Origin of the sequence: Providencia sp. PROV061, assembly GCF_011045655.1 — a bacterium.
Taxonomy (GTDB): Bacteria; Pseudomonadota; Gammaproteobacteria; order Enterobacterales; family Enterobacteriaceae; genus Providencia; species Providencia hangzhouensis.
Map to the genome: position 1 here is coordinate 4152348 of NZ_CP042861.1, position 57671 is coordinate 4210018.

Consider the following 57671-nt stretch of genomic DNA (forward strand, 5'->3'; position numbering starts at 1 on the left):
ACCAACGAGGATGGCTTACATCTGGATTCACATTGGCAAAAAAGCCATATTCGCTCGGCGCTGATAGGTTCCATGTCGTGTCAGGCATTTGCTCAGTAAGGCGAATTTTGACGATAGATTTAATCCCTTTAAAGCCATATTTCCATGGTACGACCAACCGGATCGGTGCTCCGTTTTGGTTGGGTAATGTTTTTCCATAAACGCCGGTCGCCAGCAAAGTCAGTGGATTCATAGCTTCGTCTAAGCGTAGCCCTTCAACATAGGGGTACGATAAACCACCACCAATATAACGACTTTTTTGTCCTGGCATTTGTTCTGGTGCGTAGCGTGTTTCAAAAGCCACATATTTAGCTTTGCTAGTGGGTTCGACTAAAGCCAATAATTTCGCTAAAGGAAAGCCAACCCATGGAATGACCATCGACCAAGCCTCAACACAGCGCATGCGATAGATGCGCTCCTCTAAGGGAAACTTAGTGTTTATGTCATCTAAATTAAGCGTCAGGGGACGATTCACTTCGCCATCTATTGTCACCGTCCACTCATCCGTGACTAAAGTATGGGCATTCTCGGCAGGATCGGATTTACCGAGCCCAAATTCATAAAAATTATTATAACCAATCACTTTATCTTCAGGGGTGAGGGTTAAAGATGGCTGAAACTCTTCAGGTTGAATAAATGTCAGAGGTTTTCTTGGCGTCATCGGAGGTGTTGGCGTATCGTCATTGAACCAAGAAAACAGCCCTGCATTAGCCGTCGTCGCAACGGTTAAACCTGCAGCTCCAATGCCTAAAGCCTTAAGTAGCTGACGGCGTTTCATAAAAAAGAGGGTTTCATCCGTGATTTGAGATGCGGGAATTTTAGGTAACTTTTTCATCATGCGCTCCATAGCAAAAAGGATATGAAATTAGTTATACCGAAAGTACGACAAAAGTGGCTGACAGTAAGATGACAAATTTGTCATCTTACTTAATTGTAGGAAATTTCAGGGTAATGGTACTGGTTCCTGCATGGTGTTCAAAACTCGCTGATCCGCCATGTAATCCGACTATCGCTTTCACAATCGCTAACCCGAGTCCTGTTCCCTCTGTCGTTCGAGCATTATCCCCGCGCCAAAAACGGGTGAAAATTTCATCACTATTTTGTAGAGGTTCACCTTGGTTAGTAATTTTAATTTCTCGCTGTTGCGGCAGCGCAATAATTTGGGTAACGACGCGAGTGCCTGAGTGAGAATATTTAATCGCGTTGGAGACAATATTCACTAAAACTCGGCTGAGTAATACTGGGTCAGCATCCAGAGTCAGGGATGAGGGCTCACAATACAGCTCAATCTGTTTTTCTTCTGCATAGGCAGAAAAGAGTTCGTAAACATCGTTAACTAACGTATATAAAGAAAGTTTATCTCGATTTAAGGTAATATTTTTATTTTCCGCACGGGCAATAAACAAAGTACTTTGGATCATTTGTGACAGTTTATCGAGCTCTTCAATATTACTGACTATCATCCCTTCATATTCGCTAACACTGCGCGAGCGCTGAAGTGTAATTTCATTTTGTACCCGAATCGCATTAATTGGGGTTCTCAACTCATGCGCCAAGTCATCAGCAAATTGAGTAAGTTTGACAAAATCATGCTTTAACCGCTGGCGCATCGTATTCATTGATTCGCCCAGCTCTTTTAGCTCTTGTGGTAGCTGATCAATATCGATTGGATCATTTAATGCATGAACGTCTGTTTTGACCGTTATCTGGCTCAATGCTTGAATGTCGGATAACCCTTTTTTCAACAGCCATAAGCTAAGTAGCCCCATCAGCAAAATTGAGAGGACAGAAATCACCACGCTTTGGGTGAGATATTGAGCCAACACGCCACTACGGTCGACAGAAACTTTACCAAGTACCACATGGAGCGGCCCTATTGGAGAATTCATCGAAAAATAGACCGCAGAAATAGGGATGCCTTGAGCAGTTTGCCAATGGTTAATGGCATTGATATTTAGCTGCTCAAGATTGACTAACTGAAGAGGTTGGGAGCCCAATAACTCGCGATTGGTTGTGACCAATATTTGCCCTGCTGCATCAGAGATTTGGATCAAGTCTTGGCGCATGTCCATCATGCTTTGGAAATACATGGGAAGTGTTTTGATATCAATGCCACCAGCGATGAGTTTGGCAAGCTGCTCCGCACGGTTAACCAGTAAATTATTATCTTGTTGAGATAGTTCATTTTTGAGTGAATGATACAAAATCCATGTCACCACTCCAGCATTAGTAACCATAAGAATGATAAACAGAGAAATAAGTTTGAATCGAAGTGATTTCTTTTTCATTCTATTGGCCTATTTAAACGGTATCCCATCCCTCGAATGGTTTCGATGAGTTTAACGTCAAATTCATCATCGATTTTTTTTCTCAATCGACGGATAGCCACATCAATAATATTCGTGTCACTTTCAAAATCGATGCCCCAAACTTCGCTAGCAATTAAGGTTCTAGGTAAAATTTCATCGCAATGTAGAACGAAGAACAGCAATAAGGAAAACTCTTGCCGAGTTAAGGTGATTTTCTTTCCAGCCCGCTCAACATCGTGGCGAGTTAAGTCGATTTTTAAATCCGCAATAGTTATGGTGGTTGAGGCTGGCTGGTTAATTTTTAATTGGTTTTTAACCCTAGCTAATAATTCAGAAAACGAAAACGGCTTCACGAGATAGTCATTGGCACCAAGCTCTAAACCTTTAATTCTGTCATCAACGGCATCCCGCGCAGTGAGGCAAATCACCGGTATGTTTTTAGCTGTGCGTAAGATTTTTAAAATTTCCCAGCCATTCATACCAGGCAGCATGATATCGAGGATCACCAATTGATAACTGTTTTCTAAGGCAAAATAGAGACCATCGCGACCATCATTAGTCACATCAACGAGAAAACCCGCTTCTTCTAACCCATTTTTGACCCACACTTGGGTTTTTAGGTGATCTTCAATTAATAGTATTCTCATGGGAACCTAATAGTGACTTTATTTGACTTAACTCCATTTCATCTTAAAGAAATTTTCCCTTTAAAGAAACGGGTAGGAATTTAACCATAAAATACTCGGAGAAAGACAGCGGGAAAAAACAACATGGGGCCATTAAAAGCAACTCGTAGAATGGTGAGTGGGCCGACACGAAAAATGGAAATTAGCTGCTTTCATCGACGAGTAAGTATTGTTTCGTAGGCAAATAATCCCTTTTCCCTCGCATTTATAACACAGAATAAAAATTGATTAACCAAATATAAAACTTTAGTTAATTAGTCTTCAATTACCGACTTGGCGGATAATAAATAATTTTTTATTTCACTCATAGAATAAAGGCATTATATTTATCTAAAAAAATTAATGTGTTAGGTCGATTAATTTAGATATGATTGACCTTTTTTGACTAAATAGGGAAACGTTCATGTCCACTCGTAAGTATTTAACTCAACAGGAAATATCTCGACTTTTAGCTGCTTGTCATTTGTCGCGACATCCCGAACGTAATTCTTGCTTAATTTATATGTGCTTTATACATGGTCTAAGGGCAAGCGAAGCCCTATCGCTAAAATTATCTGATCTTAACTTAGAAAGTAATGAACTTTATGTACACCGTTTAAAGAATGGTTTTTCAGTTAATCACCCACTGATTGATGAAGAGATCCCACTCATTAAAGCTTGGCTAAAAATTAGAAATACATGGAAAGGGAAAGAAAGCCAGTGGTTATTCTTATCTGAAAGAGGGACTGCCATGACTCGCCAGCGCTTTTATCAACTTTTTTCACGACTTGGCGAGCTAGCTGAGCTGACCCTAGGTATTCATCCCCACATGTTACGACATGCATGTGGTTATGCATTAGCGGATAGAGGTGCCGATACGCGTTTAATTCAGGATTATTTGGGGCATACGAATATACAACATACCGTACGATACACAGCAAGTAACCCTGCAAGATTTCGGGGAGTGTGGTAAGAAAGGTGCTATATGGTGGGATAAAGGCGCTAAAAGAGTTGTCAAAATGCACCAAATTGACAAACGTAATGAATTAGGTGCATCTTAAGTTAAATGAAAATACACGTCAAATACGTAGCGTGTAAATAACGCTATGTATACATTACTAAAAATAAGTACATTCCATTATTAAAAGATCATTGAATTTATTAATTTTTTCACACATTCAAACTCTCCATGCCACTTCAAACTTACACATTGTAATATTCTGAAATGCTTTATTTGGAATAATTAACTAATAATTTTAAAAATAAAATACAAAATTAAAATTATTCATTCATTAATGAAATATTTAACTAACAATATACAACTATTGTCAATTTGGTGCATTTTGACAACAGTTAAATTAGTAAATCATTCAGTTTCGTGAGGAAGATTTTATGCAATCTAACTTATCTCCTAAAGAAATTGTCGGGGGTAATATATATAAAGCCCGCCGAGCAAAAGGATTAAGTGGCTCTGAGTTAGCTGATTTACTTTTATGCTCTCAGCAACATGTTTCACGTATTGAGCGCGGAGTTATTCGACTACACCTAGAGCAGATTAAGCAAATTGCGAACTCGCTTGATATTGATATTAATTGTTTATTAGATGGTGTTGGATTTCAAAATAACTCAGTAAATTATATCCATAATATGGAATGTTATTTTAAAGCTGAAGGATGGTTTTCTGGATCTAGTCAATTTATGAAATAGGTTTAACCTTATGTCAGAAAATATAATAAAACCAACATTTAATATTATTGTAGGAAAAAAAATAAAAAAACACAGAAAAGAAATGAAATTAACTGCTGAGGAACTAGGGAGATATATTGGCGTAAGCCAACAGCAAATTTCCCGTTATGAATCAGGAGTTAACCATATTAACATTGATTTTTTATCTCAATTATCTGAGTTATTTAAAGTACCAATTCAAGTTTTTTTAATAGAAGACTAAATATATTTTTTAATTATTAACAATTCAATTTCATTTTTAGTATTTGATTTTTAAATCAAATACTAGTGCTTTGCTTTTTTCCAGTTCATTGCAAATAGAGTGTCTGCAATGAGCAATGAAAACTGACACTCATTCTTTACTTAACAATAAACATAGGACTTTATATTCATGAAAATGAAATCTATTGCAATGGCAACTTTTATGGCTCTGGGATTAGCTTCTGCAGCAAACGCAGCAGATCAAGGCCACGGTAAAGTAACGTTCAAAGGCGCTATTATCGATGCTCCATGCTCAATCTCTCCTAGCTCAATCGACCAAACAGTTGAATTAGGTCAAATTTCTAACATGGCATTAGTTGATGGCGGTAAATCAACTCCACGTCCATTCGAAATCACTTTAGAGAACTGTGATATCACTAAACTGACTAAAGGTGTTCAATTAACCTTCAGTGGTGCTGCTGCATCTTTCGACAATACCAATAAAACACTGGGTATTGTTGGTACTGGCGCAGGCGCTGGTGTTCAGATCACTAATGGTAGCGGCAATGTGGTGACTTTAGGAACAGCAGCACCATTCCAACAAATTCAAAATGGTAACAACACACTGAATTTCGCTGCTTACTTAAAAGGTAATGGTGGCGATATCGACACTATCACTGCCGGTGACTTTAGCTCAGTAGCGGATTTCACTCTGTCTTACGAGTAATTCATCTTGAGCCAACAAATTAATTTGTTGGCTCATTCCGACTGAATTGGGTGTAAGAGAGGGAGCAATGAATAATTCGATAACCAGTGGAGTGTTTTCATTGATCTTAAGTATAGGCACGTTGACTGCGGTATCAACTGCATATGCTCAAGGCTCAGTGAGTATGAATGGAAGCATTATTGAAACAGCATGTGCAATTGATGTCGGCAGCCGTGATCAAACTATTGATATGGGAAGTATTGCGCTGACTCAAATTCGCCGTGATGGGCAAGGACCTGCTCGCCCTTTTGTTATCCGATTAGTGAATTGTGTTCTTGAACGCCAAAATCCCGACAAACCGAATTGGCAATACTTTCGCGTAACATTCGATGGCTCCCATGACAGGGGGTTATTTGGTGTGAACGGACAAGCTCAAGGTGTTGGATTACAAATTCAACGTGAGGGAGATGGTGAAATTGCCATACCTGGCCAAGGAATGTCAGTGAGCTCCCTAACAGCAGGAACAAAAGATCTCACCTATCGGCTACGGTTGGTGGCGAATAACCGCCCATTGGCATCAGGCCAATACTACAGTCAATTACGTTTCAAACTGGATTATGAATAGTCGGTTCCTCTTATAAATGAAACTCCCCTTTGTAGGATGAGCTTCGTGAGCGAAATGACATTACGGATAAAAGAACGCAAAAGAAGGTCGAGATGATGACCCTGAATTTCATTCACACGCCTGTGTTACAGATAACTCGGCCTTGCAGATTAGGGCTTTTAGTCGCGTTGGCTATTAGCTTTGGTGGTCACGCATCCGATATTAAATTTAATATGGATATGCTAGACGTCAATGATCGTAACAACATTGATCTAAGCCAATTTGCGCGTCCAGGCTATCTCATGCCTGGTGAATACAGTTTTACGGTTTTCTTAAACAAGCAAAGCATGCCGGAAGAAACTGTCTTTTACTATGCACCTGAAGGTGAGTCGAATGAAAGCCTCCCTTGCCTGAGCCCTGCTTTAGTTGAAAAATTCGGTATCAAACCTGAATTGATGTCGACGTTAAAGTGGTGGCACGAAGGACAATGTTTATCGCTTGAAAGTTTACCCGGAACTGAAGTTAAAGCCGACCTTGCAACTTCGGCTATGTATATTAGTTTGCCGCAAGCCTACCTCGAATATACCGCTGAGAATTGGGATCCTCCTGCACGCTGGGAAGAAGGGTTACCCGGCGCATTGTTTGATTACAACTTAAATGCACAAGTGGGCCAACAAACCCGCTCAGGACAACAAACCAACTACAGTACCAGCGGTAATGGGGTTGCTGGCGTTAACTTGGGTGCTTGGCGTGTTCGTGCTGACTGGCAAATGCGTATTGATAAGCAGCAAGGGCAAAGCACGACCACATCACTAGATTGGACTCGTTATTATGTCTACCGAGCAATCAAATCCTTAGGCGCAAAACTCACCTTAGGTGAAGATTATTTAACCTCTGATATTTTTGATAGTTTCAGATTTACAGGGCTTAGCCTGATTACCGATACCAATATGCTACCACCTAATCTACGTGGATACGCACCAGAAATTACTGGGGTAGCAAAAAGTAATGCAACCGTCATCGTGAGCCAACAAGGACGCATTATCTATCAAACTCAAGTCGCTGCGGGCCCATTCCGTATCCAAGACCTAAATGATGCATTAGCTGGGCAAATCGATGTTGAAGTTAAAGAACAAGACGGCTCAACACAGACTTTCACTGTAAATACTGCAAGTGTTCCATATTTAACACGCCCGGGGCAACTGCGTTACAAATTAGCCGCAGGGCGCCCAACAAATTGGCGCCATCATGTTAGTGGCGATACCTTTGCAAGTGGCGAATTCTCTTGGGGGGTTAACAACGGCTGGTCACTATATGGTGGTGGAATTGGTGCAGAAAACTATGCATCCGCGGCTATAGGGATTGGTCGTGACTTAATGGTATTCGGCGCATTGTCATTCGATATTACTCATGCTCGGGCGCATTTAACCAACTTAGGTGATATTGGCAATAAAACGTATCGCGGAAGCTCGTATCGTTTAAGTTACTCTAAACGTTTTGATACCTATAACAGCCAAGTGACATTTGCAGGATATCGATTCTCTGAGCAAGGTTTTATGAGTATGTCTGAGTATTTGGATGCGCAGGAAACGGGTGCACGCCAATACAACAGCAAAGAAATGTATACCATCTCTTATAACCAACAATTTTCAGAGTTAGGGCTAAGTGCATTCATCAATTATTACCATCAAACCTATTGGGATCAACCGGATAACGACCGCTATAGTATTTCGTTAGCTCGCTATTTTGATATTGGGAAATGGAAGAATCTTAGCCTCAACTTGACGGCATATCGAAATCGTTATCGTGAAAACAATGATGATGGCGTATACGCGTCACTCACAGTGCCTTGGGGTGAAAAAAGTTCCATTAGTTATAACAGTAGCTGGGATAAAAATGATAACTCACAGCGCGTGAGTTACTACAGCACCATCGATGAAAGAAATAACTATCAGTTAAGTACCGGATGGGCACGTTCAGGTGCACTTGTGAGCGGCTATTACACTCATCAGGGAGACTTAGCACAGCTCAACGCGAACGCAACGTACCAACAAGACCGTTATCGATCTGCGGGGTTCTCTTTACAAGGTGGTTTCACCGCAACGGAGAAAGGTGCCGTACTGCATCGTGGTAGCCAAATTGGTGGTACTCGCATATTTGTTGATACCGATGGAGTACCTAATATCCCATTACGTGGTTACGGCTCGATTGTGCGCACTAACCGCTTTGGACAAGCCGTTATTAGTGACGTGAATAGCTATTACCGTAACCAAATTAGCGTTGATTTGAATGCATTACCAGATGAAGCGCAAGTGTCTCAATCTATAAAGCAAGGCACTTTAACGGAAGGGGCAATTGGCTACCGTCAATTTGATGTTGTCGCAGGAAACAGTGCGATGGCGTTGTTAAGGCTGTCGGACAATAGCACACCACCTTTCGGGGCAATTGTCTTAAATGGTCGTGGTCAGCAAGTTGGTATGGTGGGTGATGATGGAAATACCTATCTCACTGGTTTAAACGCAAAAGATACCTTGCAAGTTCGTTGGGATGACCAAGTGCAGTGTGAAATCACACTCCCTGATACCTTGCCAGAAGATGAATACTTACAGGCAAGCTGGTTATTACCGTGCCACAAACCGGGAGCAAAAGCCACATCGCCAGCGACCATAAAGACACAATCAGCGAGTCGTGCATTAGAAGCAATGCCGAGAGCATCAGAACTCGTTGTGCCTGTTGTTGAAAGAACAGCGCCAAAGGAGTCAAGCCGCTGGTTACAAAAATAATAAAAATGAGTGGTACGCAAAGAGCGATGAGTGCTCCTTAACCATAGAAGATAACAATATGATGAATAACATGATGAAAAACAAATTGATGAACAAAAAAAACGCCCATAAAGCAGTATTCGCATTGGCTGGTGTTGTGTTGATTTCAACAACGCTATCTTCTGCTCAAGCGGCAGTTGCCTTAGACAGAACTCGAGCGATTATTACGGGAGACGAAAAATCGATCAGTTTAAACATCAGCAACGAAAACAAACAATTACCTTATCTCGCTCAAGGTTGGGTGGAAAATGAGAAAGGTGAAAAAATAAGCGACCCATTTACGGTATTGCCACCGGTACAGCGTGTTGAGCCGGGGGCAAAAAGCCAAATCAAAATCCAAGCTCTGCCAAGTGCCGCTTCTCTGCCGCAAGACAGAGAATCCGTGTATTACTTTAATTTGCGTGAGATTCCACCGAAAAGTGATAAACCCAATACGCTGCAACTGGCATTACAGACACGTATTAAATTGTTTTATCGACCAAAATCAATCATTCCAACACGTGAACAAATGGATAACCCATGGCAGGAAAAAGTGACTCTTACGCGTCAGGGTAACCAGTATACGATTAATAACCCAACTGCCTATTACGTTTCTTTTGTCGATGCAGTCCCCAACAAAAATGGACAGACAGTCGCAGGGTTTGAGCCCGTAATGGTTGCCCCCAAAAGCAGCAAAGCACTGAACGTCAGTGCAGACGCATTAGGTAATAAACCTGTGCTGACCTATATCAATGATTATGGTGGTCGCCCAACACTGTCGTTTACATGTCAGGGAAATAGCTGCCATGTGGTACCTGAAAAAAAATAGACTGATCTGAAATGCGCGATGAGATAGCAGGAGAATATCATGGCAAACACAAGCAGGATGCTCCGTTATGTGGGCTTAGGAAGTTTAGCGCTGAATTTATTCAGTAGCATGGCGATGGGAACAGCCCTAAATAAAGTTGATAGCTGGGATGTAGATGGTTCACATGGCACGCTATATGTCCATGGAGCTTTGACGGAAAGTGCTTGTCGTTTAGCAATGTCATCAGCATATCAAACTATTAATTTAGGTACTGTGGGTACAGGACAGCTTCAGCATGTTGGGCAAACTGGTAACCCTGTTGCGATTGAACTGCGTTTAGAAGATTGTCTAAGTGGTGAAAGTCGCAGCCGCACTGCACAGGGGAATCTTTTGTGGAGCCAACAAATGCCGTCAATGAAGATCCGCTTTTTGGCTCCTATAGATACCCAAGACCCGCGCTTGGCAGCTGTTATCGGTGTTCAGGGGATTGGCCTGCAATTAAGTGATGCAGCGCGTTCACCAATTAACTTAGGTGAGTACAGTACACCACAATTGGTTTCACCTGGGCAAAACCAATTAACTTACTATGTAACGCCAGTACGTACCTCTGCTCAACTAAATGCTGGAGCTTATCAGGCGTTAATTAGATTCCAGGTAAGTTATGAATAGGGGCATGGAGATGAGAGGAGCTTATTTTCTTACGATATGCTTTAAAGCACTTGTCCTAGTTGGGGTAATTCTCTTTGGTGCTCTGATTTCACTCAGCTTTTCTTACAAAGCTATCGCTGCAAATCTCAGCACTAATATCCAAATTCGTGTGACGGTATACGGTGAGCCGGAATGTACCCTTGGCGGTGCAACAACGACTTCTGTAGATTTTGGCGATATACATCAGGCAAAGATTGACGGTGCTTATGGGCGCTCACCTATCAATTACAACTTGATATGTAATGGCTTATATAAGAATACATTAAAGATGACGCTGAGATGGACTGATAGGCAAATTAATGGTGAGTCATCCGTGACGACCAATCTCCCGAATTTAGGTATTGCCATTTACCGTGATGGAACCCGACTCAGCAATGGCGCGACACTCAATTTTAATTATGGGAATTCGCCTGCTTTGTATGCCGTCCCCGTTAAACCTACAGGGGTAAACTTAACATCAGGTGGGGATTTTACGGGCAATCTCACGATGGTATTGGATTACCAATAGGATGATATCAATGAAATTATTCCGTTATCTTCTCTCGGTCTGCATGATGCTTAGCCTGTTTAGCCAAAGCCAAGCATCAACACTTGGTATCCAGCTAAAAGGTCGATTATTGGTGACACCGCCCGAGTGTATTTTGAATAATAACCAACAAGAAACTATACATTTTGGCGATATATTGCTTCCACGCATTGATGGAGTTCAATACAAGCGTACTGTACCGATGAGACTCAGCTGCACAAATCTAGCGAAAAACGCTATAAAGCTCACGCTTGTCGGCGATGGAACATCATTTAATAGCAATGGCGCATTGAAAACGAGTAACCCAAAACTCGGTCTTTCCTTTTATGTGAACAATGCTAAGCAAGTTATTAACCAGCCTTTCAATGTGTTATATACAGCGCTGCCAACCTTAGAGGTTGCCCCAGTAAAAAACAGTAATGCCAATTTTACGAATACCGATGGCGGATTTTTTACAGCACTGGCAACACTGAAAATTGAGTATCAGTGAGAATGATTATGTGGAATAACAATCAAATTAAGCATTGGATGGCAGGATTTATAATGGTGATGTCCATATCTTCAGCGCAAGCAAATTGGGCATTTGATGGCACGCTAATTATTCCTCCTGTTTGCCAATTAAGCCATGACGACCCAATAAAAGTTTCATTCGGTAAAGTGGGTGTACGAAAAATCAACGGTACCGCCTTCAAGCAATCTATTCCTTTTCAATTAAATTGTGTTGGCGATATGACACAACCGTGGGATATCAGCTTGATATTCGGAGGAACACCTGCAGGAAGTGGATTTGATAATGCGACATTAAGAACAGTGACACCGTTGAATAATGGCAAATTAGGAATTCAAATTCAAAAAAATGGCCAACCTCAACCATTGAATGAAGCCTTTTTGATTAATGCGGCTTCATTACCATCCCTTTCAGCCGTTCCTGTCATGCGTTCAGGAAGCGAACTTGTAGGGGATAATTTTACTGCATCAGGCACGTTAACCATTATTTTTGAATAGGAGGCGGCAGTCATAACTATGAATATTAAACGTAATATGAGCTTTGCCTTTAGCTTATGGTTTTTGGGTGCCACTGCGGCTTTTTCTGCAGATGTGGAGTTTGATGGCACGCTAATTGAAGATGCTTGTGACGTTTATCCGGGCGACGAATCGATTGAATTAGATTTCGGTACGATAGTGGATAAATACCTGTATCTAAATACTCAAACAAATAGCCAACCTTTTACCATTCGCTTAATCAATTGCGATTTAGCATTAGGCCATGAAGTGAAAGTCACATTTATTGGCGCAGAAAGTTCAGCTTTACCTGGTTTATTGGCATTAGATGCAGGAAGCCAAGCAACTGGCGTGGCTGTTGGTATTGAAAGTATTTCCGGTGCGGCAATCAAAATTAATAGTGGCAGTTATACCCAAGGGTTATATACCGGAAATAATAATGACCTAAGATTTCAAGCGTATGTGAGAGCTGAGCCAGTTGCATTGCAAAATAAATCAATTGTGCTCGGTTCATGGGCTGCGAGTGCCACGTTCAAATTAGATTATGAGTAAATCATTATGTATGCGAAAAAAGCAAAAATATACGGAATGTTAAATACAAGCCGTTTGAGTATTTTATTATTAATCATCGCATTAGCGTCTCTATTTCCTTCTCGCCCAGCCAATGCGATTGCGTATGTAATGCCTGTGAGTATGACCTCTGGAGCCTGGCCTCGTGTTGAGATGGACATTCTTTCTTGGAGTGAAGCAAGTGGTGTCACTAACCCTTGTTATGGGTCAACAGAATGCTGGGTAGGCCCTGATGTTCTGTATGCATCTGGTGCGCCGTCGTTGAGTGGCTCTTGCTTAGATTATGGTAACTGCATTCGAATTAACCAGTATCGAACAGCGGAAGAAGTCGCAGCGGCTTTTCGTAGTGCAAAAGGAATTCCTTATCGTGCATCGTTTGTCATTGATAGCCCAAATGCAACTTGTATTGGGTTATTTTATGTCAACCATAAACCAACCCCGGGAGTTAGGAATGCAATCCAATGGCCAGGTAGCGTTTGTGGTAAAATTCCACCTACAAATCAAACATGTAGTATTTCTTTGCCTTCTTTTGTTAATCACGGGGCGCTCAGTAACACGAGTTTAAATGGTAAAACAAACTCAGTTTCTGGCAATATCACTTGTACACAGGCGACAAATATCAACTTATTTGCTCGCTCAACCACGGGTGAGCGTTATGTATATTTAAATTCGACTTCTAACTTTTATTCAAATCCATTAATTAATAATCAAAATGGCTGGAATGGCGCGAACATGAATATTTCTGGAAACAATGCGGCGAATTCATTTACATTCACTTCTGAATTGCATGCATCAGGAACGGTAACGCCTGGATATTACACAGGAAATGCAGTCGTCATTATTGCATTTAATTAGTTAATCAAAGCCTTCGAACCCAATTCACTAACTTGGTAGTTTAGCAGCGTATTTTTAAATAGAATACGCTGCTTTTATGAATATTAATAAGCTGTAACCTTTTCATTTCAATAATATTTCTAACCCGATAGAAAACTTGAAACCCACTAGCACCGCAAAGTAAATAACCAGTGCATTGCTGGTACTCGATGTGGCACTCTCACTTCACCAAAGGTATATCTGCAAGCTAAACTATTTGGCAAATTTAGCGAAAAAACCAGCAACCACATGATATAATTTGAGTTTAGAATTAAAAGTCCTAACGATATAAACTCGCCTGAACCGGACGGTACCCCTAATGTAATAAAAAGCCAATCATAGCTATGTATTACCGATTCAAATGTGACAATACATAGCTACCAATGCTAAATTATAAAAAGAACATGCAATCGAAAAATCTTATATTAAGTCAAATGTAAAAATTGAGTTTCTGCTGACACTCCGATTAATTCAATACTCTGAATAGGGGTAAGTGTGTGAAAAGCTCCTTTTTCATGATAAACTTATATTGAAAATATAAAGAGTTAGGTTGATTCAGACTTAGTATACAAATAAGCTCAATACTGGATTTTAGTCATGAAAGAAATCAAAAAAATGTCAGATAAAGACTTTGTTGATACACTAATACAAGAGTGGCTGGAAACCGTCCCTACATTAGACTTGAGTGGTTTACCTATTATCGCCCGCATAGTACGCATGAGCCATTATATTTCTCAATTTATTGATGCCAATCTCGCTCGTTATAATCTAAATGTGGGTGAGTTTGAGGTACTAGCAGCACTTGCTAGGAATCCTGATCGTCAGCTTTCACCAAAAGAACTTCAAAAAAAAATCCTTATTTCCTCCGGTGGGTTATCTAACCGAATTAATCGATTAGAAGAAAAGAAATTTATTGTTAGAATTCCAGATCCTGCGGATAGACGTGGTGTGATTGTAAAAATAACACCAGAGGGACGAAAGCTAACCCTTGAAGCTGTGGAAACTCACGTCGCGATTGAAAAATCATTAGTTCAAGGATTAGATGACGAAAATAAAGATCAACTCGCAATGCTACTGAAAAAACTTATTCAATCACAAAAATCTGAGCTCAACGAAAAAAATGGGGCTTAATAAAAAACCCCAAAGTTGGAATAAACCTCAGGGTGCAGCTCACATTGAGCTGTCTTCATTTTGCCTTAATCACTTTAGTTAGGTTTTTTACTGACCCGTCCCTCAGACTTTAAAACTAACCATAACCCAGCCAAAATCAAACATAGCCCTACTATAGCAAACATATTAACATTTTCATGGGCAACAACGATCGCCAGGAAAAATGCCACAATTGGTTCAATTAAACCCAATGCCACTCCTGTTGGAGCACTAATATGTTTCAAAGCTTGAGTATATAAAAGATAAGCCACTCCAGTTGTTAATAATCCAAGATAAAATATGACTGCAATGCTCACCCAACTGACAGTTGGCGTTCCCGCTAGTATCCAAGCAATTGGAACCGCGATAAATATAGCAATACTGAATGTATGCTTAGTAATGGTTAATGGAGAATCAATGCTAACCAATTTCTTACTCATCAACGTATAAAGTGCATAGCAAAAGCCAGCACTTAAACAAATAAGTAAGCCCCCCATATTGATTTGCCAACTGCTACTTTGAGAAAGAACCATCCATGTCCCTCCAGCCGTCGCACAAAAAGTTCCAAGCCACCAAAGTAAAGATGGGGATTTCTTGAGAAGAATCGCCTGCATTAAGCCAGCCCAAATAGGTGCGCTACCAATAGTTGTTGCTGTACCAATGGCAATCCCTGTCGCCTTTATACCTGCAAAAAACGTTAAGTTATATAACCCCATACAAATACCTGCGATAGTAATATATCGCCAATATCTCCTTGACCTATTCGAAGAATTTTCGCTTTGCTGTCGCTCATTTATTTTTAGTGATTGGCGGCTTGCACCACGATAAAAAAACAACAGATGGAAGAAAAAACACGCAACAAGCAATCTAAATGCACCAATCCAGTAAGGTGCTGTTGCACCCTGTACAAAGCTTTGAGCCGTCCCCGCAGTACCCCATAAAAAAGCGGCACTTAGCGCTAGTGTGATACCCACTAAAGATACTTTTCTCATCGTCATTGAACTTTTACCACCATTTCAATAAAAATATATCTTCACATTAAGATACTTCATAAGAAGATACAAGTTGGATTAGATTCAAGGTGAAAGAAAAGTAATTGTTCATGATAAAAATCAATTATAGTACGTTTTTTGATTGATATTAAAAAGCGAATTACTAATATTGATATATCTTCTTATGAAGATACTTCCAATAAAGAAATAATAATGAGAGGCAGCTATGACTGTTATATTTATCAGTGTAATAGTGTTGATACTGGCGGGTTATGCAATTGCGAAGAACTACGAAGCAAAGATTGTATTGTTCACTGCTGGTATTGCGCTGATGCTCAGCGCAGCAATGTTAGGGATGCCCATTTTAGATATAAAACAAAGTACAGGGAATATTTGGCTTGATCCACTAAAACAAATACAGCTAGGGTTTATAAAACAGTTTGGTGGCGCAGGGATCATAATCATGGTCCTATTTGGTTTTTCTTCTTATATGTCACGCATTGGTGCAAACGATGCAGCCGTTCATTTAGTCGCAAAACCTATTTCAAAAATTCGTTCTCCTTATATCCTAGTCCCAATCGTTTTTTGGTTAGGAAACTTACTATCATTAGTGATCCCCAGCGCAGCTTCATTAGCCGTTATTTTAATGGCGACCTTATATCCAATATTGAGAGCTGCCAAAATGTCATCAATGACAGCGGCAGGTATTATTGCAACTACGGCGACAATTATGCCAACACCACTAGGGGGTGATAATGTTGTTGCGGCTCGATTACTGGGTTTTGAACATGTTGTCGACTACGTCACGTTACACCATGCTGTTGTCTCACTTCCTGTTTTATTATTAATGGGATTTGCACACTATTTTTGGCAAAAGTATATGGATAAGCGCCAAGGTGCATCCGCATTTACTGAAGTTGATGAAAGTAAACTCGAAGGTAATAAAGAACTACCCCCTGCTTACTACGCCTTATTTCCGCTCGTTCCACTTATTCTAATTATCGTTTTAGGACTCTGTTTTCGAGAAATCAAAGTGGGGCTTGTTGAAATCACACTCTTCTCTTTTATTCTTGCATTTGCCACTGAACTTATCCGTAAAGGCAATCCAAAAGAACAAATGGTTCAAGCTGGGCTTTTTTTTAAAGGCATGGGTGAAGGCTTTTCTCAAGTTGTTGTTCTGATTGTTGCCGCAGGTACGCTTGTTGCTGGCCTTAATGCTATTGGCATCATCGATATGATTTCGGGCGTGGTCAAAAACGTGAATAATGCAGGCGTTGGATTAATGTTTATTTTCTCCGGCTTAACAGCATTAATCACCTTTATTAGCGGTAGTGGTAACGCGGTATTTTATTCTTTCATTGAATTAATTCCATCTATAGCGAATCAAGCCCATGTTGATCCAATTATGGTTGCTCTTCCAATGCAATTTACGTCTAACTTAGTTCGAGCAATCTCTCCAGTCTCAGCTGTCGTCATTATTGTCGCATCGGTTATCAAAGTGAGTCCTGTTGAAGTAGTGAAAAGAACCTCTGTACCTTTAGCGGTAGGCACGATAGCAACGTTAATTTATGCATATTTTCTGTATGCGTAGAATGGGTTATTAAAAGGAAAATAAAAATGACTACAATAGATAATGCCTCATTAGTTACGTGGCGACGTCAATTCCACCGTTACCCAGAAACGGGTTGGGGGGAGTTTTATACCACGGCGACCTTAATTAAAATACTTGAAGAAATGGGGCACCACGTATTAACAGGGGAGCAGATCATCAACCCTGATTTTATTCGTGGGCGCAATCCATCCATTGTTGAAAAAGCCAAGCACGCAGCCAAAGAACGTGGAGTCGATGATGCGCTACTCGAAAGGATCGGCGACTACACAGGATGTGCAGCAATCTTTGATACCGGACGGCCGGGGCCCACTATCGCATTTCGTTTTGATATTGATTGTGTCAATGTACAAGAAACCGATACGGCAGAGCACATTCCAAATCAAGAAGGATTTAACTCTACTAATCAAGGCTATATGCATGCTTGTGGCCATGATGGGCACATGGCTATCGGCCTCGGTGTCGCAAAATGGTTGATGGAAAATAAAAATAGTTCACTAAAAGGTGTTATTAAACTCATTTTCCAGCCAGCTGAAGAAGGTGTACGCGGAGCAAAACCTATCGCCGAAAGTGGCATTCTAGATGATGTTGATTACTTTGCTTGCGGGCATCTTGGCTGTGATATCCCAAGTGGAGTGATTGTAGCCGCACCGGAACGTTACCTTTCGACATTAAAAATGGATCTACGTTTTAAAGGTAAAGCCGCGCACGCAGGTATGGAGCCACATGCCGGAAAAAATGCATTACTCGCCGCTTGTAACGCGACTATCCAGATTTTAAGCCTACCTACCCATGGTGAAGGAATGACCCGCGCTAATGTCGGGGTATTAAATGCAGGAGAAGGCCGTAATGTGATCCCTTCATACGCACAAATGCAAATTGAAGTACGTGGCGAAAATGAAAAAATTAACAATTACATGACCGAAGAAGCCTTAAGGCGTGCACGTGGTGTAGCACTCAGCTTTGATGTTGAACTCGAAACTGAGGTCATGGGGGAAGCCGTTGATTTCATTCCTGACGATGAAATGACTGACTATATCACCGAAGTAGCCCAAACTATTCCAGCCGTAAAAAAAGTACAGCGCACCATGAATTTTAATGGCAGTGATGATGCCACACTGTTGATTAAACGCGTACAAGCTCATGGCGGAAAGGCCGCTTATTTTGTGATTGGATCTGATATCAAAGCTGGCCACCATCAAGCCAAATTTGATATCGATGAAGAACAGCTATTCACTGGTTTTTCAATCTTTACAGGGTTACTACAACGTTTATCCGTATAAAAACAGCAAATCAATATAAGCCAATTATGAAACCTTATAGCTGATGATGTTATAAGGTTTTTTTAAGGAAATATGATGAAAAAGACATTATTAAATACACTACTTTCTAGCCTGATCTTATATACCTCTGTTTCACTCGCAGCTGATGCCATTAAACCCAACGTAACTATTTTAGCCACTGGGGGGACCATCGCAGGAAGCTCCAAATCCAACCTTGATACCACCGACTATAAAGCGGGCTCACTGGGTATTAATGTGTTAATCAATGCCGTGCCAGAAATCAACGATGTTGCTATCGTCAAAGGAGAACAGATTTCTAACACCATCAGCGGCAATATTAGCAGCGAGATCCTATTAAATCTCAGTAAACGTGTTAATCATTTACTGAATGAAGGAAAACAACAAGGCGTCGTTATCACCCATGGGACGGATACAATTGAAGAAACAGCGTTCTTCTTAGAGTTAACCACCCAAAATAAACAGCCTATCGTTATTGTCGGAGCCATGAGACCAGCAACCGCTATCAGTGCAGATGGCCCAATGAATCTGCTTGAAAGCGTCGTACTTGCTGCGGATAAGAAAGCTGAAAATCGCGGAGTCATGGTAGTTTTAAACGACCGCATTGGTTCTGCTTTTTATACCACCAAAGCAAACTCAACCACTCCTGATGCATTTAAATCTTATGAACCTGGCTATCTTGGAGTCTTTGTCAGTGGAAAACCCAAATTCTACTATACCCCTGCACAGCCTGTTGACCGTACTTTTTTCGATGTTAGTAAGGTAGATAAACTCCCTAATGTCGAAATTATTTATGCCTACCAAGACCAGACCCCAGTTATGCTTCATGCCGCTATCAATAACGGAGCCAAAGGGATTATTGTTGCGGGCAGTGGTAATGGAAATGTCTCAAGTAACATGGAGGAGGCAATTAAGCAGCTCAGTGACAAAGGTATTCCTGTTGTGATGGCAACCCGAACAGGCTCTGGCTATGTGAGTAGTAAATCATTTGCTATCGGGTCTGGCTTTTTAAACCCACAAAAGTCTCGCATTCTCTTACAACTCGCCCTTGCAACTGGTGCCAATCTTAAACAAATATCGAATTACTTTGATAGCCAACGTTAATTAAATATCTTCATTATTAAAGGCGTCTAGAATATAGACGCCTTTTTAGCATTCATCATACTTATTTCTAGGATAATAAATAAATTATAAAAATAAGTTTATTATATAGATAATAAATATTCAGATAGCGTTAGTGCCCCACTTAGTTAAATGGTTAATATTTGAATAATTAAAATTTGGCTTTATTTTATTACTATTTTTAAATATTGGCTTTCTTTGCTAGTAGATAATAAATAATTGCTGTAATCGGAAATGCAATAAAGAATGCAAAATTATAACCTATCATACCTGATACCAACCCAATCACTAGCGCAGTAATACCCGGTTTTCGCCAGTTAGGAATATCATCGCTGTACAGGTTTTCTAAATTAAGATGACATTTACGAATAAGGTAATAATGTACTAGCATAATCGCCAATATGGGAGCGAGTATTGCAGAGAAAATCATTTGCACATAATCAAGGTAGCTTAATAATAACCATGGCATCATTAAAATACTAATCAACCCAACTAGCCATGTCGCTTTTGCAAAAGTTAATTTAGGGAAGAAATTAAGCATAATTAATGTTGCGGGAAAAATATTCGCACAGGTATTGACGGTCCATTGTGCAAATACAATGATAATACAGCTAATAATTAATATGGTTGCGTTATCAGCAAAAGCAATTTGTAGCATCCCAATAGGGTTATCGCTTTTCGTCAGATAAGCACTAATCAACCCTGCAAGAGTGAGCAATAAGCCTGTACCAACAAACCCAAGCCCAAAACAAAAGATAGTGCGTTTATTACGAGCAAAGAAGCTACTTGATGCACTGTTTTCAGGTAATTTTAGCTTTCTGGTTAAGTCACTGCCATTTAGAGCTTCAGATAACCATCCTCCACTAAAGATAGCAATAACAGTAATAAAGCTGAACCCGGTTCCTTCTAATGGAGAAGCCGTCACAATATCGGGTAAAGAAATTTGGTGTTCTTGTAATAACCAAGCAACCAATGACACCAATCCGCATGCCAAAATGGGGACTGCCAATGTGCCAAACTTACTCATACTGTCTACGTTACGGCTTGCATTGAATAGCTGTAAGGATGCATAAGTGATGAATATCACCCAAAACATGGAAACCCCAGTGACAATTTCGATAATCGCATTAATCGCCTGTGTCCCTAAAAATAAAATCACACCGCACCATGTTAAACAGACGATGGCTCGACATATCGCACCAATTTTCGCCCCTTGTTTTCCTAAGCAGTCGCGAATAAAAATGGTGAAAGGAACACCGTAACGTGTACCGATATCACCAGTTAACGTAATTAACACGGTGACTAATAAAAAACCGAAAAAACAAGCAATTAACACTTCAATAGGGGAATATCCTCCTCTTAAAAGTACTTGAGCGGGGATCACCAACCCCACAACGTTGATCACCATCGATGAACAAAGCACCAGCAAGTCGCGCGTCTTTAACGTTCTGTCTTTTTCCTGTGTAGGTAGCAATTCCTGATTGGCTTTAGCAAGCAATTCCTGTGAAATATTTTGTCCATTATTCATGAGTCTAGCCTCATATTTATTGTCGTTTTAGTTTAATTTCAAAGTACGTTTAATAAATTTCCCTTGGCCTTTACTTCCCATAAAGGTGTTGTTATCCATAATGATTTCGCCACGTAAAAGGGTTGTTTTAACTTTTCCTTTCGCTTTATATCCTTCATGTAGGCTATAGCCAGCACCACTGTGTAAGTTATTGGCTGAAATAACCCATTCCTCATTCGGATCAAAAATGACAATGTCAGCATCAGCTCCAGGTAATAGCGTCCCTTTTTGTGGATAACATCCCATGGTTTTCGCAATGTTAGTGCTACATAGTGCAACCGCTTGGTTCATAGTGATTTTTCCGCTCTCTACACCTTCGGTTACCATCAAATTAAAACGGATTTCGAGGCCAGATAACCCATTCACCACCTTAGTAAAATCGGGGATAATTTTGCCATTGGCATCGCGCTGTAAAGCCTTTTCCTTTTCCTCACGAGTGAAAGTGCAATCATCGGAACCAATCAAGGTGATCGTACCGTTCTTAATGCCATCCCAAAGTTCATCCCGCTCTTTACGAGTGCGCAGTGGAGGCGAACAAATGGCCAGATGCCCATTTTCAATATCATCATAGAGTTCATCGAACAGCGTTAAATAGTGAGGGCCCGTTTCGATATACAGTTTTTGGCCTCGCTCTTGTGCTTGTTGTGCAATGTTTAGACAAGGACCATTTGTGGTATGAACAATCAGAAGAGGAACACCAACTGATTCAGCGAGTTTAGCCACGCGGCCAAAAGCTTCTGTTTCACAAATAACGGGCTTACTATTGGCAAAGTCACGCCAAGTTAGGGTGTTATTTTTGATGCACTCATCCACCGCGGTTTCTGCTATCGCATTACTTTCCGCATGGATCAATGGCATACAGTTATTTTCTTTTGCACGTTTAAAGACCTGCATCAGAGTCATATCATCTGCCATCACACCTTCTTTACGGTAAGTCATAAATAATTTAAATGTTGGGCACCCTTTTGCCGCAAGAAGTGGAATTTCATCTAATAACTGCTCGTTAGCTTCAACAAATTTGCCATGTACACTAAAATCAATCGCAGACTCAGTCATTTCCTCAATACGGTCATCTAGCGCCTGAAGAACACTTGAGCCTTTCCAAGTATTGGTAAAATCCATATAGGTTGTGACACCCGCAAATGCGGCGCAAATACTTTGCTGATAAAAGGTAAGTTGCGGGGAAATCCCTTGAAATGGAGCCTGTGTGTGCATATGCGCATCAATTAAACCCGGTAGAACTAATCGGCCTTGCGCATCAATTTCTTTTTGGCATTCAGCGGGCTCATCAGGGCCAAGTAAAGCAGCAATTTTGCCTTTTTTAATTGCCAAATCGGCGCGAACCGTACCCTCTTCAAGAACTAAATGCCCATTTCTAATAATTGTGTCAAACATAACTATCTCCAACGATTTTTATGTCACAACACAGCGAAAAAGAGACTGTGTTGCAGCTATTATTGATTGATCAACTCAGCGTTCCTTTCCGTAAAACTTGTCCACTGCAGGCATAACTTTCAATGTGATTAAACAGCGCAATTCGACCATTAACCATCACAAGCTCAATACCTTCAGGGTATTGATTTGGTTCAACAAAAGTACCTTTGTCTGTAATGGTATGTGGGTCTAACATTACGATATCGGCTTGGTAACCCTCTTTAAGTAATCCCCTATTGGTTAATCCCAAAACCTCTGCTGGTTTGCCGGTCATTTTGCGAATCGCTGCTTCCCAAGTTAAACAAGCTTCTTCGCGTACATACTTCCCAAGTACTCGAGGAAATGCTCCAAAAACACGGGGATGAGGCTTACCTGCCCCCATTAAGCCATCCGTACAAACATTCTGCTCTGGGCGGCACAAAAATTTAATCACGTGCTCTTCTGTCCCATAAAAATCCACCATTCCAACAGCGTTATCTTCCTCATATAACAGGTCAAAAGTGGCGTTATAAGAGTCTTTACCACGTAACTCTCCAAGTTGAACTAAGTTTAAACCTACTGCATCTTGGTTTTTCTGTTGCTTCACACTGGTAATGAAGATTTGATCTAACCCAGCGAAATCAATGAAGTTATCCCATCCAGGGATCCCTTTTTCGATATCGTCAATCATACGTTGGCGTAATTCAGAAGATTTCAGGCGTTCGAGTAGCTTTTCCGTACCACCTGCATGCACCCACGGCGGTAAAATCACCCCTAACATGGTGCTACCAGCAACATAAGGATATTGGTCGAAAGAGATGCGTATTCCTTCTTGCTGTGCTTGTTCAAGCATCGATAGCATTTCATCGATCAGTGACCAGTTTTTCTTACCACAGACCTTCATATGAGAAATATGTAGCCAAACTCCGGATGCATGAGCAATATCAATAAGTTCTTGAGTCGACTGAATGATGTCATCCGCTTCACTGCGCTGATGAACCACAAAAATCCCATTATATTTGGCTGTCACTTTGCAAAGTTCGGTGATCTCAGCGGTATCGCCAAAAGCACAAGGCATATAGATAAGGCCTGTAGATAGCCCATAGGCCCCTGCTTGTAACTCTCGCTCAAGAATCTGGCACATTTTGGCGACATCTTCCTGCGTCGATGCCTTACCATCTAATCCCATGGCTTCCATACGGATATTACCGTGGGGAACAAGATAAGCGAGGTTCGTAGCGCTTCCTCGCGCCTCTAACATGTTGAGATATCCCGCTGTATTTTTGAAGTGCCAGTCAATCTCATCAGAGTCACCATCGAGGCCAGCAATATTTTTACGCCACGCGGAAATATATTGTTCAGGCAAAGGTGCCAATGCAACGCCGTCTTGCCCCAACAACTCAGTCGTGATCCCTTGGCGAATTTTTGCGGAAACTACGGGGTTTAATAACACCGATAAATCAGAGTGAGTGTGCGTATCAATAAAACCGGGACAAATGATTTTACCGGTTGCATCAATAACCTGGTCCTGAGTGTTGGCGCTAATATCGCCGATTTGAATAATTTTACCTTCATTAACAAGTAAGTCGCTGTGATACTGACTTTCTCCTGTACCGTCAATGATGGTGGCATTTTTAAATAGTGTTTTCATTGTTCTCTTCCTTTATCAATGCCTTAGTAGTCACTAAGGCATCAAAAGATAACTATTTGTTATTATTGTAAATACTAGAAATTATGCTGTAGTAGCCTTTGACTGAGCCTGTTAATTGTCCAATTTCGATATATTCATCAATGGTGTGAGCCAGATTTTCTCTGGAAGGCCCAAAGCCAATCGTAGGAATATTGGCTTCCCCCGCATAGTGGCTACCGTTGGTACAAAATGAATATTGGGTAATGGTTGGGTTAATACCGACTTTTTTGAGTCCCGATAAAACACACTGCACAAATTCATCCGATTCATCTAACACCCAACCGGGAAAGAAACGCTCTCCTTCAATGGTACTACCGGTATAGCAAGATTCCGTACCATAGGCATAAGACACCCGCGCTTTAAATTCGGGGTCCAACTGAATCATTTCTTTCAACACTTTTTGGATAGGTTCAATTACGCTATCTTTGCTTTCACCAACCAATAACCTACGGTCATAAGTCGCGCGGCAATATTCAGGGACAACCGATGCGCCGGGATATGGTGAAGATTTAATATCCGTTAATTCAAGGATCCCTAAACCAAGAACGGGGTGAACAGGCGGAGTTAATGTTCTAATTTTTTCAACCAATGCCGCCATTTTATAAACCGCGTTAATACCCGCTTGCGGGTTTGCGGAGTGGGCTGGCTTACCAAATGTTTCTACCACCACCTCTGCGCGACCACGTTGGCCAATTTTCAGGTTAAGCTCAGAAGCCTCGCCGATAACCACATAATCAGGATGATAATTTTCAGTGACTAGGCGTGCCGCTACACCTTCAAAACATTCCTCATGTACGATGCAGGAAACATAAATTTTCCCAGCAAACTCACGCAGATAGTCTTGGCCGAAAAAACCAATGGCTGAAATCATGGCAGCAACTGCACCTTTCATATCGGTCGTACCACGACCATAAATTTTGCCGTCATTAATTTCTCCGCCAAATGGGTCTTGCGTCCATTGGCTTTCATCGACTGGAACCGTATCGATGTGTCCATCAAAAACCAGCGTTTTTCCAGGGTATTTCCCTACAATTCCACCAATGATATTGCCGTATCTATCAACATGAATATCATCAAATTCATAATCTTCCATCATGGATTTAATAACACGGACAACATTGCCCTCTTCACCGGAGTAACTTTTTTCACGAACTAAAGCCTGACAATTCTTGATGACTTCGTTAAGACGATTTTCTGAAAACATATTTTTCACCCCGATTAAAATTGGCCAAAGCTTGGGAACTCACCATCCCAAACAATATCCCGATAACGTTGAATATCCGTGTCGCCCTCAGTACTGATAAGCAAAATGCGTGAATTTTCATTCAGTTCTAGCCTGTTGCGCACATCAGCATAATTTTGGGACTGCATTAAAATAGAAAGTAACCCTGTAGTGACAGCACCAGATTCACCCGAAACAATCGGAGGGTCAGTCGGTAATGGGTTACCTAATATCCGCATCCCTCGCGTTGCGACAAAATCAGGGCAAGAAAAGAAAGCATCGGCGTAGTCTCGTAATAATTGCCAACCTGCAATATTGGCTTCACCACATGCCAGCCCAGCCATAACTGTTTGTAGATCGCCTCCAACAGAGATCGCTTCTTCATTTTCAGCAACCGCTGAACGGTAAAGGCAATCCGCAATTTGAGCTTCAGCAATAATCACTTTCGGTCTATCCTCTCCATAAAGCGCCGTTAACATCCCCTGCACCATGCCAGCAAATGAGCCAACACCAGCTTGAACAAAAACGTGAGTCGGTTTCACTTCATGTAACTGTGACAAAGCTTCAAACATTAACGTGCTGTAACCTTGCATAATCCACTGCGGGATCTTTTCATAGCCAGCCCAAGCGGTATCTTGCACCACCACCCAGCCATATTTTCTTGCCATTTCGGCTGTCATACGTACCGCATCGTCATAATTCATATCTACAATTTCTGCGGTCGCACCTTCATTCAAGATGGCATCTAAGCGTTCATGGGAAGAACCTTTAGGCATATAAACTACTGATTTTTGTTTAAGTTGACGTGCCATCCACGCCACGCCTCGCCCATGATTACCATCCGTCGTGGTGGCAAAAGTAATGCCATTTAATTGTTCTCTAACCTCATTGCTGACCATAACGTTATAAGGAAGCTCAGAGATATCTCTCCCCAACTCTTCGGCGATATGGCAGGCCATTGCATAGGCGCCACCTAATGCCTTAAATGCCTTGAGGCCAAAGCGTTGAGACTCATCTTTTAAGTAAATCTGTCCGACATTTAATGACTTGGCGAGTGCAGGTAAATGATAGAGCGGTGTTGGTGCATACTCAGGAATTGAGCGGTGAAATTGCCACGCTTTATGTAATTCAGCTTGCGAAAAAGAGGCAAGGTTCGCCGTAGGTTTCTGCTTAAAACGGCTGTGATTAATGTAGTACTTTAATTGCTCCTGCATGGAAAACCTCATGAACTTATTATTAATAAACAAGACAATTAAGTCTTAATAAAAAATAGGTTTACAGCTTAGGTAGCAATACACATGCCAAGATCGGCATTTACGTATGATTATAATGAGAAAATAATGTAGTCAGTTGATATAAAACAAAATTTAAAATAAACCATATAGAATTGCTTTTACTAAATTCGATATCATTGATTTACCTCATTGATAAATTATCAAATATGATAAATAGTGTGATGGCGATATATAAATAATTTAATATATTGATTTAAAAATAAAATTATAATTATCATCTCAATTAAATTTATTAATATTTATCAATTTTGATAACAAGGGAAAAAATGACATCCATTCTGAGTACTATCCAAAATGAAATTTGCCATTACGCAGAAGCTATTTCTGGCGTGACCGGAACAGATGTCGAAATTATTGATGAATATCTGATCCGTATTGCAGGAACGGGTTATTACAAACACATGCTTAATCAAAACGTTTCACGTAACGGCTATATTTATCGTCATGTTTTACGAGTACAAGAAACCGTATTAATTAAAGATCCTGGGGAAAATAACCTCTGCCATCTATGTGAAAATAGAGAAACCTGTACGGAAGAATTAGACCTTAACGCACCGATTTTTTTAAATGGTAAAGTCATTGGTGTCATTGGCATTATTTGCTCGACCAAACAACAGCGAGCCGTATTACTTCAGCAACTCAATAAATTCATCACATTCATCGAACAAATAGCCGAAATGATATCGAGTAAGGTATTTGAGTGTCTTGAACGCTTGAGAGCCCAAGAATCTTTACATGCATTTCGACGATTAATTGATGCTATGGATAGAGGCGTAATAGCCATTGATAGCCAACAAAAAATTTGGCATACCAACCGCTCTGCATCCCGCTTTTTTAATAAAGATATTATAGGCCTATCACTGTCCTTTGAACTTACAGGGGATATTTTATATGGCGATGAAGAAGCATGGTTAGAATTAGAAGGCCAGCGCTATCATGTACTCTGCCGTAATGTTACTTTTACTTCACTGGAAAATGATACGTTAACCATGATCATTTTTCAGGACGCCCGTGATTATATTACTCATGTCAATCAATCATCCGTTGAAATCAGCGAAGCCCCTTCACAGTTAATCGGTAATTCATTGACTATGATGAACCTCAAACAAACCATCAAGAAGGTCGCTGTCAGTCATGCAAATGTACTGATCACGGGGGAAAGTGGCTCAGGAAAAGAGGTCGTCGCTTATGCTCTACATACACAAAGTGCTCGACATGCTCAGCCCTTTGTCACCATAAACTGTGCGGCAATACCAGAGCAACTCCTTGAAAGCGAGCTCTTTGGCTATATCAGAGGCGCATTCACCGGAGCAGATCCTAAAGGGCGTATAGGTAAGTTTGAATTAGCCCATGGAGGTAGCCTATTTCTCGATGAAATTGGTGATATGCCTTTGTTATTACAGGCTAAGCTACTGCGTGTTTTACAAGATAAAACCATCACCCGAGTTGGTTCAAATAACCAAATACCTACCGATGTCCGCATTATTGCAGCCACAAACAAAAATTTATTAGAGATGGTCGAACACAAAACGTTTCGAGAAGACCTATATTACCGATTAAATGTTGTGCCGATCCCTGTTCCTGCATTACGGGAGCATCGTGAGGATATTGCTGATTTAGCGAAATATTTTTCTGACCAATTTTCAATGCAATATGATAGAGAAAAGCAAAAGATCCCTGATACAGTAATGAATTATTTATATGGCTATCATTGGCCGGGTAACATACGTGAACTGCGTAATGTCATCGAGTATATTTATGTAATGCAAGGCGATCTGCCTGAAATGAACCATAGCCATTTACCTGAGTATATTACAGAAACAAATTCATCAACAGAATCAATACATTCCATTACAAAAATCGCTGCGCTGCCTGTACACCATTATGAGAAAGAAACCATACAACACGTACTTGAAAAAACGGGTTACTCCATGGGAGGAAAGAAAGAAGCGGCACAAATATTAGGTTTAAGTATTGCGACACTGTATCGCCGATTAAAAAAATACGATATTTCCAGCTGACCTTCATATCTAGGCACTAATATTTCTCTCAGTGCCTGACTTATCGTACTTATTACTAATAATCCAACCAACTGTTACTGCTATACAAATAGTCACAAAGCGAATGGTCATTTTGTGATGGCTATCTTACTTTTGTTTTTACGCCCTTCTCAAAATATCTCATCTTTTAATGGCAAGTAAGATAAATTAACACCTTATGATCGCCAATAAAAACCTCGCCAACGCGAGGTTTTTATCTCTTCAGAAGAACACAAAACGAATTATACATTTTTCCTTTCGATGGTTTCTTCCCCCCAATATAGCCTATCCGCGGTGGTCTTCGAGAAGGCCAGAGGTAAAACTTCATCAGAACCTTCTTCCCAAATTTGTTCCGCTAATACTTCATCATTATTCGCTAATTCAAAAATAGCTTGAGCAATTTCAATTGAGGTTTCTCTAACTTTAGCCCATTCGGCTATTTGGTGAGGGTCTTTCATTATTCGCTCCTGATTAAATGGTTCTGGTAAAAACACTGAGAGATTTCAAGTCTGTGAATAAGATCACTACGACTTTAAATATATTGCCATTTTTCCTTTTTAGTGACGCTCTATTAAACGCGCTCACTATTCACTATCTCTAGTATATGACTATAAGTTAAGTAATAGAGATTAAAAAGTCATGAATATTCGCCATGTTGTTGCTATTGATTTAGGCGCATCTAGCGGTCGTGTCATGTTGGCTTGCTATGATGTGCATAATAAAAAATTATCATTAGATGAAATTCATCGTTTTACAAACCATTTGATCACTGAAGGTGATCATTGTTATTGGGATCTGGATGATCTTGAGACTCAAATACGGATTGGCTTACACCATGTAGAGCAATCTGGCATCCATATTGACAGCATTGGCATCGACACTTGGGGCGTTGATTATGTTCTACTTGACCGTGATGGTGCCACCGTCGGTCGCAATTTCTCTTACCGTGATAACCGCACCCAAGGTGTCATGGAGCAAGTCCAAACCGACCTTGGTGTTCAAAATATCTACCAAAAAACAGGGATCCAATTTCTCCCTTTCAATACCTTATATCAATTGAAGTCCTTGCAACAATCACACCCTCAATGGCTGGAACAAGCACACCATTTATTATTGATCCCTGATTATTTCGCATACCGTTTGACTGGGCAAATCAACCATGAATATACCAATATTTCCACCAGCCAAATGGTTAACCTGGAAACAAGTGATTGGGATGATGAGTTAGTCGAGTATCTACAAATACCACGCCGTTTATTAGGTGAAATCAAGCAACCAGGTAATATCATTGGCCACTGGCAAACGCCCAAAGGTAAAAAAATTCCGGTGATTGCCGTAGCAAGCCATGATACGGCCAGCGCTGTCATTGCGGCGCCGATAACCGATAGCCATAGTGCCTATTTAAGCTCAGGAACTTGGTCATTAATGGGCCTCGAACGTACTACTCCTTGTACTTGTGAATACGCATTTGCTGCCAATATTACCAATGAAGGTGGAGTAAATGGCCACTACCGTGTCCTAAAGAATATTATGGGGTTATGGTTATTCCAACGCATTTGTCTTGAACATGACGTGCAAGATATTTGCAGCCTAATTGCGTCAGCAGAAGCTATCCCTGCCTTCACTTATCTTATTAACCCCAATGATAACCGCTTCTTAAACCCTGAGTCGATGAGCCAGGCCATTAAAGAGGCTTGTCAGGAAAACCAACAACCCGTCCCAAATACTATCGCTGAGCTAGCTCGCTGTGTTTTCGACAGCTTAGCACTGCTTTATCGTCAAGTGTTTCTTGAATTACAGCAAATAAACCATGCCCCATTACAACAGCTGCATATCGTCGGTGGTGGTAGCCAAAATGCCCTACTTAACCAACTCTGCGCCAACACTTGCGGAGTCCCTGTGAGCACAGGCCCGATTGAAGCGTCCACCTTAGGAAACATTGGGTATCAGTTGATTGCCCTAAACACCATTCCAGATGTACCAACCCTGCGCACCATTATTGCAGAAAATACCGAGCTTTGTTGGTTTCAACCTCAAAGCATCGCGCTGGATGAACCTTGGAAACGATTTAAAACCATTACGGCCTAACTCAGGTTATTAACCGTATATCGATAAGTTATAAGGAAAATTTCATGTCTAATTACAAAGAAAGTTATCTTATTGCCAAACAACGTTTTGCTGACCTTGGTATCGATACTGAACTGGCGATGCAAGCCATGGCTGACTTGCCTGTATCGATGCATTGCTGGCAGGGAGATGACGTAGCTGGCTTTGAAAAATCTGCAACCGCTTTAAGCGGTGGTATTCAAGCTACAGGTAATTACCCCGGCAAAGCGACCAATGCGATTGAATTACGCGCAGACATGGATAAAGCAATGAGCTTAATTCCTGGCCCTAAACGCGTTAACCTGCACGCTCTTTATCTCGAAGCTGATACCGCCGTCGAACGTAATGAAATTGAACCTCGCCATTTTGCCAATTGGGTTGATTGGGCGAAAAAAAACCATATCGCACTCGATTTTAACCCTTCTTATTTTTCCCATCCACTCAGTAGCGAAGCGACGCTAACTCACAGTAATAAGGAAATTAGAGACTATTGGATTGGTCATGGACAAGCTTGTCGCCGTATTTCTGCGTATTTTGGCGAGTCATTAAATAGTGCTTCCGTAATGAATATTTGGATCCCTGACGGCATGAAAGATCTCCCCGTCGACCGCTATGCGCCACGCCAACGCTTAGTCGAGTCATTGGATGAAATTATCAGTGAAAAAATTGATATTAAATATCATATCGATGCCGTCGAAAGTAAGTTATTCGGTATTGGTGCCGAATCTTACACCGCAGGCTCCAGTGAGTTTTATTTGGGCTATGCCATCACACGTAAAACCGCATTATGTTTAGATGCCGGCCACTTCCATCCAACCGAGGTTATTTCAGACAAAATTTCAGCCGTCATTCCTTATGTTGAACGCCTATTACTGCACGTCAGCCGTCCTGTGCGTTGGGACAGTGACCACGTCATTTTACTTGATGATGAAACTCAAGCGATTGCCAATGAAATCATTCGCCATAACTTAAAAAACCGTGTGCACATTGGTCTCGATTTCTTTGACGCATCGATTAACCGCATTGCTGCGTGGGTCATTGGAACTCGCAATATGAAAAAAGCGTTACTACGCGCCTTACTTGAACCCACCGCAAGACTGCGTCAACTCGAAGCAGAAGGGGACTTCACAGCTCGCCTCGCGCTATTGGAAGAACAAAAATGCCTGCCATGGCAAGCTGTTTGGGATGAATACTGCGAACGCAACAATGTTCCTGTAGGCGAAAAATGGTTAGATGAAGTTAAACAATACGAAAAATCAACATTATTAACACGTTAAGGTGAATTGTATGCAAGATATTCTGACATCTTGGTTTGTCCAAGGGATGATAAAAGCCACCAGCGATATGTGGCTCAAAGGCTGGGATGAACGTAATGGCGGTAATGTGAGCTTACGACTAACTGAAGACGATGTTGCTCCATTTAAACACACTTTTCACGCTGACCCGCGTTATATCGAAACAACTGAACCAGTTAAAGAGCTAGCAAACCAATATTTTATTGTCACAGGTTCTGGTAAATTTTTCCGTAATGTTGCCTTAGACCCTGCAGATAACTTGGGTCTAGTTCGTATCGATAATGAAGGTCAGGGTTACCATATTGTTTGGGGCTTTGTGAATGGTGCAATACCAACCTCGGAATTTGCTGCTCACTTTCAATCACATATCACACGTATGCAAGCCACTAATGGCGCTAACCGCGTCATCATGCACTGCCATGCAACCAATATCATTGCGCTGAGCTATGTTTTACCGCTCGATAGTGCATCCATCACGCGTCATTTATGGGAAATGAGTACCGAATGTTTGGTTGTTTTCCCTGATGGTATCGGTGTGCTGCCATGGATGGTGCCTGGCACAGATGGCATCGGCTTAGAAACAGCGGAACAAATGAAACAACATGGCTTAGTACTTTGGCCATTCCATGGAATTTTTGGTTCCGGCCCAACCTTAGATGACGCTTTTGGTTTAATTGATACCGCAGAAAAATCCGCTGAGATACTTGTCAAAGTTCTCTCGATGGGCGGTAAAAAACAAACTATTTCAACAGAGAATCTGATTGCGCTTGCCAAGCGATTCAATGTCACACCAATGTCTGATGCATTGAAATAAAGCCTGTTTCTCTGTGGATAGGCCTTCCCTTCCACAGAGAAATTAAAACGATAATAAACAGTGAGGAATAGTTCATGGGCAGTGGAATTTTACTCGGTATTTTTTGGCATTTTGTCGGCGCAGCTTCGGCGGCTTGCTTCTACGCACCATTAAAAAAAGTTAAAAACTGGTCATGGGAAACTATGTGGTCCATTGCCGGGATTTTTTCTTGGATTATTTTACCTTGGACCATCAGTTATATTTTACTTCCTGACTTTTGGGCCTACTACAGCTCTTTTAGTGCAAATATTCTGATCCCCGTTTTTTTATTTGGTGCTATGTGGGGGGTGGGTAATATTGGCTATGGTCTGACTATGCGCTATTTAGGTATGTCAATGGGCATCGGAATTGCCATTGGTATTACGCTCATTGTTGGTACCTTAATGACCCCAATTATTCAAGGCACATTTGGCGAATTGATTGCCTCTACGGGCGGAAAATTAACAATTCTTGGCGTCCTTGTGGCTGTTCTTGGGGTTGCCATCGTTTCCTATGCCGGGTTACTAAAAGAAAAAGCGACCGGAGTGCAAGCCGAAGAGTTCAACCTGAAAAAAGGCTTATTACTGGCAGTCATGTGCGGCATTTTCTCAGCCGGTATGTCATTCGCAATGAGTGCAGCCGTCCCTATGCACGAGGCGTCCGCTGCCCTTGGCGTTTCTTCTCTTTATGTGGCATTACCAAGTTACGTCATCATCATGGGTGGCGGTGCATTAATCAATTTAGGCTATTGTTTTATTAGACTTATCTATCGTAAAGATATCTCTTTCAAATCAGATATCTCTGTCCCCAAAGCCCTACTGGTCAGCAATATTTTATTTGCCATTTTAGGTGGCGCTATGTGGTACTTCCAATTTTTCTTCTACGCATGGGGACATGCAAATATCCCATCACAATACGGCTTTATGAGCTGGATGCTACATATGAGTTTCTATGTTCTGTGTGGCGGTATCGTGGGGTTAGCGCTAAAAGAATGGAAAGGCACCGGCAGAAAACCCGTTCGAATTTTATGTTTAGGCTGTTTAGTGATTATCTTAGCGGCAAATATTGTTGGCTTGGGAATGGCCGCCTAGTGTAACAGTTTTTTATTTTAATTGATTGGGAGGTCAGCGATGACCCATAGAATGATACTTAATGAAACCTCATACTTTGGCGAAGGGGCAATTAACCACCTTGTCGAGGAAATTCAAAAACGCCAATTTAACAAAGCACTGATTGTCACGGATGCGGATCTGGTTAAATATAATGTAGTCAGTAAAGTCACCCAATTATTAGATGACGCTAAATTGGACTACGCCATTTATGATGGCGTTATTCCTAACCCAACCATTGATACCGTCCAACAAGGGTTAAAACACTTCAAACAATCTAATGCAGATTGTCTTATCGCTATCGGAGGAGGTTCTCCACAAGACACCGCTAAAGCGATTGGGATTATTATCAATAACCCACAATACGAAGATGTGGTGAGCTTAGAAGGTGTCGCTCCAACCCAAAACCCAGCAGTTCCTATTATCGCAATCCCAACTACCGCAGGAACTGCAGCTGAAGTCACGATTAACTATGTCATCACAGATAACAAGCTGTGCCGTAAATTTGTGTGCGTTGACCCCCATAGTATTCCGATTGTTGCCATTATTGATCCATCAATGATGGCATCCATGCCTGCAAGCTTAAAGGCTGCAACTGGCGTTGATGCTCTCACCCATGCTATTGAAGGCTATATCACGAAAGGGGCTTGGGCACTTACCGATGCTCTACACCTTAAATCCATTGAGTTGATCAGCAATTCGTTACGGCAATCCGTTAAGGGCGACCCGCAAGGTGTTGAAACGATGGCACTAGCACAATACATGGCAGGAATGGGCTTTTCTAACGTTGGCTTGGGGTTAGTTCATGGTATGGCTCATCCCCTTGGAGCGTTTTACAATACTCCACACGGTGTCGCTAACGCCATTTTATTACCTCATGTTATGTCGTATAACGCTGATTATACTGGGGAAAAATATCGTGATATCGCTCGTGCTATGGGTGTAAAAAATATCGATGCCTTTTCACTTCAAGAAGCCAGAAATACCGCCATTGCTGCTGTTTTTGCGCTAAACAAGGACGTTGGTATTCCTGAAAAACTGCGTGAGATCGGCATGAAACTGGAAGATATTCCATCCCTTGCTCAAGCCGCCTTTGATGATGTGTGTACTGGAGGTAATCCACGTGACACCACATTAGAAGACATCACTGAATTATATCAAGCGATTTATTAGAGAGTGATACCATGATAAAAAAAGCATTTGTGATGCAAATTGCTCCTGACGCCCACCAAGAATATCAGCGCCGACATGATGAAATTTGGCCTGAATTAGTGCTGACACTCAAAGAACAAGGTGCACATCACTATTCTATTTTCTTAGATAACAAACGAAATTTATTATTCGGCTACGTGGAAATTGAATCACAGGAACGCTGGGATAGCGTTGCACAAACGGAAGTGTGCCAAAAATGGTGGAAATATATGTCGGATATTATGCCATCAAACCCTGACAATAGCCCAATCAGTGATGAGTTAAGGTCGGTATTTTATTTAGACTAATCTCCCCCTAGGCAGTGCTAGTCTATTGGCTAGCACTTACCTCAATTTATCTTTTTGTAAAAAACAACGGCGATATGCACTTGCTGTCATTTTCATTTTTTTATGGAAGACACTCGAAAAATAATTACTGTCTTCATAACCACATTGCCCAGCGACTTCACTAATCGACAACGAGGTACTACGCAATAATAACGCCGCTTGGCACAAACGTAATTGTTGCAGATATTCCATTACCGTCATTCCTGTTTTCGACTTAAATAAACGCTGCAATGAACGCGCAGACATCTGATGCTCCTGAGCAAATTTTTCTAATGAAAATGACGTATTGATACTTAAATTTAAACAGTTTATTAGCTGATCCATTTGGTGTAATAAACTTATTGGAGCTTGTTCTGGCTGATAACGTAAACGATAAATATAAATAGCTAACTGTAAAAATAGGCCTTCGCAAAGATGAATAGATGGAATATCCGGTTTTTGGCATTCTAATGCCATTTTCTCAATAATGGGCGTCAACGTTGATAAGCTGGAAGGCGGCAATTTCCAGTGCCTAGATGTTATCGGCTGATAACTTAATGGAACATACTTTTCAATAGATTTTTTAATGAGAAACTCATTAGGTTTATATAATACATTAACCAGTTTTAAATTATTTACTGAGTGATAGCCATGACAATCTTCCGCATTAATATAAAACAGATCTCCACAAGTAATTGGATAATCAATACCATTCCAATGGTGTAAACCATTTCCTGAAAAAACAATCACAAACTCATTAAAATTATGGCTATGAACAATAAAATCTTCCTGAGAATCCCGCATTTCTATCGTCACGGTATTTTCAGGCCTAATAAAATAATCACTGCTGTTGATCGAAAGAATGCGTTGTATCATGATCACCTCAAAAAAGTGTAGGGATGATCATTACGATCTTTTTTAATTACTGCAATGACGCAGGTCACGGGGTGTGAAATTATACTCACTTTTAAAACACGTCGAAAAATATGCACTATCATTAAAGCCACTTTCCAATGCAATATCCGTAATGGTTTTATTTGAAAAACGAATTTGGTAATAAGCTTCTGATAGCCTCAACTTTATTAAGTAATTTTGTGGTGATATGCCTAAATTATTTTTCATATAACGATGAAAGGTCCGTAATGACACTGAAAATTGAGTGGTTAAATGCCCCCAATCGACATCTTCGGTAAAGTTCATATTTAGCCAGCGTAACATCTGGATAATACGTTGTTCATTATTCCCTTCACCAATATGGTTATAACGGCCATCTTGTAAATTAACAATTAACTGCAAAAAAAGGCTTTCAGTATAAGCAAGATCAGAGCTATCGCTTTCGTTGAGTTTATCAATAATTTGTTGTGCTTTATTGTAATGCTCTTTATTTAAGAGCCAATGTGAAATGTTTTTTTCAGCATCTGTCGGAAAAAAATGACTGATATTATTTAAATAGGTAAAACTGGAGTCTGAGCGATAAAGTACATTGGTTAAATTTAGGTTGGAAACATTATCAAATAAGTGATAATCACAGGATTTTATATAGCACACCATCCCAGGACATAATGTATAAGGCCTCCCATTAAGTACATGTAGGCCAATACCCTGAGTTACCAAAAAGATCTCACTAAAATCATGTGTATGTTCAGGAAAAATAGGCTGAGGTACCCTTGGCTCAACTGTAATGTGCTGCTGCGGTGTGATAAAAAAATCTTCGCTATATAATTTCATGAAAGATCTCCTAATAAACACTTCTCGCCCGTAAAACTGACCATGGTTTATTTATCGTTCGTGGGATTATCGTAAATACCCTTATATCCCTATTCTATTGATCTCATCCAAAATCGCCTTGAAATTATGACCAAGTAATCACGCGTTATTGGCGATATTTTCAAGAGTTCACCAAGTAAATGTACAAAATGTGACCCTAGATACATAAAAGCCACTCTATCTAAGAACACCGTCTCTGTAGCACATAGCGTATAATAACGATCACACGTTGTTGTAAGCGAGTCACAACATAAAAGGGTACAGATTCTCTACGGCTTTAATTGAATCAAGAGATACCAATAACAGATACTTGATGTAGGATGAGTTGGATTGAAATGTATTAACGGAAAAGTAGAAGATTTCTTATAACATTGTGATTTAAAACATAAAAAAAGACGCCTTTAGTATCTCAAACTGCTGACCCTAAATAGTCATTAGGGAATTATTGAATACTACCCTAAATTAAATAATTCCATCAAAAACAACACAAAATGCCTGTGTAATTTTAAACCAGAAAAACCTCATTATCTCTCCGCCATTTTAGGCTAAGCCAATACCACCGCATAGAAGTGATATTGACTTAATACAAACCTGAAACTTACTAACGATAGCTAAATAAAACATTCACGGTATTACTGAATTGCCCTGATTTAATGGCTTCGGCATCTTTCTTGGATAATTCGACACTGTAAGGGAAGTAGCCAGGCTGCTGTTTACTGATACTCCCTTTATAATAATACTGATCAAATGCGACCTGCTGGTTATTGGTTCTGTCTGTAATTGCAGCTTGTAGGCCATTGTCAAAGACGATGTACTTTTTATTTACCACGCCGCTGTTGCTTTGGAATGCAACACTGACTTCTAATGCTGCTTCACACGTTGAATCGGGCACTAAATCTAATGAAAAGTTTTCTCTAACTATTTGACCATTTTCAAAATTCTCAGCAGTGAGTTCTTTAAAATCAACCACTTTATTGCTCATACGGACAATCGGTGTTGGGCAATAGTTCACCAGTTTTCCCACAATCTGGGCGCGGTATATATCGCCAAAATTTCGGCCTGTTCCATCAACATGATAGCCCACAGTAAATAAACCTGTATCAAACGATTTTAACGGCCCTACACCTCTTTTGAGCTCATAGATATATATGAAAGCAATATTATACTGACCTGGACTCCAATACCCCACTTCTATCCTAGGTGTGTTTGTAGCGGTAATTTCTACGGGTCTATTTGGGTCCGTATATTGATAGAGCCGAACACCGTTTGACAATAAATACGCTTTTGTTGTTGCTGGTGTTTGATTAACAAAATAAATCATTCTATCTTGTGTATTTCCACTAAAATTACATCTCCATGAAAAAAAGCCTGTAGATGCCGTTCCTAGTATCGTACCCGCGGGTATTGAACCAGGCGTCGTGTTCATATCTATATTTATCAGTGGTGACGGATTCCAGTTGTGTCCGCCGTTAGGGACACAATCCGCGCCTGCATAGACATCATGACCAAAGGCTAGAAGCATTATCCCTAATATACCTTGCAGTGCTTTTATTGATTGTTTTTTGTTATTTTTCATTTGTTTTTCGCCTGTGGCAATAATTGGCAAGGCTGTGCTGCGGCACACTGGTATTTATTAAATTTCAGACCACCGAAGTCATCAATATAAGCGACTTCAAAACTGTTCCATGCCGGGTTTTTCAAGGTCACGGTCGAATCACTGAACGGGGCGACAAGCACTTCAGGGAAATCTTTATCTTTACTTTGATCAACATTGATATTGGTGATCACAATATTAAACGGGGTTGGATTCGACAACGTAATCTGTCCACCTTGTTTTGTGACTTTTAAATCGCGCTGAAAATCTTTCTCGGCAGAGACTGTGTAGTCAATACCTTTTGGGCGATAAAACAGTTTTAAGCGTGATTGGATAGTAAACTGAACCGCATTCGCTTCTTTACCTTGCGGTGGAATACCTAATACATTGAAATACAACAGACTCTCCCTGTCCGTGGGTAAGGTATTTTGCCCATCCATATACGCAATTTTGATTTGTTTTTTCTGTTTAGGGCCAATTTTTTGTAAAAAAGGTAATGCCACTAGTGAGTTAGTCAGCTTTTCACCTTTTTGGTTTTCTATCCATGTCTGCGCTAAAAACGAAGAGGCGGTATCTTGGTTTTCAACAACGATACTGGTTCCGCCATCGGCTTCATTAAAAATAACACGGGTTCTATCTAACCCAAGAACGGCATACGCTTGGCTCATGACGCTTGAGAGTAAAACAACGGAAAGTACTTTTTTAAATAATGTCATTTTTTCACCCATTGAAATCACATTAGTGACGACAAGCAATTGAATCGCTACTTTTAGCCAGGAGACTGTCCGCTAAGAACGTACACGCTTGTGCATCTCCCCAGTTAACGCTAAGTTGGTCGCCCATGTTCAACCCGGTTAAGTAGACGATACCGGATTCAGCAATAATGCCTGAAACTTTACCCGTTACGTTATTTTTCACCACTGAGCCTAATGGTGGGTATTGACCATTAGCCAGCTTAATTCGTGTTATCAGTGACTTACCAATATCTGCATCCATTTTAGCATAACCGATTGCCCCATCAGTGAGTGTAGACGCTAAAACATTATCATCAATGTTTACGGTGTCTGGCAGGTTGTTCACATCCACCTTGTATTCCATATTATAGTAGGTCGGAACGTTACTGATGGTGGCTAACCCACGGCTATTCGTCGTCGCATGGCCATTTTCAATCATCACGCCTTGCGCATTTGGCACATCAACCACTAAACGAGATTGGTCACGATAGGTTAAACGGTGCGCAGAAATACCGTGCTGTGTCGCGGTGACCGAGCCACTCATCGTCATACTTAGCGACGTCATGGAATCCGATAATGACCCCGTCACTTGGACTTGGCCGGCATCCGCGCTGTGTGACACATAGGTACTCACCATGCCTTCCGATAACCCATCTTGGGTCGATGCGGTTAAATTATAGTTCGTGTTGCTATCAACATGACGACTGTAATTCACGTTATTTGCATAGCGCTTGTTGCTGTCACTGTAAGAGGCGAAATACGATATTGATGCATTTTGGTTTTCAGTACTTAATGGTTTGCTGACGGATAAATAAACTTGGTTATCCGTTTTATTATTCGCCCCACGGACTTGGTTTAAAGACAGGGAGATATTCCCACCTTTCATGACGCCTTCATCGAAGAATTTATTGAGCCCCACACTGAAATAGTTATTTTGCTTACCATTCCAATAGGTTTTACGTGATGCGGTGATATTCGCACTCGCATTCATTCCACGTAATTGCTGAGCGTAAGACAATGAAAAAACATGTTTGTCTTTATTGGTATCGATATCTTGTCTGTCGACAAAGTTTTGCTCAACAAAATTGGATAAAGAGTTAAAGGTTCTGTCGGCAAAACGGTACCCAGTTAATGTCAACTGCCCATCAATACTCGGTAAATCTTTGGCATAGTTAATACGGTAGCTTTTGCCTTTCTCACGCCCCAATAAGGTATCGGCGTAAGATTGGGTGATATCCACCGAAAAAGCCCCTAAAATGCCGATGTTTTGGCCAATACCGAGGTTAATGGCTTTGTATTTATTCCCTGATGTTGCCACGATTCCGCCAAAAACAGAGGTATGGTTAAACACCCCAACAGAGCTTTCGACAGTCATAAAATTGTCGTTAGCATGGGTGCCATTTTTCGGGGATAGCTGACCTAAATTCAAGGTGTAGCGCGCTTGCCCTTTACGGGTTAAAAACGGAATATTGGTTGTCGTAAACTGGAATTTCGTTTCTTTACCGTTATCCTCTGCCACGGTCACATCAATGGTGCCCATGATGGATTGACTTAAATCCTTAATCACAAAAGGGCCCGCCGGCACTTTCACTTGACTGATGATACGGCCATTTTGTGATAAGGTGACCGTTGCGTTTGAGGCGGCAACCCCGGTAATTTGAGGGGCATACCCTCTGAGGTTCGGTGGCATCATGCTTTCATCGGTAAACATGCTCACGCCTTTGAAACGCACGCTATCAAACAAGTCTGATTTAATGAAAATTTCCCCGGCAAACAACTTCGCCGATAAGCTGGCAATGTCCCTAAAAGCGTAGACTTGGTCCCAATCTAAGTTGCGTTTCTTGCTACCCCGTCCATCTTCGCCCGCCAATTTATTCTCATATTGGTAATTTGCCCGTAAACGCCATTGCGCGAAGTTAGCGCCCACATTCCCGAAGGCATAGAGTTGGTTACGTGTTTCTTCGTTTTTACGGATTAAATGATTATCGCTAATCGTATAATCTAAAATTAACCCCGCAATCCCATAGTCGCGCATTTCAGGGCTCACCCACGAAGAATAAGTCGATGCCATATATTTCTGAGGTATCGAAATACTCAGGACTTGTTCGCTATCATTAAAATCGATAGCCACGTTTTTATCGAGAGAGAATAAATTAATACAATCATTTTCTTGAGCAGAAAGTAATATTTCTTTCGCTTCTTCATTTAAGGGAAAACGTTTTATTAATTGTGCCGTAATACACGGCTCAATTGTTCCGTCATGATTAATAAACTTAATTTTTTCGCCGCGGATAATTTTTTTATCATTTAAAATAATATCCGATTCATATAAACCTTCACTTAAACTATTTTTTTCAAAATAGCTTAGGTCAATATTGTCGTCTGCAGACAAATTAAGGGCATTGATATTAAAAGTTTCCGCATTTGTATACCCACCACACATAATGAGTGAGATAATATAACCTATATTTTTTTTCTTAAAATACATGTTGGCACTCTTATGATAATCGATAGTGGGAATACAAAGCTTTACGCTAATTAGCGTAAAGCTTTTGCTTAGGCATGATGGCTATCTTATTCGTAGCTTAATACGTAGTTTGCGATAGAGTTGATGCTACCTGAAGTGGCGGCACCAGTTGCTTCTGCTTGAGCAGACAAAATAATTGTGGTGTCAGACGCTTTCAGTGTTTGCTCTAAAGTCTCACCGGGTTTAATCGTTTTACCTGTACTATCTAAGAATGAAACTGCAACGTTATTTGCGCTACCAGTGCTTGACCATAAAGATGCGTTTGTGGCATCAGGTTGGCCATTAAACGTAATTTTTACTTTAGAATAAGGAGTACCTGAAGCACTTGGGTCTAATTGGCAATCTTGTAATTTTAATTCAAATGAATTGAGTGGGCCTTTTTTACCCGCAGCATCTAAATTAACCGCGGCAATATTACCTAATTGAACTTCTTTATTCACATCAGTCGGTGCAATTGTACATGCACCGCTATTAATTGTGCCTTTAAACGTAATTTTACCTGAGCCGGCATCCGCAGCCATTGCAGAAATAGAAGTTGTCGTTAACGCTAAGCATAATGCAATTAAAGTCTTATTCATGTTATCTACCTTATATTAAGTCATTTAATTAAAAATTTTTATCTGTTGTGAAGAACGAAACAAATAATATCCATAAAATGAGTAATCAGATATCGCTAAAGTATGTATTTCGCCGGTAGAATGTAACGAAATATATTAAATTAACGCATTGAAATTAAAAGAAAATAAAAAACGAAATATTTATTAACATTATCACTAGCACCGCGTTAAGGCGTTGAATGCAGATCTTTAAGCCAAAAAACAACTCACCATAAGCATTAAACGCCAACATAACCCATAAAAACAAACAAACGCATTACAAGAGTATTTAAGCAGTGAAATATATCTTAAATAATCAAAAACTGAGTTATTTAGATATTTATTTACATCCGTTTATGGTTTTGAAATGACTTTATCGCGTTAGATTAATTCATTCGCATAGAAAACTAGCCTAATCGTTTGTTTTCTAATGTTATTTCTGATGGGATTAAATGAAGGCGCTATTCTGATGTTTTTCACTTATTTTTATCCGGTAAAGTAGATAAAACAAAATATATTACAAAACAATTGGTTACCATCAAACTCCATACTATCATTGAGATAGCTTTTGATAAAAGGATGAATAAAGGATGAATAATAGCCCGCTTATCAATAAAAAAATCCCTTAAACCGAAGAGTAACGAAAAGTTTAAGGGATAAATGCGCGAGTCTAATTAGAAGTATAAAAAGTAGAAAGTTACGACAAGGTTAACGATTGCAGCAACTGCCATTGGGATTGCCGTTCGTTTTACTATTTGGAACGGCGAAACCCCTGCAATTCCTGCAATTGCAACAATTGCTGCAGTGATAGGTGACACAGTACGCCCAAAGCTTGTCATAATTTGCATCGGTAAAATGAGTGTCACCACATCCACTTTAAGGAAAGCAGCAATTTTCGGTGTCAATGCAGCAAAAGAGAAGAATGCTGCATTCCCTGAACCCATCAGGAAAGCCGCGAGTGCAAGGATGGCACTCATAACAATAATCATCGCACCAATACCAAAGCCGGCATCTTGAGCTGCGCTAATTAACGTATCCACCGCCCCACTTTTGAGTAATCCATTTGCGAAAAACTCCCCTGAAACAATCAAAGAAACGACTAAAACAAACTGTTTCCCCATTCCTTCAAAGAACAACATAAAGCTGTCCATGACGGCTTTCGCATCACGTAAACGGACGTATTCAAAAATCAGTGCAATGACGGTACTGATAATCATCGCGGTGGTAACTTCCAACTTAATATATGGGTGTAATAATGGGCTAAACCCGATAATTAGGATCAATGGAATAACTGGTAACAACGCATAAGACAATGGGACTTTATTACCGCCATCTTCTTTAATAGTATCAATTTTGCTCAAGTCAAAAACAAACCCTTCACGCTTATCCCACCAACGCTGAACAAAGAAATGGGTGATTGCCACTGCAATAATAATAGGGATAGTTACGGGTAATTGGTGTTGAACAAAGTAAACAGCGGGTTCAATATCCGCGGTTTTCGCTGCCATAATGACATTACCAGAACCGGGTCCATGGTCGATAAACTGGCAACAACCGATAACCGCTAAAGCAGAGAGTGGGCTGATTCCCGAACGAATTAATATAGGGTACATTGTCACCATTAATAACATCCCCAGCCCTGCATGGCTTGGAATGAAAATCACCAGAACTTGCGTCACTAGAAATGAAATCACTAATAGCAAATAAGGTGATTTAATGGTCTTTAGCGGCTTTTCAAAAATAGCAAATAATGCGCGACTAGCTCCCACATGCTCCATATAACGGGAGAATCCAGCAATCGCCATTAATGTTAACCCTAAGCCAGCTAATCGAGAGCTCATGATATCAGTAAAAATTTGGAAGATATCAAAGTACTTAAAATGCGTGGTTTTATTTTCTGGTAACAATGAATTAAGATCTAAAGATGCGGTTAGGAGCAACAAAAGTAAGCCCCCTAGCAACAAGACTGGCTGAGGTTTATAACCCCGAGCCAGCAGGTAAACAACCAGCGCTGTAACTAGCGCGGCAATGATTAAACCTGTCATAGAAGAATTCCCCAGTATTGGTGCAGCTTTATTGTTATTGATTTAATGTTGAAAATGCTTGTGTAATATCCGCTATCAAATCATCCACAGACTCCAAGCCAATATGTAAACGAACAAAAGGCCCATGACCTTCGCTCCAATCTGATGCTGTTCTTGCGCCGACTACGTTAACGGGTAGTGCGAGGCTTTCGAACCCACCCCACGATGCGCCGATACCAAACAGGGCTAGAGCATCAATAAAGTTTTCTGTTTGCTTCGCGGTATATTGTTTTTTGAATTCAATGGTTAATAAGCCATTACTACCTTTGCAGTCACGCTTCCATAAATCATGGCGTGGATGAGATGGCAATTCAGGGAACCAGACTTTTTCCACTTCAGAACGCGTTTCCAGCCATTGCGAAATCGCTAGTGCAGCTTTGCCATGCGCAGCTAATCGCTGTCCTAAAGTACGCATCCCTCGTAAAACTAAGGCAGCATCATCGGGGCTACTGGCTTGACCTAAAGCTTCTGGCAAAGCGCCAATTTGTTTCCACGCTTTTTCTGTCGCAACCATAATTCCCATCATCACATCAGAGTGCCCACAAAGGTATTTTGTCGCTGCAATCACAGAGACATCTGCGCCTAATTCCAACGGGTTATATAACCATGCTGAACCCCAAGTGTTGTCAACACCCACTGGGATATTTCTTTCATGTGCAATACGGCATATTTCGGGTAAATCCAACATTTCATAAAGTAATGAACCTGGGGATTCAACAAAAATAAGTTGTGTATTACTTTGAATTTTTTGCTCAAAATCTGAAGCATCTGTTTTAAAGAAGCTGTAGGCGATGTTATTTGGTTTTAAAAAAGCATCGGCTATTTTACGTACAGGTTCATAAACAGAATCTGCAAACAATACGTGCCCACCACTGTGTGCATAGCCCATAATAGTGACTGCAATCGCGGCTAGACCCGTAGGAAATAATTGCGCTCTATAGCCCCCTTCTAATTCAGTCACCAGGCTTTCGAGTGCAAATGCGGTTTCTGTACCTCGCGCACCGTAACTTAAAACACGTTCCGTTGCGCGGCGATCGCGAACATCACGCCAGCTTTTAATTGAATCAAAAACAATAGTACTCGCTCTCATTACTGGCGGATTAATTGGTCCTGATGTTGTAATAGGTTGTCGTCCACTATGTATTAATTTTGTATATTTATTTAATGTCATTGTTTATTTCTCCAAATATAGAAATAGATTCCCTAGTAATTAAAAGGAAGGTTATTTATTTTTAAAAGTTCGATTTCATATTATGTATATCAAATTACTTTCCTTTTAAAACATGACTTATTTAAAAAGATGATCTTCATCATATAAATGAGCATTAATTAAATTAATGAAAACTTAAGAGAAAATTAAGAATTAAAATCGATATGTAATAAACAATAAATTAAAATATAACAAATTGATTTAAATGGAAAAATAAATACATAAGAAAGTCTTTTATTAACATTAATCTTATTAAGGTGTTTATTTTTATTTTTTATTGCATAAATAAAGCAACTCTCTAACAAATAACCACCTTTTAATTTTCAATATTATTCTTATACAGGGGAATATTATGGGTACCAGTGTTTTTGATTCTGTATTATTAAAAAACTTATGGTCTACAGAAGAAATGCGCGCTATTTTTTCTGATAAGGTCAGAATGCAAAATTGGCTTGATTACGAAGCTGCATTAGCGATTGAACAAGCTGAATTAGGTTTAATTCCAAAGCAAGCCGCAGAGGTCATTGCTGATACGGCAAAACTTGAAAAGTTAGATATGGATTTCATCTTAGAGCAAGTGCGTTTAACTCGTCATCCACTTGTTCCAACCATTCGTGGTTTAGAGCATGCTTGCCCTGAACATTTTGGTGAATATGTCCATTTTGGGCCCACGACACAAGATGTTATGGACACAGGCTTAGTGCTTCAACTAAAAGAGGCTCATAACATTTTTTTACGTGATATCAAAATATTAGGGCGTTCTCTATTATCGTTAAGCGAAAAACATCGCAATACACCAATGCCTGGACGAACCTTAGCCTTACAAGCCCTACCGATTACTTTTGGCCACAAAACTGCTATTTGGTTAACGGAATTAGCACGCCATTATCAACGATTAAAAGAAATCGAACCTCGCTTATTCGTTGGTAGCGTTGTTGGCGCTGTTGGAACTAAGGCCTCATTGAGCGACAAAGCAGATGAGCTTGAAGTTCGTGTATTAAATCGACTCGGTTTAGGCACCCCTGAGATTTCTTGGCAGCCGGCTCGTGACCGATTTAGTGAATATGGCATGCTGATCGGTTTAATTAGTGGCACATTAGGGAAAATTGCCAATGAAATTTTATTATTAGCCCACAATGAAATTGATGAACTTTCAGAGCCTTTTAGTAAAGGTCAAGTTGGCTCCTCAACGATGCCACACAAGCGTAACCCTGCCATTGTCGAAAATGCGGCCTGTGTCAGTAATACATTGAAAGCTAACCTTTCTGTGCTTACCGACATGATGAAACACCAACACGAAAGAGATGGTGCGATTTGGAAGATGGAATGGAAAGTGATGCCAGAAATGTGCCTGATGCTTTCGGTGATCTTCGATAACATGAAAACGGTATTAGGGGGATTAAACGTGCATGTCGATAAGATGCGCCAAAATTTAGATATTTTAGGTGGATTTATGCTCGCTGAGCGCGTCATGTTTGCTTTATCAGACAAAGCGGGTAAACAAACTGCCCATGAAATTGTTTATGAAGCTTCTATGTCTGGCCAAGAAGAAGGCATCACTTTTATTGAGGCCATTAACCGTGACACGCGCATTCGTGACCATATAACGCAAGAAGAACTTGATGCCCTATTAGATCCAACGACCTATGTGGGAAATGCTCCTGAACAAGTCACTCGAGTAATAGAACAAACCAAAGCATCCGGTTGGCTTAATGACTAATGCATTTTAGCAAAGTTTAAATCTTTACTTTCTTAAAGCCAGTCAAGTGCTGGCTTTTTCATTCACCAGAGGTATCTATGACATTAAGCCAACAGCTAAGCCAATTTATCACATCCCTATCATTTTCTGATATTCCACCGCAAGTTATTGAACGCGCCAAATATCATTTACTCGATACATTAGGCGTTGCACTTGCCGGAAGCCTCCAACAAAGCGCAACACAATGCCGTAAGGGAGTCGCTTATTTACCTGATCATCAAGGAAAAATTCCAATTTGGGGAAGTAACCAAACCGTTTCAACTACCACCGCCGCTTTAGCAAATGGTATTTCTGCGCATGTATTAGATTTTGATGATACACACACCGACTCAATCACTCACGGTAGTGCCGTACTTACTCCTATAGCCTTTGCACTCGGTGAATATTTACAGGCGACAACAAAAGAGATCCTTACTGCATGGATTATTGGCTGGGAAGTCGCAGCCAGAGTGGGATTAGCAAGTCATAGCGGGTTTCACCTACGCGGCTTCCACTCTACAGCTATAGCGGGTATTTTTGGTGCGACGGCTTGTGCAGCTTCATTACTCAAATTAACTCGGGAACAAACAGTTAACGCTCTAGGCCTAACAGGAAGCCAAGCCAGTGGTGTTGCTGAATACCTAACCAATAGCTCGTCAGCAAAATGTTTTCATGCGGGATGGGCTGCGCAATCAGGCATTATTGCAGCATGTTTAGCTAAAGGCGGAATGACAGGGCCAGAAACTATTTTTGAAGGACGCTATAGTCTGTACCAAACACATGGTCTCCGTGAAAAGGCACATCCAGAGCAAGTCGCCCAAGACTTAGGTAATGTTTGGCAATTCATGAATGTTTCCATTAAGCCCTACCCTGTTTGCCATTTTGCTCATGCCACCGTCGATTGTGGGAGACGATTATTACAACGAGGAATAACCCTCGATCAAATTGCAAAAGTAGAATGCGTTGTCGATCCCGTTGCAGCGGCCTTAATTTGTGAGCCACCAGAACAAAAATGGGCACCTCAGAGTGCCTATGCAGCGAAATTTAGCCTCCCGTGGTTGTTTGCCGCTGGTTTTATCGAAGACAAATTAACATTAAGTTTGCTCTCTACCGAAAATTTACAGCGAGCAGATATCCAAAACCTCGCGAAAAAAGTCAGCTATCGTTATCCCACTGAAAATGAAATTCCTTTCCCAACCTATTTTCCCGGCCTAATTTTTGTCACATTAACCCATGGTGAGACAATAACGGAACGATTAGATATCCAATACGGTAACCCACAAAATCCAATGTCTTTGGAGGATATTGTGAGCAAATTCTATGACAATGCAGGGCTGGTAATGAAAAATGAACAAGCTGCGCAGCTTGCTAAAAGTGTATTATCTTTTGAAGCGAAAACTATATCAGCTATCACACAGCTATTGCGTGTTGGTCTTTAATAAGACCGACTAACGAATAGAAGCCCACACTGAATGGGCTTCTATTTTTCCTTCCTCTTATTATTCATTTAACTGAGCAATAATTTGCTGTAAATGAGCAATAGCAACATCATTGAGAGGTTCTTGTGGAAGGATCGGGTCACCAACATTAAACCCTTGAATGTTTAAAGATGCTTTAATACATGACGCTAATGCATATTGCGTAAAAGCTTCGTTGATTTGCCACATTTCTTTCTGTTTTGCTAACGCTGTATCCCAATCCCCTCTAGTGGCCAACTCATACAGTTCAACACACTGTTTTGGCAACACACAGGCAGGACCCGCCATCCAGCCCACACCACCTAATTTAATGACTAATAAAGGAATATGAGCTGAGGCACTAAAAATTTTAACCCGCTCACCGAAGGTGTTGAGCATCGTTAATAACCTTCCAGTATTACTCGATGCATCTTTAACATATTCGATATTAGGGATATAGCTTAATTCATTCAAAAGAGAAATAGACAGTACATCCCCCAGCAAACCAGGGTTGGTATAGACCGTCATGGATTTTTCAGGAAAAGACTCCGCTATTGTTTGGAAATAACCCAATTGGGCTTTATCACTCAGAGGGTACATTTTTTGCGATATCAGCACCATGCCATCCACACCTAAATTGGCATACTGTTCCGCTTGAAAACATGCATCTGACGTTGAGAAACTGGCAACCCCCGCTAATACAGGTACTCGCCCCGCAGCTTGATCAACTGTAATGCGAACCACCTCATTTCGTAATTCCTGTGACAAATATGCGTATTCACCAGTGCTCCCTAATGGGCTCAATCCGTGAACTCCGCTCGAAATGAGGTGCTCAATTAGGTGACGAAGAGATGATTCAAGAACAGTACCTTTAGTTTGATCGACTGGTGAAACAAGATAAGGAAAAATACCGTGAAAATGGGTCATAATTATTCCTAATTTTAGTTGTTATGGGAGATAACGGCTGTTTGTTCATTTTTTAATGAGTTAAAAAGAATTTGTGCGGCTTTGGTTGGGCTTTTTGAGTTGAGATACAGGTTATATCGAATTGCCGGAAGTACTGGTAGCCCTTCATCCTCACCGAGTATGCGTAAATCCTCCCCTGAAAGCTCAATTGAGCGAGCCATAATACCCAATCCCGCCCTAACCGCAGCGCGTGCTCCAGATAGTGTTGTCGCCATATAAGCAATGCGCCAAGGTATTTGCTGTTGTTCGAGGTGATTGATCATCATCTCGCGATAAGTACTCGGCTCATCTAACACAACTAATGGCAGCGGCTGCTCTAAGTTAAAACTAAAATGTTTCCCGCAATACCATAGTGAAGGGGAAACACGTAAGACAATTTTAGGGTAGCCAACATGCTCCTCGGTTGAGATCGCCAAATCGAGTTCATTATCCTCTAACATTGACATAAGAAATGGGCTGCGTTTGACAATAATATCCATGATTAAATTTGGATAAGCTCCTGAAAATCTGGCTAATAAATCAGGCAATATTGTATTCGCGGTGTCATCTGGCGAACCAATTTTTAATACTCCGTCAATTTCTTCATAAACTAGTGATAAACATGCCTCATCATTAAGACGTAAAATACGGCGGGCATAGCTCAATAGTTGTGTACCAGAGTCCGTCAATGCTTTATTTCTGCCCTGCCGGACAAATAACTCCTTGCCAATGAGTGACTCCAGCCGTTGCATTTGTTGACTCACCGCTGATTGCGTTCGGCAAACAGATTCTGCGGCGGCGGCAAAAGTTGCACCATCAACAACCGCAATAAAAGTGCGAAGTAAATCAAGCTCTAAATTAAAAATAGGACGTTTAGCAGCTGGCATTTTAGTTATCTCTTTTCTTAAGGTGTGTGGTGTCATCCAACAAAAGTGTTTAATTTACATACTAAGAAGAAAGCCTTAAATAATCTATGTTAGAGCTCAATAGTTTGGCTCTAAATTGTAGCGACTTAATAATAAATTTGACTACCTGAATATCCGCCATAATACGATTGATAAAGTAGCTACAGATGGAAAGACATAACAAATGGTTATTTATAGGCGATTCTCCTCAAAAGAGTTTGCCATCAGATAAACTTAGTCAGTAATTTCATTCGGTATCCCCAATTTCAAAAGTCACTGATTGATTTTGTGTACAGTGTCGTGACTACTTCACACTCAATCAAAAATGTTGCCCGAACTGCCAAAAGGGGATTTTGTGTATTGCTGCGAAGAATGTTACAGAGGAACATCGGCTTAAAATAGAAGAGTGATTTGCATATAAACAATTTAAATATTAATGGATTTTAATAATTATAATGCTATTCATTTTATAACCTAACTCACTCCTATATTCTGTGTATAATTAAGCACTAATCCCAATTTCGTTGAGAGAGCTGCTATGGCTGGTATGAATAAAACTCATCTGACTGAAACAGACATCATCACTAAATTTATCCTCCCTGCAATTAAAGATGCGGGTTGGAACTTGATGTCGCAGATCCGCCAAGAAGTCAAACTTCGCGATGGTAAAGTCGTTGTGCGTGGTAAGCTAGCAGCACGGTTGACAGTGAAATCAGCCGACATAGTGCTCTACCATAAGCCGGGGTTACCACTTGCAGTCATAGAAGCTAAAGCGAATAAACACGAGATGGGAAAAGGGATGCAGCAAGGGCTAGATTACGCGCGCCTACTCGATGTCCCTTTTATTTTTGCTTCTAATGGTGATGGTTTTATCTTCCACGACAAAACAAATCCTGCGCAGCTTGAATCCGAAATTACACTCGACGATTTTCCAACACCTGAACAGCTTTGGACTAAATACTGTATTTGGAAAGGTTTTACCGCTGAACAATTGCCTGTCATCAGCCAAGACTATTACGATGACAGTAGCGGCAAATCCCCTCGTTATTACCAGCTACAAGCCATTAATAAAACTGTAGAAGCCGTTTCTGCTGGGCAAAAACGTGTATTACTCGTAATGGCGACAGGTACTGGCAAAACCTATACCGCATTTCAAATTATTTGGCGCTTATGGAAAGCTAAAAATAAAAAACGCATTCTGTTTCTTGCCGACCGCAATATCCTTGTCGACCAAACTAAAAATAACGACTTCCAACCTTTTGGCAGCGCAATGGCAAAGGTGACAGGTAGAACAATTGACCCAGCTTATGAAATTCAATTGGCACTCTACCAAGCAATTACAGGCCCAGAAGAACACCAAAAAGCCTTTAAGCAAGTTGCTCCCGATTTCTTTGATTTGATTGTTATCGACGAGTGCCACCGCGGTAGTGCATCGGAAAACAGCGCATGGCGAGAAATTCTTGAGTACTTCAGCAGTGCAACTCAAATTGGCTTGACCGCAACACCAAAAGAAACCGATGACGTTTCCAGCACTGATTACTTTGGCGACCCCGTTTATACTTATTCACTTAAAGAAGGCATCGAAGACGGCTTCCTGGCGCCTTATAAAGTGGTTCGAGTCGATATCGATGTCGACTTACAAGGTTGGCGCCCCACTAAAGGCCAAGTTGATAAACAAGGCCAACTGATTGATGACCGAATTTATAACCAAAAAGACTTTGACCGCACTATGGTGATTGATGAGCGTACCCAATTGGTCGCACAAACCATCACTGACTACCTAAAACGCACTAATCCTATGGATAAAACCATCGTTTTTTGTAACGATGTTGACCACGCTGAACGTATGCGCCGTGCGTTGGTAAACCTAAACCCAGAACAAGTGCGAATAAATGAAAAATACGTGATGAAAATCACTGGCGATGACGACATCGGTAAGGCGCAACTCGATAATTTCATCAACCCGAAAAAGCCTTACCCAGTGATTGCAACCACCTCAGAACTGATGAGTACGGGTGTGGATGCGCAGACCTGCAAACTGGTCGTGCTAGATCAAAACATTCAATCCATGACCAAATTTAAGCAGATCATCGGGCGTGGAACACGTATTAACGAGAAGTTCGATAAACTCTGGTTCACCATTCTCGATTTCAAAAAAGCCACCGAACTGTTTGCAGATGAGCGCTTTGATGGCGTGCCTGAAAAAGTGATCCGCACAACACCTAAAGATATTTCCGATCCTGAATCGGATTTCAATGAAATACTCGAAGGTGAAACGTCAGAAAGCGAAACGTTAGATAACGACGTATTTATGGGCGCAGAAGAATCATCCGCTCACTATGGCGCCACATCAGAAAGTGCCAATGGTGCTTTCGAAGAGTGCGAAGAAAACAGAATTCGCAAATATCATGTCAACGGCGTCACCGTAAAGGTGCTAGCAAAACGCGTCCAATATTACGATGCCGATGGCAAATTAGTCACCGAATCCTTTCAGGACTACACCCGTAAAACGCTACTCAAAGATAAAGACTTTGCCTCTCTTGATAACTTCATTCGAAAATGGCACTCTGCCGAGCGCAAACAGGTTATCATTGATGAACTTCAGCAGCTTGGTGTGCTTTGGGAAGTGTTAGCAGAAGAAGTGGGTAAAGACCTTGACCCATTCGATCTCCTTTGTCATGTGGTTTATGGTCAACCTCCCCTGACGCGTAAAGAACGGGCTGACAACGTGCGTAAACGTAATTACTTCACCAAATATTCAGAACCTGCACAGCATGTACTCAATACCTTGCTGGATAAATACGCGGATGAAGGTGTGCAGGAAATCGAAGATATTCAGGTGCTAAAACTAAAACCGTTCGACAGCCTAGGCCGTCCGCTAGAAATCATCAAAAGTAGTTTTGGAAATAAACAAGCATACGAGCAAGCCGTCAATGAACTGGAAGACCAAATTTATCAGTTACCACCTCGCCAGGCCTAATAACCCATATTATTTTACCACCGTGAGTTATCAGCTCTCGGTGGCTTCATTTTTACCAATGGAATACAAACATGTCGATTAGCTCAGTCATTAAATCCTTACAAGACATCATGCGCAAAGATGCAGGTGTAGACGGTGATGCTCAACGCCTTGGGCAACTGTCTTGGCTATTATTTCTGAAAATATTTGATACTCAGGAAGAAGAGCTTGAACTCGAGCAAGACGACTACCAACTCCCTATTAACTCGCGTTACTTGTGGCGTACTTGGGCGGCAAACAGCGAGGGAATCACAGGGGATGAACTGCTCGAATTCGTTAATGACGATTTATTCCCTGCTTTAAAAAACCTGACCGCGCCTATCGATAAAAACCCACGGGGCTTTGTGGTGAAACAAGCGTTTAGCGATGCCTATAACTACATGAAAAATGGTACGCTCTTACGCCAAGTCATCAATAAGCTGAATGAAATCGACTTCAGCAACAGCACCGAACGCCACTTATTCGGTGATATCTATGAACAAATTCTACGCGACTTACAAAGCGCAGGTAACGCAGGTGAGTTCTATACTCCACGTGCGGTCACTCGCTTTATGGTCAACCGTATTGACCCGAGATTGGGTGAATCGATTATGGACCCAGCGTGTGGTACTGGCGGCTTCCTTGCCTGTGCGTTCGACCATGTGAAAGAGCATTATGTTAAGACAACTGAAGATCATAAAACGCTACAACAGCAGATCTTTGGTGTTGAAAAAAAACAGCTCCCACATTTGCTGTGCACCACGAATATGCTACTGCATGGTATTGAAGTTCCGGTACAAATTCGTCATGACAATACATTAAACAAGCCTCTATCCGCTTGGGATGAGCAATTCGACGTCATTATTACCAACCCGCCATTTGGCGGCACTGAAGAAGATGGGATCGAGAAAAACTTCCCAGCAGAAATGCAGACCCGCGAAACCGCCGACCTATTCCTGCAATTGATCATTGAAGTGCTGTCCGATAAAGGCCGTACAGCCGTAGTTCTGCCAGATGGCACACTGTTTGGTGAAGGCGTCAAAACCAAAATCAAAAAACTGCTGACCGAAGAGTGCAACTTACACACCATTGTTCGTTTGCCAAATGGTGTATTTAACCCATATACCGGAATCAAAACCAATATTCTCTTCTTCACCAAAGGCCAGCCAACCAAAGAAATCTGGTTCTACGAGCACCCCTACCCTGAGGGAGTTAAAAACTATAGCAAAACCAAACCGATGAAGTTTGAAGAATTCCAAACAGAAATCGACTGGTGGGGCAATGAAGCCGATGGCTTTGCCAGCCGTGAAGAAAACAATCAAGCGTGGAAAGTCAGCATTGATGAAATCATTGCCCGTAATTTTAACCTCGATATCAAAAACCCGTATCAAGGTGAAACGATCAGCCACGATCCCAACGAATTACTGGCGCAGTACCAAGCACAACAAGCTGAAATCAGTAAACTGCGTCATCAGTTACGCGATATCCTCGGTACCGCATTGACTGGCAATAAGGAAACAAACTGATGACCGTTGAGAAACTGATTACCGACCATATCGATATTTGGTCTTCTGCGCTACAAACTCGCTCCACCGCAGGACGTGGCAGCAGCGGTAAAATTGATCTTTATGGTATTAAGAAACTGCGTGAGCTGATCTTAGAACTGGCAGTACGTGGTAAATTAGTACCGCAAGACCCAAATGATGAACCCGCCTCAGAGCTGCTAAAGCGCATTGCAGCTGAGAAAGCGGAGCTTGTGAAGCAAGGCAAAATTAAAAAACAGAAGCCGCTGCCAGAAATTAGTGAAGATGAAAAGCCGTTTGAATTGCCGGAGGGATGGGAGTGGGTAAGGTTAGGTTTTATTACTAACTATGGCGAGTGTGATAAGGCAGAACCAACAGATACGGATGCAGATACGTGGATAGTTGAACTTGAAGATATTGAAAAGAGTACATCCAGACTCTTAAACCGAGTTAAATTCTCTGAGCGTCCATTTAAAAGTTCAAAGAATAAATTTAATAAAAATGATGTCCTCTACGGGAAGTTACGACCGTATCTGGATAAAGTTTTGGTTGCTGATGATAGTGGTGTATGTACAACCGAAATTATTCCTATAAAAGTCTACGGCAATATTCTCCCTGGTTACCTTCGCCTTTTACTTAAATCTCCAAGGTTTATTGCTTACGCAAATGAATCAACCCATGGAATGAACTTACCAAGATTAGGAACCGATAAAGCCATCAATGCAGTTGTTGAATTAACAGCAATTGCAGAACAAGTAAGGATTGTCAATAAAGTTGACGAACTAATGTCCCTCTGCGATCAACTGGAACAACAATCACTAACGAGTCTAGAAGCGCATCAGCAACTAGTTGATACCCTGTTAGCGACGCTTACTGATAGCCAAAACGAAAAAGAACTCTCTGAAAACTGGTCACGAATCAATCAGCATTTCGACACGCTGTTTACCACCGAAGCGAGCATCGATGCGCTAAAGCAAACCATTCTGCAACTGGCTGTTATGGGTAAGCTGGTACCTCAGGATCCTAATGACGAACCTGCATCTGAACTGCTTAAACGTATTGAACAAGAAAAAGCGCAGATGGTGAAAAACGGCAAAATTAAAAAACAAAAACCATTGCCACCGATTAGTGATGAAGAAAAACCTTTTGAATTACCGATGGGATGGGAGTGGTGCCGATTGGGTACATTATTTAACTTTCAAAATGGCTACGCATTTAAAAGTGAATGGTTTAGCGATAATGGAATTCGATTAGTCAGAAATGCCAATATATCCCACGGGCATATTAACTGGGCTGATTCAGTGAAATTGCCTGATTCCAGGCTCTCAGAGTTTGAAGGATTTAGTTTGAATGTTGGAGATATTGTCATATCACTTGATAGACCTATAATTAATACTGGATTGAAATATGCATTTATACGCGAGTGTGATTTGCCCTGCCTTTTATTACAACGGGTGGCTAAGTTTAGCAGTATTGGAAATATGATTCTTAGTGGCTTTTTGAGTAAGTGGTTAGAGTCTAATTATTTTATTAATGCCATTGATCCAGGTAGAAGTAATGGTGTGCCACACATTTCTACCAAGCAGCTTGAAATGACCCTTTTCCCTCTATTATCTCAAAATGAGCAGGATAAAATAATCTCGAAAGCCAATGAGCTTATTCAAGTTTGTGAACACCTCAAGTCCCGACTGCAATCCGCTCAACAAACCCAGCTCCACCTTGCGAATGCTCTCACAGAAGCTGCATTAAGCTAAGGAACAGATGATGTCGATTAATCATGCTATCTGGCGTGTGGGTG

At 40.9% G+C, this 57671-nt stretch carries 49 protein-coding genes and 1 pseudogene (2 of these 50 cut by a window edge); 30 read left to right on the forward strand and 20 right to left on the reverse strand.

Going from position 1 to position 57671, the window contains the following annotated elements; all coding sequences use genetic code 11:
• The 3 genes from msrP to FVA72_RS19190 form a co-directional block, all read right to left on the reverse strand.
• Positions 1-874: the 5' portion of a protein-methionine-sulfoxide reductase catalytic subunit MsrP gene (msrP, locus tag FVA72_RS19180; protein ID WP_036958075.1), read on the reverse strand. It extends 134 nt beyond the left edge of the window; the window shows 874 of its 1008 coding nt (coding positions 1-874); its start codon is at positions 872-874; the stop codon falls past the left edge of the window.
• A gap of 88 nt (positions 875-962) precedes the next feature.
• Entirely contained in the window at positions 963-2327 is a 1365-nt protein-coding gene (locus FVA72_RS19185; RefSeq protein ID WP_004259604.1) for a heavy metal sensor histidine kinase, read from the reverse strand.
• A complete protein-coding gene (locus tag FVA72_RS19190) occupies positions 2324-2995 on the reverse strand; it encodes a heavy metal response regulator transcription factor (protein ID WP_004259607.1) in 672 nt (223 codons plus the stop codon). Before FVA72_RS19190 ends, FVA72_RS19185 begins: the two co-directional genes overlap by 4 nt.
• A 442-nt stretch (positions 2996-3437) precedes the next feature.
• Here FVA72_RS19190 and FVA72_RS19195 point away from each other — a divergent pair, with 442 nt between their 5' ends.
• From FVA72_RS19195 to FVA72_RS19260, 14 genes are all read left to right on the forward strand, one after another.
• The gene (locus FVA72_RS19195; RefSeq protein WP_014657972.1) at positions 3438-3986 is read left to right on the forward strand and encodes a tyrosine-type DNA invertase; all 549 of its coding nucleotides are present in this window, start codon (positions 3438-3440) and stop codon (positions 3984-3986) included.
• Positions 3987-4405: 419 nt separating this feature from the next.
• Positions 4406-4720 carry a helix-turn-helix domain-containing protein gene (locus FVA72_RS19200; protein WP_004259612.1) on the forward strand — a complete coding sequence of 105 codons (315 nt, stop codon included), beginning with the start codon at positions 4406-4408 and terminating at the stop codon, positions 4718-4720.
• Positions 4721-4730: 10 nt separating this feature from the next.
• Entirely contained in the window at positions 4731-4961 is a 231-nt protein-coding gene (locus tag FVA72_RS19205; RefSeq protein WP_110591112.1) for a helix-turn-helix domain-containing protein, read from the forward strand.
• A gap of 168 nt (positions 4962-5129) precedes the next feature.
• The gene (locus tag FVA72_RS19210) at positions 5130-5666 is read left to right on the forward strand and encodes a fimbrial protein (RefSeq protein WP_004259621.1); all 537 of its coding nucleotides are present in this window, start codon (positions 5130-5132) and stop codon (positions 5664-5666) included.
• Positions 5667-5733: 67 nt separating this feature from the next.
• A complete protein-coding gene (locus tag FVA72_RS19215) occupies positions 5734-6270 on the forward strand; it encodes a fimbrial protein (protein ID WP_004259625.1) in 537 nt (178 codons plus the stop codon).
• A 92-nt stretch (positions 6271-6362) separates the two neighbouring features.
• Positions 6363-9032, forward strand: coding sequence for an outer membrane usher protein (locus FVA72_RS19220; protein WP_110591111.1), 2670 nt, complete (start codon positions 6363-6365; stop codon positions 9030-9032).
• Between the two features lie 58 nt (positions 9033-9090).
• Complete coding sequence (locus tag FVA72_RS19225) at positions 9091-9879, forward strand: fimbria/pilus periplasmic chaperone (protein WP_036958076.1); 789 nt, start codon at positions 9091-9093, stop codon at positions 9877-9879.
• A gap of 39 nt (positions 9880-9918) precedes the next feature.
• Positions 9919-10527: a fimbrial protein gene (locus FVA72_RS19230; RefSeq protein ID WP_004259635.1), complete on the forward strand. Its 609-nt coding sequence runs from the start codon at positions 9919-9921 to the stop codon at positions 10525-10527.
• 10 nt (positions 10528-10537) lie between these two features.
• Positions 10538-11074, forward strand: a complete 537-nt coding sequence (locus tag FVA72_RS19235) for a fimbrial protein (protein WP_228677414.1) — start codon at positions 10538-10540, stop codon at positions 11072-11074.
• Between the two features lie 10 nt (positions 11075-11084).
• The gene (locus FVA72_RS19240) at positions 11085-11582 is read left to right on the forward strand and encodes a fimbrial protein (RefSeq protein ID WP_243154724.1); all 498 of its coding nucleotides are present in this window, start codon (positions 11085-11087) and stop codon (positions 11580-11582) included.
• 2 nt (positions 11583-11584) lie between these two features.
• Positions 11585-12097 (forward strand): fimbrial protein, encoded by a 513-nt coding sequence (locus FVA72_RS19245; protein ID WP_004259643.1) that lies wholly within the window; start codon positions 11585-11587, stop codon positions 12095-12097.
• 18 nt (positions 12098-12115) lie between these two features.
• Complete coding sequence (locus FVA72_RS19250; RefSeq protein ID WP_110591110.1) at positions 12116-12646, forward strand: fimbrial protein; 531 nt, start codon at positions 12116-12118, stop codon at positions 12644-12646.
• A 6-nt stretch (positions 12647-12652) separates the two neighbouring features.
• Entirely contained in the window at positions 12653-13519 is an 867-nt protein-coding gene (locus FVA72_RS19255) for an MrpH family fimbial adhesin (RefSeq protein WP_004259647.1), read from the forward strand.
• A gap of 615 nt (positions 13520-14134) precedes the next feature.
• A complete protein-coding gene (locus FVA72_RS19260; protein ID WP_004259653.1) occupies positions 14135-14668 on the forward strand; it encodes a MarR family winged helix-turn-helix transcriptional regulator in 534 nt (177 codons plus the stop codon).
• A gap of 74 nt (positions 14669-14742) precedes the next feature.
• Here FVA72_RS19260 and FVA72_RS19265 read toward each other — a convergent pair whose 3' ends face one another.
• A complete protein-coding gene (locus FVA72_RS19265) occupies positions 14743-15684 on the reverse strand; it encodes a DMT family transporter (RefSeq protein WP_110591109.1) in 942 nt (313 codons plus the stop codon).
• Between the two features lie 220 nt (positions 15685-15904).
• On the opposite strand from FVA72_RS19265, the gene dcuC (FVA72_RS19270) reads away from it, so the two are divergent.
• The 3 genes from dcuC (FVA72_RS19270) (at position 15905) to FVA72_RS19280 (ending at position 19692) form a co-directional block, all read left to right on the forward strand.
• The gene (gene dcuC, locus FVA72_RS19270; RefSeq protein WP_004259659.1) at positions 15905-17269 is read left to right on the forward strand and encodes a C4-dicarboxylate transporter DcuC; all 1365 of its coding nucleotides are present in this window, start codon (positions 15905-15907) and stop codon (positions 17267-17269) included.
• Between the two features lie 26 nt (positions 17270-17295).
• On the forward strand, positions 17296-18570 hold the full coding sequence (locus tag FVA72_RS19275) for an amidohydrolase (RefSeq protein WP_004259661.1): 1275 nt from the start codon (positions 17296-17298) through the stop codon (positions 18568-18570).
• A gap of 72 nt (positions 18571-18642) precedes the next feature.
• Entirely contained in the window at positions 18643-19692 is a 1050-nt protein-coding gene (locus FVA72_RS19280) for an asparaginase (protein WP_110591108.1), read from the forward strand.
• A gap of 199 nt (positions 19693-19891) precedes the next feature.
• On the opposite strand, the gene FVA72_RS19285 is transcribed toward FVA72_RS19280, so the two are convergent.
• The 5 genes from FVA72_RS19285 to dpaL all read right to left on the reverse strand — a co-directional run bounded on the left by FVA72_RS19285 (position 19892) and on the right by dpaL (position 26816).
• Positions 19892-21238 carry a cytosine permease gene (locus tag FVA72_RS19285; RefSeq protein ID WP_004259669.1) on the reverse strand — a complete coding sequence of 449 codons (1347 nt, stop codon included), beginning with the start codon at positions 21236-21238 and terminating at the stop codon, positions 19892-19894.
• 27 nt (positions 21239-21265) lie between these two features.
• Entirely contained in the window at positions 21266-22672 is a 1407-nt protein-coding gene (gene hydA, locus FVA72_RS19290) for a dihydropyrimidinase (protein WP_110591107.1), read from the reverse strand.
• 70 nt (positions 22673-22742) lie between these two features.
• Complete coding sequence (locus FVA72_RS19295) at positions 22743-24341, reverse strand: N-acyl-D-amino-acid deacylase family protein (protein WP_110591106.1); 1599 nt, start codon at positions 24339-24341, stop codon at positions 22743-22745.
• 52 nt (positions 24342-24393) lie between these two features.
• The gene (locus FVA72_RS19300) at positions 24394-25584 is read right to left on the reverse strand and encodes a YgeY family selenium metabolism-linked hydrolase (RefSeq protein ID WP_110591105.1); all 1191 of its coding nucleotides are present in this window, start codon (positions 25582-25584) and stop codon (positions 24394-24396) included.
• A 14-nt stretch (positions 25585-25598) separates the two neighbouring features.
• Complete coding sequence (gene dpaL / locus FVA72_RS19305; protein ID WP_096865086.1) at positions 25599-26816, reverse strand: diaminopropionate ammonia-lyase; 1218 nt, start codon at positions 26814-26816, stop codon at positions 25599-25601.
• 347 nt (positions 26817-27163) lie between these two features.
• On the opposite strand from dpaL, the gene FVA72_RS19310 reads away from it, so the two are divergent.
• The gene (locus FVA72_RS19310) at positions 27164-28918 is read left to right on the forward strand and encodes a sigma 54-interacting transcriptional regulator (protein ID WP_110591104.1); all 1755 of its coding nucleotides are present in this window, start codon (positions 27164-27166) and stop codon (positions 28916-28918) included.
• A 260-nt stretch (positions 28919-29178) separates the two neighbouring features.
• Here FVA72_RS19310 and FVA72_RS19315 read toward each other — a convergent pair whose 3' ends face one another.
• Positions 29179-29394, reverse strand: coding sequence for a YccJ family protein (locus FVA72_RS19315; protein ID WP_110591103.1), 216 nt, complete (start codon positions 29392-29394; stop codon positions 29179-29181).
• Positions 29395-29575: 181 nt separating this feature from the next.
• On the opposite strand from FVA72_RS19315, the gene rhaB reads away from it, so the two are divergent.
• The 6 genes from rhaB to rhaM all read left to right on the forward strand — a co-directional run bounded on the left by rhaB (position 29576) and on the right by rhaM (position 35777).
• Positions 29576-31024: a rhamnulokinase gene (rhaB, locus tag FVA72_RS19320; RefSeq protein ID WP_110591102.1), complete on the forward strand. Its 1449-nt coding sequence runs from the start codon at positions 29576-29578 to the stop codon at positions 31022-31024.
• Positions 31025-31068: 44 nt separating this feature from the next.
• Positions 31069-32319, forward strand: coding sequence for an L-rhamnose isomerase (locus tag FVA72_RS19325; protein ID WP_004259694.1), 1251 nt, complete (start codon positions 31069-31071; stop codon positions 32317-32319).
• A 10-nt stretch (positions 32320-32329) separates the two neighbouring features.
• Positions 32330-33151 carry a rhamnulose-1-phosphate aldolase gene (gene rhaD / locus FVA72_RS19330; RefSeq protein WP_004259698.1) on the forward strand — a complete coding sequence of 274 codons (822 nt, stop codon included), beginning with the start codon at positions 32330-32332 and terminating at the stop codon, positions 33149-33151.
• A 74-nt stretch (positions 33152-33225) separates the two neighbouring features.
• A complete protein-coding gene (gene rhaT / locus FVA72_RS19335; RefSeq protein ID WP_004259701.1) occupies positions 33226-34260 on the forward strand; it encodes an L-rhamnose/proton symporter RhaT in 1035 nt (344 codons plus the stop codon).
• A 39-nt stretch (positions 34261-34299) separates the two neighbouring features.
• Positions 34300-35451, forward strand: coding sequence for a lactaldehyde reductase (gene fucO, locus FVA72_RS19340; RefSeq protein ID WP_110591101.1), 1152 nt, complete (start codon positions 34300-34302; stop codon positions 35449-35451).
• An 11-nt stretch (positions 35452-35462) separates the two neighbouring features.
• A complete protein-coding gene (rhaM, locus tag FVA72_RS19345; protein ID WP_110591100.1) occupies positions 35463-35777 on the forward strand; it encodes an L-rhamnose mutarotase in 315 nt (104 codons plus the stop codon).
• Between the two features lie 36 nt (positions 35778-35813).
• On the opposite strand, the gene FVA72_RS19350 is transcribed toward rhaM, so the two are convergent.
• The 8 genes from FVA72_RS19350 to metC form a co-directional block, all read right to left on the reverse strand.
• Complete coding sequence (locus FVA72_RS19350; protein ID WP_110591099.1) at positions 35814-36671, reverse strand: helix-turn-helix domain-containing protein; 858 nt, start codon at positions 36669-36671, stop codon at positions 35814-35816.
• A gap of 42 nt (positions 36672-36713) precedes the next feature.
• On the reverse strand, positions 36714-37523 hold the full coding sequence (gene rhaS / locus FVA72_RS19355) for an HTH-type transcriptional activator RhaS (RefSeq protein ID WP_110591098.1): 810 nt from the start codon (positions 37521-37523) through the stop codon (positions 36714-36716).
• A gap of 640 nt (positions 37524-38163) precedes the next feature.
• Positions 38164-39138, reverse strand: a complete 975-nt coding sequence (locus tag FVA72_RS19360) for a hypothetical protein (protein ID WP_110591097.1) — start codon at positions 39136-39138, stop codon at positions 38164-38166.
• The gene (locus tag FVA72_RS19365) at positions 39135-39872 is read right to left on the reverse strand and encodes a fimbrial biogenesis chaperone (protein ID WP_164565598.1); all 738 of its coding nucleotides are present in this window, start codon (positions 39870-39872) and stop codon (positions 39135-39137) included. Before FVA72_RS19365 ends, FVA72_RS19360 begins: the two co-directional genes overlap by 4 nt.
• Before the next feature lie 22 nt (positions 39873-39894).
• Entirely contained in the window at positions 39895-42378 is a 2484-nt protein-coding gene (locus FVA72_RS19370) for a fimbria/pilus outer membrane usher protein (RefSeq protein WP_110591095.1), read from the reverse strand.
• Between the two features lie 86 nt (positions 42379-42464).
• The gene (locus FVA72_RS19375) at positions 42465-42995 is read right to left on the reverse strand and encodes a fimbrial protein (RefSeq protein ID WP_004258966.1); all 531 of its coding nucleotides are present in this window, start codon (positions 42993-42995) and stop codon (positions 42465-42467) included.
• 692 nt (positions 42996-43687) lie between these two features.
• Positions 43688-45058, reverse strand: a complete 1371-nt coding sequence (gene dcuC, locus FVA72_RS19380) for a C4-dicarboxylate transporter DcuC (RefSeq protein WP_047756434.1) — start codon at positions 45056-45058, stop codon at positions 43688-43690.
• Between the two features lie 34 nt (positions 45059-45092).
• Entirely contained in the window at positions 45093-46268 is a 1176-nt protein-coding gene (metC, locus tag FVA72_RS19385; RefSeq protein ID WP_137019293.1) for a cystathionine beta-lyase, read from the reverse strand.
• Positions 46269-46659: 391 nt separating this feature from the next.
• Between metC and purB the strand changes: the two genes are divergently transcribed.
• Together purB and FVA72_RS19395 are read left to right on the forward strand one after the other, a co-directional pair.
• Positions 46660-48027, forward strand: coding sequence for an adenylosuccinate lyase (purB, locus tag FVA72_RS19390; RefSeq protein ID WP_110591094.1), 1368 nt, complete (start codon positions 46660-46662; stop codon positions 48025-48027).
• A 77-nt stretch (positions 48028-48104) separates the two neighbouring features.
• Complete coding sequence (locus FVA72_RS19395) at positions 48105-49484, forward strand: MmgE/PrpD family protein (protein WP_110591093.1); 1380 nt, start codon at positions 48105-48107, stop codon at positions 49482-49484.
• 60 nt (positions 49485-49544) lie between these two features.
• On the opposite strand, the gene FVA72_RS19400 is transcribed toward FVA72_RS19395, so the two are convergent.
• Together FVA72_RS19400 and FVA72_RS19405 are read right to left on the reverse strand one after the other, a co-directional pair.
• Positions 49545-50429 carry a dihydrodipicolinate synthase family protein gene (locus FVA72_RS19400; RefSeq protein WP_094961543.1) on the reverse strand — a complete coding sequence of 295 codons (885 nt, stop codon included), beginning with the start codon at positions 50427-50429 and terminating at the stop codon, positions 49545-49547.
• A 14-nt stretch (positions 50430-50443) separates the two neighbouring features.
• Positions 50444-51334: a LysR family transcriptional regulator gene (locus tag FVA72_RS19405; protein WP_036958742.1), complete on the reverse strand. Its 891-nt coding sequence runs from the start codon at positions 51332-51334 to the stop codon at positions 50444-50446.
• A 556-nt stretch (positions 51335-51890) separates the two neighbouring features.
• On the opposite strand from FVA72_RS19405, the gene hsdR reads away from it, so the two are divergent.
• The 4 genes and pseudogenes from hsdR to FVA72_RS21595 form a co-directional block, all read left to right on the forward strand.
• Positions 51891-54332, forward strand: coding sequence for an EcoAI/FtnUII family type I restriction enzme subunit R (gene hsdR, locus FVA72_RS19410; RefSeq protein ID WP_110591092.1), 2442 nt, complete (start codon positions 51891-51893; stop codon positions 54330-54332).
• 71 nt (positions 54333-54403) lie between these two features.
• Positions 54404-55876 carry an N-6 DNA methylase gene (locus FVA72_RS19415; RefSeq protein WP_137019295.1) on the forward strand — a complete coding sequence of 491 codons (1473 nt, stop codon included), beginning with the start codon at positions 54404-54406 and terminating at the stop codon, positions 55874-55876.
• Entirely contained in the window at positions 55876-57627 is a 1752-nt protein-coding gene (locus FVA72_RS19420) for a restriction endonuclease subunit S (protein ID WP_110591091.1), read from the forward strand. The genes FVA72_RS19415 and FVA72_RS19420 overlap by 1 nt, the downstream gene beginning before the upstream one ends.
• A 10-nt stretch (positions 57628-57637) precedes the next feature.
• Positions 57638-57671 (forward strand): annotated as a pseudogene (locus tag FVA72_RS21595) (nuclease) (its annotated part continues 110 nt past the right edge of the window); the annotation flags it as partial.

Bases quoted from the DNA above. Each gene is read 5' to 3' on its own strand.
- FVA72_RS19185 (WP_004259604.1), bottom strand. From the start codon at position 2,327: ATGAAAAAGAAATCACTTCGATTCAAACTTATTTCTCTGTTTATCATT.
- FVA72_RS19190 (WP_004259607.1), bottom strand. From the start codon at position 2,995: ATGAGAATACTATTAATTGAAGATCACCTAAAAACCCAAGTGTGGGTC.
- FVA72_RS19195 (WP_014657972.1), top strand. From the start codon at position 3,438: ATGTCCACTCGTAAGTATTTAACTCAACAGGAAATATCTCGACTTTTA.
- FVA72_RS19200 (WP_004259612.1), top strand. From the start codon at position 4,406: ATGCAATCTAACTTATCTCCTAAAGAAATTGTCGGGGGTAATATATAT.
- FVA72_RS19205 (WP_110591112.1), top strand. From the start codon at position 4,731: ATGTCAGAAAATATAATAAAACCAACATTTAATATTATTGTAGGAAAA.
- FVA72_RS19210 (WP_004259621.1), top strand. From the start codon at position 5,130: ATGAAAATGAAATCTATTGCAATGGCAACTTTTATGGCTCTGGGATTA.
- FVA72_RS19215 (WP_004259625.1), top strand. From the start codon at position 5,734: ATGAATAATTCGATAACCAGTGGAGTGTTTTCATTGATCTTAAGTATA.
- FVA72_RS19220 (WP_110591111.1), top strand. From the start codon at position 6,363: ATGATGACCCTGAATTTCATTCACACGCCTGTGTTACAGATAACTCGG.
- FVA72_RS19225 (WP_036958076.1), top strand. From the start codon at position 9,091: ATGATGAATAACATGATGAAAAACAAATTGATGAACAAAAAAAACGCC.
- FVA72_RS19230 (WP_004259635.1), top strand. From the start codon at position 9,919: ATGGCAAACACAAGCAGGATGCTCCGTTATGTGGGCTTAGGAAGTTTA.
- FVA72_RS19235 (WP_228677414.1), top strand. From the start codon at position 10,538: ATGAGAGGAGCTTATTTTCTTACGATATGCTTTAAAGCACTTGTCCTA.
- FVA72_RS19240 (WP_243154724.1), top strand. From the start codon at position 11,085: ATGAAATTATTCCGTTATCTTCTCTCGGTCTGCATGATGCTTAGCCTG.
- FVA72_RS19245 (WP_004259643.1), top strand. From the start codon at position 11,585: ATGATTATGTGGAATAACAATCAAATTAAGCATTGGATGGCAGGATTT.
- FVA72_RS19250 (WP_110591110.1), top strand. From the start codon at position 12,116: ATGAATATTAAACGTAATATGAGCTTTGCCTTTAGCTTATGGTTTTTG.
- FVA72_RS19255 (WP_004259647.1), top strand. From the start codon at position 12,653: ATGTATGCGAAAAAAGCAAAAATATACGGAATGTTAAATACAAGCCGT.
- FVA72_RS19260 (WP_004259653.1), top strand. From the start codon at position 14,135: ATGAAAGAAATCAAAAAAATGTCAGATAAAGACTTTGTTGATACACTA.
- FVA72_RS19265 (WP_110591109.1), bottom strand. From the start codon at position 15,684: ATGACGATGAGAAAAGTATCTTTAGTGGGTATCACACTAGCGCTAAGT.
- dcuC (WP_004259659.1), top strand. From the start codon at position 15,905: ATGACTGTTATATTTATCAGTGTAATAGTGTTGATACTGGCGGGTTAT.
- FVA72_RS19275 (WP_004259661.1), top strand. From the start codon at position 17,296: ATGACTACAATAGATAATGCCTCATTAGTTACGTGGCGACGTCAATTC.
- FVA72_RS19280 (WP_110591108.1), top strand. From the start codon at position 18,643: ATGATGAAAAAGACATTATTAAATACACTACTTTCTAGCCTGATCTTA.
- FVA72_RS19285 (WP_004259669.1), bottom strand. From the start codon at position 21,238: ATGAATAATGGACAAAATATTTCACAGGAATTGCTTGCTAAAGCCAAT.
- hydA (WP_110591107.1), bottom strand. From the start codon at position 22,672: ATGTTTGACACAATTATTAGAAATGGGCATTTAGTTCTTGAAGAGGGT.
- FVA72_RS19295 (WP_110591106.1), bottom strand. From the start codon at position 24,341: ATGAAAACACTATTTAAAAATGCCACCATCATTGACGGTACAGGAGAA.
- FVA72_RS19300 (WP_110591105.1), bottom strand. From the start codon at position 25,584: ATGTTTTCAGAAAATCGTCTTAACGAAGTCATCAAGAATTGTCAGGCT.
- dpaL (WP_096865086.1), bottom strand. From the start codon at position 26,816: ATGCAGGAGCAATTAAAGTACTACATTAATCACAGCCGTTTTAAGCAG.
- FVA72_RS19310 (WP_110591104.1), top strand. From the start codon at position 27,164: ATGACATCCATTCTGAGTACTATCCAAAATGAAATTTGCCATTACGCA.
- FVA72_RS19315 (WP_110591103.1), bottom strand. From the start codon at position 29,394: ATGAAAGACCCTCACCAAATAGCCGAATGGGCTAAAGTTAGAGAAACC.
- rhaB (WP_110591102.1), top strand. From the start codon at position 29,576: ATGAATATTCGCCATGTTGTTGCTATTGATTTAGGCGCATCTAGCGGT.
- FVA72_RS19325 (WP_004259694.1), top strand. From the start codon at position 31,069: ATGTCTAATTACAAAGAAAGTTATCTTATTGCCAAACAACGTTTTGCT.
- rhaD (WP_004259698.1), top strand. From the start codon at position 32,330: ATGCAAGATATTCTGACATCTTGGTTTGTCCAAGGGATGATAAAAGCC.
- rhaT (WP_004259701.1), top strand. From the start codon at position 33,226: ATGGGCAGTGGAATTTTACTCGGTATTTTTTGGCATTTTGTCGGCGCA.
- fucO (WP_110591101.1), top strand. From the start codon at position 34,300: ATGACCCATAGAATGATACTTAATGAAACCTCATACTTTGGCGAAGGG.
- rhaM (WP_110591100.1), top strand. From the start codon at position 35,463: ATGATAAAAAAAGCATTTGTGATGCAAATTGCTCCTGACGCCCACCAA.
- FVA72_RS19350 (WP_110591099.1), bottom strand. From the start codon at position 36,671: ATGATACAACGCATTCTTTCGATCAACAGCAGTGATTATTTTATTAGG.
- rhaS (WP_110591098.1), bottom strand. From the start codon at position 37,523: ATGAAATTATATAGCGAAGATTTTTTTATCACACCGCAGCAGCACATT.
- FVA72_RS19360 (WP_110591097.1), bottom strand. From the start codon at position 39,138: ATGAAAAATAACAAAAAACAATCAATAAAAGCACTGCAAGGTATATTA.
- FVA72_RS19365 (WP_164565598.1), bottom strand. From the start codon at position 39,872: ATGACATTATTTAAAAAAGTACTTTCCGTTGTTTTACTCTCAAGCGTC.
- FVA72_RS19370 (WP_110591095.1), bottom strand. From the start codon at position 42,378: ATGTATTTTAAGAAAAAAAATATAGGTTATATTATCTCACTCATTATG.
- FVA72_RS19375 (WP_004258966.1), bottom strand. From the start codon at position 42,995: ATGAATAAGACTTTAATTGCATTATGCTTAGCGTTAACGACAACTTCT.
- dcuC (WP_047756434.1), bottom strand. From the start codon at position 45,058: ATGACAGGTTTAATCATTGCCGCGCTAGTTACAGCGCTGGTTGTTTAC.
- metC (WP_137019293.1), bottom strand. From the start codon at position 46,268: ATGACATTAAATAAATATACAAAATTAATACATAGTGGACGACAACCT.
- purB (WP_110591094.1), top strand. From the start codon at position 46,660: ATGGGTACCAGTGTTTTTGATTCTGTATTATTAAAAAACTTATGGTCT.
- FVA72_RS19395 (WP_110591093.1), top strand. From the start codon at position 48,105: ATGACATTAAGCCAACAGCTAAGCCAATTTATCACATCCCTATCATTT.
- FVA72_RS19400 (WP_094961543.1), bottom strand. From the start codon at position 50,429: ATGACCCATTTTCACGGTATTTTTCCTTATCTTGTTTCACCAGTCGAT.
- FVA72_RS19405 (WP_036958742.1), bottom strand. From the start codon at position 51,334: ATGCCAGCTGCTAAACGTCCTATTTTTAATTTAGAGCTTGATTTACTT.
- hsdR (WP_110591092.1), top strand. From the start codon at position 51,891: ATGGCTGGTATGAATAAAACTCATCTGACTGAAACAGACATCATCACT.
- FVA72_RS19415 (WP_137019295.1), top strand. From the start codon at position 54,404: ATGTCGATTAGCTCAGTCATTAAATCCTTACAAGACATCATGCGCAAA.
- FVA72_RS19420 (WP_110591091.1), top strand. From the start codon at position 55,876: ATGACCGTTGAGAAACTGATTACCGACCATATCGATATTTGGTCTTCT.